Raw genomic sequence first — 57,671 nt, forward strand, 5'->3', positions numbered from 1 at the left:
GCCCGCCGACGGCGCCCAGCTCACCTTCCCGATGCTGCAGTTCTCGCTGCTGGGCGCGATCTGCCTGCTCGGCACGCTGTGGCTGGTGATCCGGGCGCGCTCGTCGGTACGGGCCGGCGGGCTGGCCATCGGTGTGGCCGCCGTCTACCTCTGGTCGCTGCTGTCGATGCTGACGACGCTGGCGCGCACCACGCTGTTGTCGTTCCGGTTGCAGCCGACGCTGAGCGTGCTGTTGGTGGCCGCCGGAGTGTTCGGCTTCATCGAAGCCGTCCACGCACTCGTTCCGCGCAGCCGCGCCGTCTTCCCGGTGGCAGCGGCCGTCGGCCTCACCGGTGCCATCGCCTTCAGCCAGGACATTCCCGACGTGCTGCGACCCGACCTCACCATCGCCTACACCGACACCGGCGGCGACGGGCAACGCGGCGACCGGCGTCCGCCCGGCTCGGAGAAGTACTACCCGGCCGTCGACGCCGCCATCCGGAAGGTGACCGGCAGGCCCCGCGACCAGACCGTGGTGCTCACCGCCGACTACAGCTTCCTGTCGTTCTACCCGTACTGGGGTTTCCAAGGCTTGACGTCGCACTACGCCAACCCGCTGGCCCAGTTCGACAAGCGGGCCGCCCAGATCGAGAGCTGGACGCAACTCAAAACCGCCGACGAGTTGATCCACGCGCTGGACAACCTGCCGTGGCCGCCGCCGACCGTCTTCCTGATGCGCCGCGGCGCGAACAACACCTACACCCTGCGGCTGGCCGAGGACGTCTACCCCAACCAGCCCAACGTCCGGCGCTACACGGTGGACTTCAAGGCGGCCCTGTTCGCCGACCCGCGCTTCGCCGTCGAGACCATCGGCCCCTTCGTGGTGGCCGTCCGCAAGCCGGGCGCCTGATGGCGACCGAAGCCTCGCCCCAGGCGGTCAACGAATTACCATCTACCTCCGTGAGCGACGCGGGAGCTAACTACCGGCTCGCCCGGCTCGTCGCCGTCGTCGCCGGTCTGCTGGGGACGATTCTTGCGCTGGCCACGCCGTTGCTGCCGGTCCGGCAGACCACCGCCCAGCTCAACTGGCCGCAGAACGGCACCTTCGGCAGCGTCGAAGCGCCGCTGATCTCCTATGTGGCCACCGACCTGAACATCAGCGTGCCCTGTCAGGCCGCGGCCGGGCTGGCCGGACCGCAGAACGCGGCCAAGACGGTGTTGCTGTCCACGGTGCCCAAGCAGGCGCCGAAGGCCATCGACCGCGGATTGCTGTTGCAGCGGGTCAACGAGGACCTGGTGCTGATCGTGCGCAACGTCCCGGTGGTCACGGCCCCGATGAGCGAGGTGCTGGGGCCGTCCTGCCAGCGCCTGACGTTCACCGCGCACGCCGACCGGGTGACCGGCGAATTCGTCGGGCTCAAACAGGGCCCCACCACCGAACACCCCGGGGAGCCGCTGCGCGGCGAGAAGAGCGGCTACGACTTCCGGCCGCAGATCGTGGGCGTGTTCACCGACCTGTCCGGGCCGGCGCCGCCGGGCCTGAGCTTCTCGGCGACCGTCGACAGCCGCTACTCCAGCAGCCCCACCACGCTGAAGATGGCCGCGATGATCCTCGGCCTGGTGCTGACGGCGGCCTCGCTGGTCGCGCTGCACGTGCTGGACACCGCCGACGGCACCCGGCACCGGCGGTTCCTGCCGTCGCGCTGGTGGTCGGTCGGCGGGCTGGACGCATTGGTGATCGCGGTGCTCACCTGGTGGCACTTCGTCGGCGCGAACACCTCCGACGACGGCTACATCCTGACCATGGCCCGGGTGTCCGAGCACGCCGGATACATGGCCAACTACTACCGCTGGTTCGGCACCCCCGAGGCGCCGTTCGGCTGGTACTACGACCTGCTGGCGCTGTGGGCGCACGTCAGCACCGCCAGCGTCTGGATGCGACTGCCCACTCTGGCGATGGCGCTGACCTGCTGGTGGGTGATCAGCCGGGAGGTCATCCCGCGGCTGGGTTACGCCGTCAAGAAGAGCCGCGCCGCGGCATGGACGGCGGCGGGCATGTTCCTGGCGGTGTGGCTGCCGCTGGACAACGGGCTGCGTCCCGAGCCGATCATCGCCCTGGGCATCCTGCTGACCTGGTGCTCGATCGAACGCGCCGTGGCCACCAGCCGGCTGTTGCCGGTCGCGATGGCCTGCATCATCGGTGCCCTGACGCTGTTCTCCGGGCCGACCGGCATCGCCTCCATCGGCGCGCTGCTGGTCGCGATCGGCCCGCTGCGCACCATCCTGCACCGGCGCTCCAAACGGTTCGGCATCGTGGCGCTGGTCTCCCCGATCCTGGCCGCCGCCACCGTCACCGCGATCCTGATCTTCCGCGACCAGACGCTGGCCGGCGAGGCGCAGGCGAGCATGCTCAAGCGGGCCGTGGGTCCCAGCCTGAAATGGTTCGACGAGCACATCCGCTACGAACGGTTGTTCATGCCCAGCCCGGACGGGTCGGTGGCGCGCCGCTTCGCGGTGCTGGCATTGCTCCTCGCGCTGGCGGTCGCGGTGGCGATGTCGTTGCGCAAGGGGCGGATTCCGGGCACCGCGGCCGGACCGAGCCGCCGCATCATCGGCATCACCATCATCTCGTTCCTGGCGATGATGTTCACCCCCACCAAGTGGACGCACCACTTCGGGGTGTTCGCCGGGCTGGCCGGTTCGCTGGGCGCGCTGGCCGCGGTGGCGGTGACGGAGGCGGCGATGCGGTCCCGGCGCAACCGCACCGTGTTCGCGGCCGCGGTGATCTTCGTGATGGCGATGTCGTTCGCCAGCGTCAACGGCTGGTGGTACGTGTCGAATTTCGGTGTGCCCTGGTCGAATTCGTTCCCGAAGTGGCGGTGGTCGCTGACCACGGCCCTGCTCGAACTCACCGTCGTGGTGCTGCTGATCGCCGCCTGGTTCCACTTCGTCGCCGACAACGACGACGGGCCCCCCAAGACGCGCTTCGGCGCCCGCATTACCCGGATTCTGCAGTCGCCGTTGGCAATCGCCACCTGGCTGCTGGTGCTGATGGAGGTCGCGTCGCTGACGATGGCGATGATCTCCCAATACCCGGCGTGGTCGGTGGGCCGGTCCAACCTACAGGCGCTCACCGGCAAGACCTGCGGGCTGGCCGAGGACGTGCTGGTCGAGCTTGACCCCGACGCGGGCATGCTGGCGCCGGTGTCCGCCCCGGTGGGCGAGGCCCTGGGTGCGGGACTGTCGGAAGCGTTCACGCCCAACGGGATTCCCGCCGACGTGTCCGCCGACCCGGTGATGGAGCGCCCCGGTGACCGCAGCTTCGTCAACGACGACGGAATGATCACCGGCACCGAGGCCGGCACCGAAGGCGGTACCACCGCTGCGCCCGGAATCAACGGCTCGCGCGCCCGGTTGCCGTTCAACCTGGATCCGGCTCGGGTGCCGGTGCTGGGGAGCTGGCGATCGGGCATCCAGGTGCCGGCGATGTTGCGGTCCGGCTGGTACCGGTTGCCCGCGAGTGGTGAGCGGAAGAACACACCGTTGTTGGTGGTCACCGCGGCCGGCCGGTTCGACGCGCGGGAGGTCCAGGTGCAGTGGGCCACCGACGACGAGGCGGCAGCCGGAAAACACAGCGGCGCAATGTCGTTCGCCGACGTCGGAGCATCCCCGGCGTGGCGCAACCTGCGGGTTGCGTTGTCCGCGATCCCCGACACGGCGACGCAGATCCGATTGGTGGCCGACGACAACGACCTGGCGCCGCAGCACTGGATCGGCCTGACGCCGCCGCGGATTCCCAAACTGCGGACCTTGCAGGACGTGGTGGGCTCCAAGGATCCCGTCTTTCTCGATTGGCTGGTGGGGCTGGCGTTCCCCTGTCAGCGCCCGTTCGGCCATCAGAACGGTGTGGTCGAGCCGCCCAAGTGGCGCATCCTGCCGGACCGCTTCGGCGCCGAGGCCAACTCACCGGTGATGGACAACCTCGGCGGCGGGCCGCTGGGCATCACCGAACTGCTGGTGCACGCGACCACGGTGGCCAGCTACCTGAAGGACGATTGGTCTCGGGATTGGGGTGCGCTGCAACGCTTTACGCCCTACTACCCCGACGCGGTGCCGGCCCGACTGGAGCTGGGCACGGTGACCCGCAGCGGACTGTGGAATCCGGCGCCGCTGCGCAAGAGCTGAGCGCGTATCACGCCATCGCGTTGTCCGGGGTGCCCGTCGATTCCGAACGGTGGCGTTGGTGAACTTTGAGGTTTGCACCGCCAGCCCGCTTCGCCTCGTACATAGCAGCATCGGCTTGCCGCAGCAGGTCGTCGAGGGAGAAGTACGGGTCGTCGACGGAGTGCGAAGCGACGCCGATGCTCGCAGTCAACGTGACCGTGTCGATGCGGGTGAACGTCAACGCCGACAGTCGGTTCAGCAGGTCGCCTGAGCCGTTCGTCTCGTTGCGAAAGACCACCAGCACCAGTTCGTCGCCACCGATGCGCGCGGTGATCTCCTCGGGGCACGCGATCGCCCGTAGCTTGACTGCCATCGCGATCAGGGCGGCATCGCCGACCGGATGCCCGTGGACATCGTTGAGCATCTTGAACCGGTCGATGTCGCACACCGCGATGACCACGGTAGTGCCTGGCCGCTGCCGCCGGATCGCGACCTCGAATGAGGCGTTCAGTCCGCGCCGGTTGCGCAGCCTGGTCAACGGGTCGTAGTGCGCGGAGCGGGCGGTTCGCCGGATCGCGCGCCGACCACCTTCGATCAGCGCCAGGCCCGCCAGCGGCACGGCGACCACCCAGGTCAGCGCGGGCATGAAATAGATGAACAAACCGAACGCACTGGCGTGGTCGACCAGCACCGCCCACGCGGTGATGCCCACGATCACCAAGGCGCCGAACGCGCAGTGCCAGGAGATCGTTTCCGCGCCCAGCAGGAAGGCGGCGAACACACCGACCAGGCCCAGATACAACGTCGCGCACAGTCGCGAGTCCGGCGTCGCCATCGTCGCGGCAGTCGCGGCGATGCCGACATCTCCCCACACGACGAAGGCCAGCGCGTAGCGGTACCTCGGCCATGGGCCGAGCAACCACACCATTCCGTAGATGACGCCGGTGCAGGCGATTCCGATCTGGACCCAGCGGGCCACTGGCCCCGCCGGGCCGCTCGGGTGAAACTGGACCGCGATAAGCAGCGCCGTCAAACCGAAGCAGCACGCCGCGGCGACCGCGCCGAACGCGCGCACCAAGCGTCCTTCGCGCAGCGCCTGCGTCGCGAAACGATATTCGCTCCTGCCCACATCGGCCCCCACGGTGCTGTTGAATTCATCCGGACGACAACCACCGGATGTCGAATGATAATTGCACGTCAACGGCAGTCATCGTCGATCATCTACTGGTCTCTACCGACGGACATCCCGAAGCTGTCCCGATATTCGGCAATCGAGTGCCGGATGCGTACCCCGTCTCGTCCTCGCGCCCGCTACGCGGCCCCGCATCCTCAACGGACTTAACCCGAATTGTCCGCCTCGTCCTCGCGCCCGCTACGCGGCCCCGCATCCTCAACGGACTTAACCCGAATTGTCCGCCTCGTCCTCGCGCCCGCTACGCGGCCCCGCATCCTCAACGGACTTAACCCCGTCGCCTACGATCGAGCCTCGTGTCCCCCGACGGTAATGAGCGATCCCACCGGGTCGCCCGCTTACTAGCCGTCGTGTCCGGGATCGCCGGCCTGCTGTTGTGCCTGCTGGTCCCGCTGCTCCCGGTGCGCCAGACCACCGCAACCATCTTCTGGCCGCAGGGCGCCGACGCGGACGGCAACATCAGCCAGATCACCGCGCCACTGGTGTCCGGGGCACCGCGGTCGCTGGACATCTCCCTGCCGTGCTCGGCGATCGCGACCCTGCCCGCCGACGGCGGCCTGGTGCTGTCCACCCTGCCCACCGACGGCTTCGAAACCGGCAAGCACGGCCTGTTCGTCAGGGCGAACAAGGACAGCGTGGTCGTCGCGTTCCGCGACACAGTGGCGGCGGCCGCACCCCGTGCCGCGATCGCAGCCGGCACCTGCCAACGGCTGCACGTCTGGGCCGACGCGGGTGGCGCCGGCGCGGACTTCGAAGGCATCCCCAACGCCGCCGGCAAGCTCTCGCCCGAGAAAAAGCCGCAGGTCGGCGGCATCTTCACCGACCTGAAGGTGCGCGCCCAGCCCGGGCTGTCGGCACGGGTCGACGTCGACACCCGGTTCATCCTCGCGCCCACCACCCTCAAGACCCTCGCGATGGGCCTGGGCGTACTGGCGATCCTGGTGGCCATCGGCGCGCTGGGAGCGCTGGACCGGCTGAGCCGCGGCGAACAAGTGCGCAACTGGCGATCGCCCATCGCCTGGCTGGCCCGCTACCGTCCCCGGCTGCACCGATCCAGGATCTGGCGGGTCGGCCTGGCCACCTGGCTCGCCGATGCCGGAGTGATCGCGACGCTGCTGGGCTGGCACGTCATCGGCGCCATCTCCTCCGACGACGGCTACAACCTGACCATCGCCCGGGTCGCACCCAAAGCCGGATACGTCGCCAACTACTACCGCTACTTCGGCACTACGGACGCACCCTTCGACTGGTACCTGAGCGTGCTGGCCAAGATGGCCGCGGTGAGCACGGCCGGCGTATGGATGCGGCTGCCCGCCACCCTGGCCGGGATCGCGTGCTGGCTGATCATCAGCCGCTGCGTACTGCGCCGGCTGGGTCCGGGAGTCAATGGCCTGGCGGCCAACCGCGTCGCGGTGTGGACGGCGGGCGCGGTGTTCGTGGCCGCCTGGCTGCCGTTCAACAACGGTCTGCGTCCCGAACCGCTGATCGCGCTGGGCGTGCTGGCCACCTGGATGATGGTGGAGCGCTCGATCGCGCTGGCCAGGCTGGCCGCCGCGGCGGTCGCCATCATCGTCGCCGTGTTCACCGTGACGCTGGCCCCGCAAGGACTGATCGCGGTCGCGCCGCTGCTGACCGGCGCGCGCGCCATCGCCCAGACGATCCGGCGCCGGCGCCCCACCGACGGGGTGCTCGCGCCGCTCGCGGTACTGGCGGCGTCGGGATCGCTCATCTTCGTGGTGGTGTTCCGCTCCCAGACCCTGGCCACCGTCGCCGAATCGGCCCGCATCAAGTACACGGTCGGCCCGACCATCGCCTGGTACCAGGATTTCCTGCGCTACTACTTCCTCACCGTGGAGAGCAACGCCGACGGCTCGATGGCGCGCCGGTTCGCCGCGCTGATCCTGCTGTTGTGCATGTTCGGGATGCTGTTCGTGCTGCTGCGCCGCGGCCGGGTGCCCGGACTGGCCACCGGGCCGGCCTGGCGGCTGATCGGTACCACCGCGATCGGCCTGCTGCTGCTGACGTTCACCCCGACCAAGTGGGCGATCCAATTCGGCATCTTCGCCGGACTGGCCGGTGCGCTGGGCGCGGTCACCGGCTTCAGCGTGGCCCGGATCGGCCTGCACAGCCGACGCAACCTGGCGCTCTACGTCACCGCGCTGCTGTTCGTGCTGGCCTGGGCCACCTCCGGGATCAACGGCTGGTTCTACGTCGGCAACTACGGTGTCCCCTGGTACGACATCCAGCCCGTGGTCGCCAGCCACCCGGTGACGTCGATGTTCCTGATGCTGTCGATCCTCACCGGACTTCTGGCCGCCTGGTACCACTTCCGGATGGACTACGCCGGCCACACCGAGGTCAAGAACAACCGGCGCAACCGGGTACTGGCCTCCACCCCCCTGCTGGTGGTGGCGGTGATCATGGTGCTGGGCGAGGTCGGCTCGATGGCCAAGGGCGCGGTGTTCCGCTACCCGCTGTACACCACGGGCAAGGCCAACCTGCGCGCCATCGAATCCGGCCTGTCACCCAACAGCTGCGCGATGGCCGACGACGTGCTGGCCGAACCCGACTCCAATGCCGGGATGCTGCAACCGGTTCCGGGTCAGCAGTTCGGCCCGGACGGCCCGCTCGGCGGCGTCAACCCGGTCGGCTTCAAGCCCGAGGGCGTCGGGGAGAACCTGCAGTCCGATCCCGTCATCAGCAAACCCGGCGTGGTCAACTCAGACGCCTCCCCCAACAAGCCCAACGCCGCCATCACCGACTCCGCCGGAACCGCCGGTGGCAAAGGCCCGGTCGGTGTGAACGGCTCGCACGCGGCGCTGCCGTTCGGGCTGGACCCCGCCCGCACACCGGTGATGGGCAGCTACGGCGAGAACGCCCTGGCCGCGCGGGCCACCTCGGCCTGGTACCAGTTGCCGCCGCGGCGACCGGACCGGCCGCTGGTGGTGGTCTCGGCCGCGGGCGCCATCTGGTCCTACAAGGAGGACGGCGACTTCATGTACGGCCAGTCGCTGAAACTGCAGTGGGGTGTGGCCAAACCCGACGGCAGCATTGCGCCGCTCGGCGAGGTGTTCCCGATCGACCTCGGTCCGCAACCCGCGTGGCGCAACCTGCGGTTCCCGTTCCTGTGGGCCCCGCCGGAGGCCAACGTGGCCCGCATCGTCGCCTACGACCCGAACCTGAGCTCCGAGCAGTGGTTCGCCTTCACCCCGCCGCGGGTACCGGAGCTCGAGCCGCTGCAGCAGCTGATCGGGTCGCAGAACCCGGTCCTGATGGACATCGCGACCGCCGCGAACTTCCCGTGCCAGCGGCCGTTCACCGAGCATCTCGGCATCGCCGAACTGCCGCAGTACCGGATCCTGCCCGACCACAAGCAGACCGCGGTGTCGTCGAACCTGTGGCAGTCGGCGGGCACCGGTGGGCCGTTCATGTTCACCCAGGCCCTGCTGTGGACGTCGACGATCTCGACGTACCTGTCGGGCGACTGGTATCGCGACTGGGGTTCGGTCGAGCAGTACCACCGGCTGGTGCCGGCCGACAAAGCGCCGGAGGCAACCGTGAACCAAGGCGTGGTGACCGTGCCCGGCTGGAGCCGGCAAGGACCGATCCGGGCGCTGCCATGACGACCAGCGAGGACACCGGCGCGGTTTCCGGCGCGAGCAGTCGCAAAAGCCCCCTAGATGGCGCTGATCCGGGGGCCTTTGCGTCTACTCGCGCAACGAGGTGGGTCGCCACCATCGCTGGGCTGGTCGGATTCCTGCTGTCTGTCGCCACGCCGCTGCTGCCGGTCGTGCAGACCACCGCCATGCTGAACTGGCCGCAGAACGGCCAGCTGAACAGCGTGACCTCGCCGCTGATCTCACTGACACCGGTGGACTTCAAGGCGTCGGTGCCGTGCAGCATCGAACGGGACATGCCCGCCGACGGCGGCGTCATCTTGGGCACCGCACCCAAGCAAGGCAAGGACGCCAACCTCAACGCGCTGTTCGTCGTCGTCAGCGCCAAGCGCGTCGACGTCACCGACCGCAACGTGGTGATCCTGTCGGTGCCGCGTGAACTGATGCGCTCCCCGAACTGCGAACGCATCGACGTCACCTCCACCCATGCCGGCACCTTCGCCGAATTCGTCGGGCTCAAGGACCCCCGTGGCGCCCCGCTACGCAGCGGCTTCCCCGACCCCAACCTGCGCCCGCAGATCGTCGGGGTGTTCACCGACCTCACCGGGCCCGCACCGCCCCAGCTCAAGCTCTCGGCGACCGTAGACACCCGCTTCTCCACCACCCCGACCACGCTGAAGCTGCTGGCCATGGTCGGCGCGATCGTGTCCACCGCCATCGCCCTGATCGCGCTGTGGCGGCTCGACCAGCTCGACGGTCACCGGATGCGGCGCTGGATCCCGGCCAACTGGCGCAAATTCACCCTGCTGGACGGCGTGATGATCGTCGCGTTCCTGCTCTGGCACGTGATCGGGGCCAACTCGTCGGACGACGGCTACATCCTGGGCATGGCGCGGGTGGCCGACCACGCCGGCTACATGTCCAACTACTTCCGCTGGTTCGGCAGTCCCGAGGACCCGTTCGGCTGGTACTACAACCTGCTGGCCCTGATGACCCACGTCAGCGACGCCAGCATCTGGATGCGGCTGCCCGACCTGTTCGCCGGGCTGGTGTGCTGGTTGCTGCTGTCGCGGGAGGTGCTGCCCCGACTCGGCCCCGCAGTGACGGCCAGCAAGCCCGCCAACTGGGCCGCGGCGATGGTGCTGCTGACCGCGTGGATGCCGTTCAACAACGGGCTGCGGCCCGAGGGGATCATCGCGCTCGGCTCGCTGGTGACCTACGTGCTGATCGAGCGGTCGATGCGCTACAGCCGCCTGACGCCGGCGGCGCTGGCCATCATCACCGCGGCGTTCACCCTGGGTGTGCAGCCGACCGGCCTGATCGCGGTGGCCGCGCTGGTGGCCGGTGGCCGCCCGATCCTGCGGATCCTGGTCAAACGCCGTCGCATGGTCGGCGGCACGCTGCCGCTGCTGTCGCCGTTGCTGGCCGCCGGCACGGTGATCCTGACCGTGGTGTTCGCCGACCAGACGTTGTCGACGGTGTTGGAGGCCACCAGAGTTCGCAGCAAGATCGGGCCCAGCCAGGCCTGGTACACCGAGAACCTGCGCTACTACTACCTGTTCCTACCCACCGTCGACGGATCGCTGTCGCGCCGGTTCGGATTCTTGATCGCCGCGTTGTGCCTTTTCACCGGGGTGTTCATCATGTTGCGGCGCAAGCGGATTCCCGGCGTGGCCCGCGGGCCCGCGTGGCGGCTGATGGGCGTCATATTCGGCACCATGTTCTTCCTGATGTTCGCCCCCACCAAGTGGGTGCACCACTTCGGCCTGTTCGCCGCGGTGGGCGCCGCGATGGCCGCGTTGACCACGGTGCTGGTGTCGCCGGCGGTGCTGCGCTGGTCGCGCAACCGGATGGCTTTCCTGGCGGCGGTGTTGTTTGTGGTGGCCCTGTGCTTCGCCACCACCAACGGCTGGTGGTACGTGTCCAGCTACGGGGTGCCGTTCAACAGCACGATGCCCAAGATCGCCGGAATCACGGTCAGCACAATGTTTTTCGTGCTGTTCACGCTGGCTGCGGTGTACGCCGCGTGGCTGCACTTCGCCCCGCGCGGCAGCGGGGAGGGGCGGATCACCACCTGGCTCACCACGGCGCCGGTGGCGCTGGCGGCCGGGTTCATGGCGCTGGTTTTCGTCGCCTCGATGGGGATCGGCATCGTGCGGCAGTACCCCACCTACTCCAATGGCTGGTCGAACCTGCGGGCGTTCACCGGCGGCTGCGGCCTGGCCGACGACGTGCTGGTCGAGCCGGACCCCAACGACGGCTTCATGGCGCCACTGCCGGGCGACTACGGTCCGCTCGGTCCGCTGGGCGGGTCCAACCCGGTCGGCTTCTCCCCGAACGGGGTGCCGGAGCACACCGTCGCCGAGGCGATGGTGATGAAGCCGAACCAGCCCGGCACCGACTACGACTGGGATGCGCCGACCAAGCTGAAAGCCCCTGGCGTCAACGGATCGACGGTGCCGCTGCCGTATCAGCTCGACCCGGCGCGGGTGCCGCTGGCCGGCACCTACACCACCGGCGCCCAGCAACAGAGCCGGCTGGCCTCGGCCTGGTACACGCTGCCCAAGGCCGACGACGGGCATCCGCTGGTGGTGATCACCGCGGCGGGCAAGATCACCGGCAACAGCGTGCTGCACCACTACACCACCGGCCAGACGGTGGTATTGGAGTACGCCCGGCCCGGCGCCGGTCCGCTGGTGCCCGCCGGGCGCTTGATCCCCGACGACCTGTACGGGGAACAGCCCAAGGCGTGGCGCAACCTACGGTTCGCTCGCGACAAGATGCCGGCCGACGCCGTCGCCGTGCGGGTGGTGGCCGAAGACTTGTCGCTGACGCCGGAGGACTGGATCGCGATCACCCCGCCGCGGGTGCCCGAACTGCGGTCGCTGCAGGAGTACGTCGGGTCCACTCAGCCGGTGCTGCTGGACTGGGCGGTCGGGCTGGCCTTCCCGTGCCAGCGGCCGATGCTGCACACCAACGGCGTCACCGAGATCCCGCGGTTCCGCATCACACCGGACTACTCGGCCAAGAAGCTGGACACCGACACTTGGGAGGACGGCGTCAACGGCGGCCTGCTCGGGATCACCGACCTGCTGCTGCGTGCGCACGTGATGGCCACGTACCTGTCGCGGGACTGGGCGCGGGATTGGGGGTCGCTGCGCAAGTTCGACACGCTGGTCGACGCCCCGCCCGCCCGGCTGGATCTGGGCGAGGCCACTCGCAGCGGACTCTGGTCACCGGGGCAGATCCGCATCAAGCCCTAGGCAGGAACACGGTCCGCGGGCCGGCGCCGGTGTCGGCCCAGTTCCGCTCAACCTCGCTGAGTGGGACGGGGCGGGCCGCGATCTGCAACGCACCGGAGCAGACCGGCGTGATCAGCTCGGGCAACTCCGCTAGGAAATCGGCGTCCGGTATGGAGCCGAACCCGCTGCCGACAATCTCAAACGGCCGCTTGCGCAGCACTGCCGCCGCAACGGCGGCCTCGGTGCCGGCCATCCCGCCGATCTGGACCCACCGCAGCGGCTGGTCGGGGTCGGCTCGGTGGACGGCAAGCGCGGTCATGACCTGCGCGGCGACCTCTCCCCACAGGTAGTCCAGCACGACGTCGACGGAGTCCGCGGCGGCGGCGATGTCGGCGGCGGACCGTTCGGCGCCGAGCGCAATGGTGGCGTCGGCGCCCAGCCGGGCGGCCTCGGCGAGCCGGTCCGGGTTGCGGCCCGCCCCGACCACCCGGCTCGCACCCAGCAGCTTGGCGACCTGCACGGCCATCAGGCCCGAGGACCCGGTGGCGCCGAGCACCAACACGCTGTTCCCGGCGGCGAAGGCGCTGCGTCGGCGCAGCGCCATCCATGCCGACATGGCCGGGTTCGTCGCGGCCGCGACCTGGACGGCGTCGGCGCCGGCGGGCAGTTCGAAGCTGCGGCGCGGGTCGATCACCGCCCGCTGGGCCATCGCCCCGTCGGCCACGAAATAGCGCAGCGAGCCGTCCGGCATCCGCGCGACACCGTCGGCGCCGGCCACCTGCGGCAGCACCGCGGTGCTGCTGTAGTGCAGGCCGGCCGCTTTGGCGCGGACCAGCTGGTGCAGCCCCGCTGCGACGACGTCGACGACTATTTCGCCGTCGCGCTTGGGCACGGGGTCGGGCACCTCGAGGTAGCCCGGCGGGGCATCGAAGCTGGTGACAACGGCAGCATGCACGGCAAGCTCCTTCAATTCAGTTCGATGAGCGGCGGCCGCTAGCGGGGCCGCGGCAGCGGCGGCGTCTGGTTCAGCACGGCGCCGCCGCCGTCCAGCGCCTGCACTTGGTAGTACCCGTCCGGCTTGTCCCGCAACGGAATTGGCGTGTCATAGCCCGACCAGTCGACAGTGGCCACCTCCGTCATCGCGTTGCTCAGCGTGCCGTGCAGCAGCCGCCACCGGGCCACCGTGGTGGCGCCGTTCCAGCTGGCGCGAATGCCGTTGTCGGTGAACATTAGTTGCGGCGGCAACACCGGGTCGCCCGTCCATTCGTCGAGGAACGCGCGATAGGTGCCGTCGGTCAGGGTGGCGTCGTAGAGCATGTCGCCGTCGGCGGCGAATTCGGCGATGTGCCCGGCGGTGCCCCAGCCGGAAAACGCGGTGCCGCCGGGAAGTTGCTGCAGGTTGCCCATCGCGCCCGCGCTCAGGTTGCCGGGGTGTGGCTGCGCGCGCACCAGGGTGGCGGTGCGGGCGGCGAAATCCAGTCGGATCCATTTCAGCCGGGTGGGGACGGATCCGCCGCCGGGTTGGGCACGGCTGCCTTCGAAATGGTTGTCGAACACCGTCAGCGTGGTGGGGTCCGGCATCTCGGCGTCGTGCTGGAACGCGAACTCGACACCGTCGCCGAGCTCGAATGTCGAGTGCTTGCCGCCCAGCTGCCAGTTGATCGCGCCGCTGCGCGGGTCGATGTTGAACACCGTGGACACCGCCCGCAGGCTGATCAGCAAGTTGCCCGCGGGGTCCAGCGCGATCGAGTTCATGTGGTACGGGTCGAACACCTCGCCCGGGGCGTGCTTCTCCGGCGAGTCCGCCACCGGCACATGGCTGAGCGCATCCCACTGGAACAGTGTTTTGCGCGTCGCCACGTCGACCACTGTGGCGATACAGTTGAAGATCCGGCCGTCTTTGGGGCCGCCGACAGCGGTGAGGTCGGTTGTCACCTCCTGGTAGGCGGTGATTAGGGCGTGCCCATCGGGGGTGAGCCGGAACTCGTGGATGTCCGAGGACAGGTCGCCGCCGGGAGTCAGGGTGGTGAGCACGTTGTAGTGCTGGTCGGCGATGCAGTTGAAGCCGATGCCGTGGCTGCCCATCCGCAGGCCCTGCCACCAGGTGAGCACCGGCCTGCCCTGATAGGTCTGCACGCGTAGGTTGCCGCCGACCTGGCCGGGCGGCAGTTCGCGCTGCCACACCACCCGGCCGGCCTTGTCGGCGATCACCAGGACCGAGACGCCGCCGCCTGCGGTGGGATTGGCCGCCGAGGTGCCGGAGACGAAGAACACGTAGCCGGGTGCGCCGCCGGGTTTGTCGACGTTGACGGTGTAGCCCAACGACTGCGCTGACACCGCGTTGTTGCCGGGCGGGGGCGGCGGCGAGGGTGCATTGGGCGCCGGTTTGTGGTCGGTCGAACTGCACGCCACCGCCGTTGCCGCCAAGGCGCCACCGGCCAGCATTCCGAATCGTCGCCTCGATATCCCGTTGGGCACCTGGCCATTACATCAGGCGGCGCTGGGTGCCCGGATGAAACACTGAGCTGCATGGTCTCGACGCGGCTGGGCATCGCCATGCTGGTGGGGTGCGTGTGCGTCGGATGCGCGGCGGCGCCGCCGGCGGGGCCCGGATCGGCGTCGCGACCGCGGTACGTCGCGATGGGTGATTCCTTCGCGGCCGCGCCTGGCGTGCCGGAGCGGGCCGCGCCCAGAAATTGCCACAAATCGACCAACAACTATCCGGCCATACTGGCGCGGCGCCTGGCGGCCACCACATTCCGCGACGTGACCTGCAGCGGCGCGACCACCGACGACATCTACAGTCGCGCTCAGCAGACTGGCGACGGCCTGGTGCCGCGACAACTCGACGCGCTCGACGCAACCACGGAACTGATCACGATCACAGTCGGCGCCAATGACGTCGGACTGGCCGCCGACGCCGAATCCTGCGAGGTCAAAGGCTCGAATCCGAGGCCCTGCAGCGAAAAACTCGTCGTCGATCAGGTCGACAGCGTCTCCCGGCTGATCTCCGAGCAGGCGCCGGTATGGGCCGCGATGCTCGACGAGGTCCGCGCGCGGGCGCCGCACGCCCGAATCATCGTGGTGGGATACGGGCTGTTCTTACGGACCGACGGCTGTTACCCCGAGCAGCCGATCCTGCCGGCCGACGCCAATTATCTGCAGGCGAAGATCGATGAGCTCGACGATCGGCAACGGCAGCTCGCGACGCAAAAGGGCGTCGAATTCTTCGACACCCGTGCGATGTCGCGGGACCACGACATGTGCGCACCGCCCGCGGAGCGATATGTGGAGGGCTATGCCACCAGGAATCGTGCGGTGCCACTGCATCCGACCGCATTGGGCGCGGCGGCCATTGGCAACGCGCTGACCGATTATTTGGTGCTCTCGGAGAACAGGTGACGCGTAAAAGCGGCGCCAGTTGTGCCGAAAGCTCCCGCTCAACAGCGCTTTTCGCGACGTCGAACAGGTCGAGGCCGATGGCCGGATATTGACGTCCACTTGAATTCGTAATCCCGCATCGGAACGCAATCAAGATCAAATTGGTACTTAACCGAACAAACGGTCAATGCGGACGGGAACCGAATGTTTGGTTTCTTCGAATCGGGTCAATAGAAGAATCGCCATCAGTGCGCAATCAGAGATGGGTAGGCCAATGCGTGCGATTCATCTGGGAATACCGGCAGCGACAATCACCGTGCTCACCGCTTCGACGCTGCTCCTCGGAACGGGCGCGGCCGGCGCCACCGGAACGATACCGATCTACGCCGCGCTCCGAAACTGCGACTTCAGCCGAGTCCAGACCTCCGTGGAGGTGCCGCATCCCAACATGGGTCACGGCACCGCCCAGTTCACCAGTACCGGATCGAGCATCGCCGCCCACGTCCAACTGGTCGTCGCCGGCGAACCCGGCCACCACTTCGACGTCGGCCTGATCCAGGAACCGTTGCCGTCGTCGGCGAGCTGCGGTCCCGGCGCCCCGGGCAGCACATTCACCGGTGCGGACACCGATGGGAGCGGCCAGCTGGACGTCACCCTGCAAGCGCCGATTCGGCAGGGCGCGACCGGCGCCTGGGTCGTGGTCGAGTCGCCCAACCCGCACAACAACGCCCCAGCCGAGTTCTACTCCACCGAATACTTGGCGCCCGTATAAGCCGAAACGATCCGGCGTAGCGTCAGGTCCATGACGGAGTACGCCCCCGAGTCCGTGGATCGGCTACCGTTCTCGACGCCGGACAAGTCGCAGCGCTACCGAACCGAAAACTACAGCGGCGCAACGGGTCTCAACTGGTACCTGAGCGACCCCACGCTGCAGTTCACCATGGCCTACTATTTGCAGCCCGACGAGTTGGCCGTCGCGGAGCCACACCTGGCCGACATCGGCGCGCTGATGGGCGGTCCGGTCACCCGCTGGGCCGACGAGACCGACCGCAACCCGCCCCGGCTGGAACGCTACGACCGGTGGGGCCACGACGTCAGCCGCGTCGTGTTGCCGGAGTCGTTCATCCAGTCAAAGCGCGCGGTGCTCGATGCGCAGCAGACGTTGCGCACCGCGATGCGGGACGCGGGTTTTCGTTCGACGCTGGCGCTGTTCGCGGCCAACTACCTGCTGGACGAGGCCGACATCGGGATGGCCTGCGCGCTGGGTACCGGCGGCGGCATGGTGCAGTCGCTGGTGGCCGCCTACGCACCGCCGGACGTGCGGGAGCATGTGCTGGCCAAGTTCGAGTCCGGGGAGTGGGCGGGCGAGACCGCCCAGCTGCTCACCGAGCGCACCGGCGGCTCGGATCTGGGTGCGCTGGAGACGACGGCCACGCCCAACGGCGACTCGTGGCTGCTCAACGGCTTCAAGTGGTTCGCCTCCAACTGCGCCGGCGAGGCGTTCGTGGTGTTGGCCAAACCCGAAGGCGCCCCGGATTCCAGCCGGGGCGTCGCCAACTTCCTGGTGCTGCGGACTCGCCGGGACGGCACCCGCAACGGGGTGCGGGTGCGCCGGCTCAAGGACAAACTTGGCACCCGCTCGGTGGCGTCGGGCGAGGTGGAGTTCGCCGACGCCGAAGCCTTCCTGCTGTCCGAGGAGCCCTCGGCGGACGCGGGCCCGTCCGACGGCAAGGGCCTGGGCCGGATGATGGAACTGACCAACGCCGCACGACTTGGAATCGCGCTGTTCGCGCTCGGCAACGCGCGCCGGGCTCTGGTCGAATCGCTGTGCTACGCCCGACAGCGCCAGGCGTTCGGCGGTCCGCTGATCGACAAGCCGCTGATCCGCCGCAAGCTGGCCGAGATGATCGTCGACGTCGAAGCGGCCCAAGCACTGGTGTTCGACGGCACCGGCGCTCTCAACCATCGCCAGCCGCGCAACCTGCGCCAGCGCATCGCGGTGCCGGTCACCAAGCTGCGGGTGGCCCGGCTGGGCATTACTGCTGCCTCTGACGCGATCGAGATTCACGGTGGGAACGGGTATATCGAAACCTGGCCGGTGGCAAGGCTGTTGCGTGATGCGCAGGTCAATACCATCTGGGAGGGCCCGGACAACATCCTGTGCCTGGACGTGCGGCGAGGTATCGAGAAGGTCCGTGCACACGAGACGCTGCTGGCCCGGCTCCGCGATGCGGTGTCGGTTTCCGACGACGACACCACCACCGGTCTGGTCGCCGAGCGGATCGACGATCTGGACGCGGCCGTGACCGCCTGGGAGAAGCTGGACGACGGAGTGGCCGAAGCACGGCTGTTCCCGCTGGCCCAGTTCATGGGCGACGTGTACGCCGGCGCGCTGCTCACCGAGCAGGCAGCCTGGGAGCGCGACGTCCGCGGCGACGAGCGCAAGGCGCTGGTGGCGCGGCTGTATGCGCAGCGCTACCTCGCCGACCGGGGGCGGTTGCGCGGGATCGACGCCCACGACGACGAAGCGCTGGAGCGGTTCGACGAACTCGCCGACGGCGCGCTGCTCCAGTAACCCCGCCCGACTGTGCCCGGCACGGCGCTCAATCGGCGTGTCGCGCAGCCTAATTCACACTCGCGGAAGGCGGAAGAAGCGGAAGACGCAGGGGCTAGATCGGGATCAGGCCATGCTTACGCGCCAGCCGGGCCCAGTTCTGCTTGTCACGCAGCAGGTGCAGCGACCGGCGCAGCAGCAACCGCGTCTGGTGCGGGTCGATCACCGCGTCGATGAATCCGCGCTCGGCGGCGGTCCACGGGATCGCCATGTTGAGGTTGTAGCCCTCGATGAAGTCCTTCTTGATCTGCTGCGCCTCGGGCGTGGTGGGGTCGGGGAAGCGCTTCATCAGCAGCTGCGCGGCCCCCTCGGCCCCGATCACCGCGATGCGCGCAGTGGGCCACGCGTAGTTGAAGTCGGCGGTGAGCTGGCGCGAGCCCATCACCGCGTACGCGCCGCCGTAGGACTTGCGGATCGTGATGGTCACCTTCGGTACGTCGGCCTCCACCACGGAGTACAGGAACCGGCCGCCGCGCTTGATGATGCCGCGCTTCTCCTCCTCGGCGCCCGGCAGGAACCCCGGGGTGTCCACCACGAACACCAGCGGCAGCTGGAACGAATCGCAGAATCTGATAAAGCGTGCTGCCTTGTCCGAAGCCTCGTTGTCGATCGCGCCGGACAAGTGCATGGGCTGGTTGGCGATCACACCGATCGGGCGCCCGTCCACCCGGGCGAACCCGGTGATGATGGCCGGCCCGTGCTGCGCGGCGACATCCAGGAAGTCCCCGTCGTCGAATATCCGCAACAGGATCTCGTGCATGTCGTAGGCCATGTTGTCCGAGTCCGGCACGATCGCGTCGAGCTCGAGGTCGGTCGAGGTGACCTCCGGTTCCAGTCCGGGGTTGATCACCGGCGGATTGTCGAAGCAGTTCGACGGCAGGAACGACAGGAAGTCCCGCACGTACTGGAACGCCTCGGCCTCGGAGTTGACGACCTGGTGGATGTTGCCGTAGCGGGCCTGAGTGTCCGAGCCGCCGAGCTCGTCGAGGGTGACGTCCTCGCCGGTGACCTCCCGGATCACGTCAGGCCCCGTCACGAAGAAGTAGCCCTGGTCGCGCACCGAGATCAGCAGATCGTCCTGGATCGGCGAATACACTGCTCCCCCAGCGCATTTGCCGAAGATCAGGGAGATCTGCGGCACCACGCCGGACAACGCCTCATGACGCTGGCCCAACTCGGCGTACCACGCCAGCGAGGTGACCGCGTCCTGGATCCGGGCGCCACCCGAGTCCTGGATACCGATGATCGGGCAACCGACCATTGCGCACCACTCCATCAGGCGCGCGACCTTGCGGCCGAACATCTCCCCGACGGTGCCCTGGAACACGGTCTGGTCGTGCGAGAACACCCCGACCGGGCGCCCGTCGATCAGGCCGTGGCCGGTGACCACGCCGTCGCCGTACAGCGCGTTCGGGTCGCCCGGGGTCTTGCACAGCGCACCGATCTCGAAGAAGGTGCCGGGGTCCAGCAGCGAGTGCACTCGGGCGCGGGCGCTCGGAATGCCCTTCTTCGCGCGCTTGGCGGCGGCCTTCTCGCCCCCGGGCTCCTTGGCCAGCTCCAGGCGTTCGCGAAGCTCGGCCAGCTTCTCCGCGGTGGAATGGATGACGGGGGCCGGGCCTGCTTCGGTCACTTGGCTACCTAACTCGTCCGTGCGGCGTCGATGTTCTCCAAGGCGCGGCTCATGTGTTCGCCGACCTTGGCGATGATCGGCTCGTCGATGGCCTGGATGTGCTCGCCACCGATCGGCACGACCTCGAGGTCGGAAACGTACTCGCCCCAGCCGCCGTCCGGTTTGCGGATGGCATACCGCGGCTCGAACATGATCGCGTCGTCATGGTAGCGATCGGCCATGTAGAGCGTGACATGCCCATCGAACGGCTGGATCTCAGCGGTGTCGATCGCCCGGTTGTCCAGGTACGACGTGCGCTGGTGCTCGATGATGCCGGCCGGGATCTGCACCCCGCTCTGACTGACCGCGTCGAGCACGAACCGGACCTGACCCTCGTCGTCGAGCTCCTCGAGCTGCTCGTAGGGGATCGCCGGCACGGTAACGTTGAATGTCTTCTCGGCGAACTTGGCGTAGCGGTCCCAGCGTTTGCGGACCTCTTCCTTGGTCTGCGGGATTTCCTCACCGGCGCGCACCGCGTCGATCAGGCCGACGAATCGGACGTCCTTGCCGAGCCGCTTGAGGCCGATCGCGCAGGCGTAGGCCAGCACCCCGCCCAGCGACCAGCCCACCAGGATGTAGGGCCCGTCGCCCTGCATCTCGATCAGCTTCGGTACGTACTGCTCGGCACGCTCTTCGATCGACCCCTCGACTCGTTCGAAGCCGTACATCGGGGTGTCGGCCGGGAGCCGGGCCAGCAGCGGCTCGTAGACCACCGTGGAACCGCCGGCCGGGTGGAACACGAAGACGGGCGGCTTGGTGCTGCCTTCGGGACGCGCGCGCAAGGTGCGCACGAACCCGTCGATCACCCCGGCCTCCAGGTAGCCGCGCACCTTGTCGGCCAGCTCCTCGATGTTGTGCGAGCTCTGCACGTCTTCGACGGTGATCGGGCCTTCGGCGCGCTCGGACAGCCGTTGCGCCATCCTGGCCGCCTTCTCGTCGTCCAGCTTGGGCAGCGGGTTGAAGATGCCGCCCGCCGACTTTCCGGTGATGATCGCCCAGGTGGCGAAGACGACGCGCTCGGCCGCGTCGCGCGGAGGCACGTCGGAGTTCAGCGCCTTGGCGACGGCCTCTTGGTTGAGTGCCTCGGCAGCGCCCTTGAGGTCCGCCGACTTGGGCTGCTCGCCCTGGGAGCCGTTGGCGCCGTTGGCGCCGTTGGCGCCGTTGCTGCCGTTGGCTGCCGGTCCGGCGGGGTTCGTCGGCGGCGGCGGGATCGGCACGTCCGACGGCGGCGGCACGGCAGGTGCTGCAGGTCCGGCGGGTTCAACCGGGGCCTCGGTCCCGGCGGTCGCGGCGGTCGCGGCGGCCGGCTCGGCCGGAGCCGTCTCGGGCACCTTGCCGTGCAGCAATTCCGCCTGCATCCGGGCGATGTCCTCGGCCGTCTGCGTCTTCTGGTGCTCATGCAGCGCCTCGACCTCGTCGCGGTGCTCGATCGCGTACTCGATGAGCTTCTCGACGTTGTACAGGTTGGCGTCGCGCACCGCGGTCAGCTGGATCGGCGGCAGGTCGAAGTCGTACTCGACGCGGTTCTTGATCCGCACCGCCATCAGCGAGTCCAGGCCGAGCTCGATCAGCGGCACCTCCCACGGCAGGTCCTCGGGCTCGTAGCCCATCGCCGCACCGACGATGGCGCCCAGGCGTTCGGCGATAGTCTCGCCGGACTCCGGCGACCATCGGCCCATTCCGGCCGGCATGTACCGCGTGGTCAGGCTGTCCGTCAGCGTCTCGGCGTCGTCATCGGCCTCCGGCGGCGCCGCGGCGACATCCGGTAGGGCCTGCGCGGATGCGACCGCCGTTGCGGCCCCGATGGCGGCCGGCAGCACCGCCGCTTCGGTACCGCCCCGGGTCACCAGCGCGTCGTAAACCAGCGTGAACGACTCCTCGATGCGGGCGTGGACCTGCACCGCGGCGCCACCGGGGTGGCGCGTCAAGGTCGTCACCAGCCGGGCGCCCAGGCCGGGTACCGCGCGCTGCTCGGCGGCGGTCAGCACGGCGTCGGGCAGCACCGTCGTCGCGGCGGAGCGCACCAGGGCGGCAAGGTCGGTCTTCTCCCGGGGGGCGTACTCCCACACGTGCCGGCCGTCGGGCAGCGCGACGTGGTTACCGGGCATCAACACCGAGCTGTCGCCGGCGAAGTGCGCGTCGAGCCAGTGCTCCTTGCGCTTGAAGCGGGTCGGCGGGATGTTCGCGTAATCGTCCGGCCCGTTGGCGCGGGTGAACAGCGTCCGCACGTCCAGGTCGTGGCCGTACACGTAGAGCTGGGCCATCGTCGAGATCATCGACTCGACTTCGTCCTGCTTGCGGGCCAGCGTCGCGATCAGCTGGGCGTCGTGCAGACCCGCGTCGGCGGTGGTCAAGCCGACCTGCATCAGGGCCACCGGGTTGGGCGCCAGCTCCAGGAATGTGGTGTAGCCGCTGTCCACCGCGTTGCGGATGCCGTGGGTGAAGTAGACCGAGTGCCGCATCCCCTTCATCCAGTACTCGACGTCGTGGATGGGGTCGCTGCCGGGCTTGACGAAGGTGCCTTCGTGCACGGTCGAGAAGATCCCGATCTGCGGCCGCAGCGGCTTGATGCCCTGCAGTTCGGCGGAGAACTCGCCGAGCAGCGGATCCATCTGCGAAGTGTGGCCGGCGCCCTTGGTCTGCAGCTTGCGGGCGAACTTGCCCTCGGACTCCGCGCGGGCGACGATCGCGTCGATCTGCTCGGGCGGCCCGCCGATCACGGTCTGGCTCGGCGCGGCGTAGACGCACACCTCCAGGTCGGGGAAGTCACCGAACACCGTCTTGAGTTCGTCGGCGGAGTACTCGACGATCGCCATGAACCGGATGTACTCGCCGAACAGCATCGCCTCGCCCTCGCCCATCAGGTGCGAGCGCGAGCAGATCACCCGGGTGGCGTCCGGCAGCGACAATCCGCCGGCGAAGTACGCCGACGCGGGCTCGCCCAGTGACTGGCCGATCACCGCGGCGGGTTTGGCGCCGTGGTGCTTGAGCAGCTCACCCAGCGCGATCTGGATCGCGAAGATGGTGACGTTGCTGGTTTCGATGCCGTACTCGTGCGAGTCGTCCAGGATCAGCTCGAGCACCGAGTAGCCGCGCTCGTCCTGGATCAGCGCGTCGACCTTCTCGATCCACTCGGCGAAAACCTCGTTGCGCAGGTACAGGCTCTTGGCCATCTTGCGGTGCTGCGCACCGAAACCGGCCATCACCCAGACCGGGCCGCTGGTTACCGGGCCGTCGACGCTGAACACGTTCGGTCGCTGCTTGCCCTCGGCGACCGCACGCAGACCCTTGACGGCTTCTTCGTGGTTGTGCGCCAGCACCACCGCGCGGGAGCGGCCGTGGTTGCGCCGCGACAGGGCGCGCCCGATCGACTCCAGCGACGACGACTGCCCCTCGGGGCTTTCCATCCAGTCGGCCAGCTCGGCGGCCGCCGCCTTCTTGCGGGAGGTCAGGAACGCCGACACCACCAACGGGATCAGCGGTTCTGAATGTTCTTGTGCCGCAAGCTCTTCCAGAGCAGCAGCCTTGAGGGCCAGCGCTTCTTCGGTGACACCGGGCAGCTCGTATGCCGACTCCGCGACAGGCACGGCGCCGTCGGCGATGATCTCGCCGTACTCGTCGAACCGCAGCGAGTGTCCTTCGCCTTCGGTCAGCTCGCCGCCGGCGGAGACCACCGCGGCCTGCGGCGTCGTCTCCACCTCGACCGCACGCTCCACCACGTCGCGCGGCAGCACCTCCCGCACCACCACGTGCGCGTTGGCCCCGCCGAAGCCGAAGCTGGACACCCCGGCCAGCGCGTAGCCGCCGTACCGCGGCCAGTCGGTCGGCTCGGTGATGACCTTCAGCCGCATCGCGTCGAAGTCGATGTAGGGGCTGGGGCCGGCGAAGTTGATCGACGGCGGCAGCTTGTCGTGCTGCAGGGCGAGCACCACCTTGGCCATGCTGGCCACCCCGGCGGCCGACTCGGTGTGCCCGATGTTGGTCTTGATCGCACCCAGCAGCGCGGGCCGATCGGCGGGACGGCCCTTGCCGACGACGCGGCCCAGCGCCTCGGCCTCGATCGGGTCACCCAGGATGGTGCCGGTGCCGTGCGCCTCGATGTAATCGACGGTGCGCGGGTCGATCCCGGCGTCCTTGTAGGCGCGGCGCAGCACGTCGGCCTGCGCGTCCTGATTGGGGGCGATCAGGCCGTTGGAGCGGCCGTCGTGGTTGACGGCGCTGCCGGCGATCACGGCCAGGATCTGGTCGCCGTCGCGGCGGGCGTCGTCGACCCGCTTGAGCACCAGCATCCCGGCTCCCTCGGAGCGGGTGTACCCGTCGGCGTCCGAGGAGAACGACTTGATCCGGCCGTCGGGTGCCAGCACCGCGCCGATCTCGTCGAACCCGAGTGTCACCGCCGGCGTGATCAACGCGTTGACGCCGCCGGCCACCGCCACGTCGGCCTCGCCGTTGCGCAGCGCCTGCACGGCCTGGTGGATGGCGACCAGTGAACTCGAGCACGCGGTGTCGACCATCACCGACGGGCCGCGGAAGTCGTAGAAGTAGGACACCCGGTTGGCGATGATCGCTCCGGAATTACCCGTGATCGCGTACGGGTGGGCCACGCTCGGGTCCGAGATGGCCAGGAAGCCGTAGTCGTTGTTGGTGACGCCGACGAACACGCCGACGGACTCACCGCGCAGGCTGGACGCCGGAATGCGGGCGTTCTCCAGCGCCTCCCAGGTCAGCTCCAGCGCCATCCGCTGCTGCGGGTCGATGTTGTCGGCCTCGGTCTTGGCCACCGCGAAGAACTCCGAGTCGAAGCCCTTGATGTCCTTCAGATAACCGCCGCGGGTACGCGCCTTGGCCACGCGTTCGGCCAGCCGCGGCTCAACCAGGAACTCCGACCAGCGCCCGTCCGGCAGATCGGTGATGGCGTCGCGGCCCTCCATCAGCGCCTGCCACGTCTCCTCCGGGGAGTTCATGTCACCCGGCAGCCGGGTGGACAGGCCCACCACCGCGATGTCGACCCGCTCGGCGGGGCCGTTGCGCGACCAATCCACCGCCTCGGCGTCGGCGTCCTCCGGCTGTTCGGGCTCGCCCTCGATGATCCGGGTCGCCAGCGACTCGATGGTCGGATGCTGGAACGCCACCGCGACCGACAGCGTGACGCCGGTCAGGTCCTCGATGTCGGCGGCCATCGCCACCGCGTCGCGCGAGGCCAGGCCCAGTTCCACCATCGGCACCGACTCGTCGATCGAGTCCGGCGACTTCCCGACGGCCTTGCCCACCCACTCGCGCAGCCATCGACGCATCTCGGGGACCGTGGTGATGGCCCCGGTGGCGCCCTCGTTGCTTGTCGTTGTGGCGGGCAGGTTCTCCTGGGAATTCTCGATCTCAGACTTCTCGATCTCAGACATAGTTACCTGTTCAGTCCTGTTTCAGGCCGGGGTCGGCCGATCCTAGGTGGCGAAGGCGGTCGGCGAGCTGATGCCGCTGCGCAGACTGCCGTCGATGTAGGCGGTCCGGCAGGCGCGGCGGCCGATCTTGCCGCTGGAGGTGCGGGGAATCGAGCCGGCCTGCACCAGCAGCACGTCGCGCACCGTCACCCCGTGCCCCACGGCGATCGCCGCCCGGATGTCGTCGGCAATCGGCTGGTATTCCAGCTTGTGCGCCCCGGCGGCCCGCTCGGCGACGATCACCAGTTGTTCGGAGGTGTCCTCGGGGTCGGCGGCCAGGCCGGCGTGCGGGTCGTCGAACACCTTCTGCGGCAGCTGGTTGGCAGGCACCGAGAAGGCCGCGACGTAACCGACCCGCAACGCCTTGCTGGCCTCCTGCGCGGTGAACTCGAGGTCCTGCGGGTAGTGGTTGCGGCCGTCGATGATGACCAGGTCCTTGATCCGGCCCGCGATGTAGAGGTGGCCGTTGTGGTAGGTGCCGAAGTCACCGGTGCGCACCCACATCCCGTCGTCCGGTGCTCCCTCGGCGTGCGACTCGGCGACCCGGGACTTCAGGATGTTCTTGAAGACGTGGTTGGTCTCTTCCTCTTTGCCCCAGTAGCCGACGCCGAGATTGTTGCCGTGCAGCCAGATCTCGCCGATCTGCCCGTCGGGCAGCTCGCTGGCCGAGTCGGGGTCGACGATGACCGCCCACTCGTCGACGCCGACCTTGCCGGCGGAGACCTGTGCGACGGCGTTGGGTGCGTCGGCGGCCACCTCGACGAAGTGCTGTTTGTTCAGTTCGTCCCGGTCGACGTGGATGATCCGGGGCTCTTCGTCCATCGGCGTGGTCGAGACGAACAGGGTCGCCTCCGCCAGCCCGTAGGACGGCTTGACCGCGGTGGGCTTGAGGCCGTAGGGCTCGAATGCCTTGAAGAACTTGCGCATCGAGGCCGGCGACACCGGCTCGCTGCCGTTGAGGATGCCCTTGACGTTGCTCAGGTCCAACGGCGGCTCGCCGTCCTTGGGCACCCCGCGCACCGCGGCGTGCTCGAACGCGAAGTTGGGCGCGGCCGAGTACACACCGCCGGTCTCGCCGGGCTTGCGGGCGAGTTCGCGGATCCAGCGGCCGGGCCGGCGGACGAACGCCGCGGGAGTCATGAAGGTGAAGCTCTGACCGAGCACCGGGGCGCACAGCGCGGTGATCAGGCCCATGTCGTGGAAGAACGGCAGCCAGCTCAGGCCGCGGTCGCCTTCGTTGCCTTCCAGCGCGACCAGCGTCTGCAGCACGTTCGTGGGCAGGTTCAGGTGGGTGATCTGCACGCCGGTCGGGGTGCGGGTGGAGCCGGAGGTGTACTGCAGGTAGGCGATGGTGTTCTCGTCGGCGACCGTTTCCTGCCAGGTGGAGGCGACCTCGTTGGGTACCGCGTCGACCGCGATCACCCGCGGCCGCTCCTTGACCGACCGGGCGCGGATGAACTTGCGCACCCCTTCGGCGGATTCGGTGGTGGTCAGGATCGTCGACGGGGTGCAGTCGTCGAGCACCGCGTGCAGACGGCCGACGTGGCCGGGTTCGGCGGGGTCGAACAGCGGCACCGCGATCCGGCCCGAGTACAGCGCTCCGAAGAACGAGATCAGGTAGTCCAGGTTCTGCGGGCACAGGATGGCGATGCGGTCGCCGGGCTGGGTGACCTGCTGCAGTCGGGCGCCCACGGCACGGTTGCGGGCGCTGAACTCCGACCAGAGGATGTCGCGTTCGATGCCGTCGCGCTCGGTGGAGTAGTCCAGGAACCGGTACGCCAGCTTCTGGCCACGAACCTTCGCCCACTTCTCGACGTGCCGGACCAAGTTGGTGTTCTGCGGGAACTTGATCTTGCCGTTGACAACGAACGGGTTGTGGTAGGCCATGCGCCCTCTCCTGTTACGAACTTCGCTGGTTTTCGGGCCGCACCTGGGCGGGTATTCCCGACTTGGTCAGCCCACGCCGACCGCAAATCCGCGCGCAACCCGACACCGACCCGTTCCCGGCTGGAACTTGTCGCTGTCGGCTTCGACGCGCGCGGGTCAACCACATGCTCTTAATTTTCTCTTAATGTTAAGGGCCGCTGGGCGGCAAACCAAATCACAAGGTACGCCTCATCGCAGCCGCAACCGCCGCACCAACCCGCTGTGTCCGGCGAAGTCACCCATGTTTGGGGTGCGGGGCCTTCTCCAACACCCCATGTGCCCAGTTCAACGTCCACTGGGTGGCCGACTGGCCGTCCGAGCTCCAGAAATCGGTTGTGGCATACATCGCATGAACCGGCTGCCCCGCGCCACCGGCGAGGGTGTTCAACGTGGTGGGCAGATTGGCCGGGCTGAACGCCTCCTTGGGCGCCGCGCAGATCAGGTCGCCCTCGGCGCAGATCTCGTTGGTGCGGGCGTCCAGCGCGCCGAATCCACCCGGCCGCGCGCCGGTCATGGTCAGGCCGAGCCCGGCCAGCACCGGTACCTCGTGCAGGGTCACCTCCGCGCCCACCCCGGGCGGAGTCGGCGGGATGTTGTTGCCCACTCCACCTTCGCGGCGGCCGTCGGCGATCAAGGTCACCCCGAGCACCAGATCCTCGTCGACGGGTCCGCGGCCGTTGCCGATGTCGCTGGCGACGTCGCCGGCGATGACCGCGCCCTGCGAGAACCCGATGATCACGTAGCTGGTCAGCGGGCACTTGTTGTTCATGTCGGTGATGGCCTTGACGGTCGCGCGGGTGCCTTCGGCGCGGCTGTCGTTGTAGGTCATCTGGTCGTCAGCGCTCAGCGGGTTCCGGAACTGCGCCGTGTAGGGCACGGTGTAGGTCTGCACCCTGGCCTGGTCGAATTGCTGCCGGATCGGCCCGGTCACGTTGAGCAGCAACGCCTTCGGAAACTGCACCGGGTTCAGCGGGTCGTCGGTGGGCCAAGATTCCCAGGTGCCCGGTACCGACACCAGCTGCACATCGGGGCAGGACGCGTCCTGCGAAGCGGGCCGCGGTTTCTTGTGTTGGGAGCTCGGCGACGGACCCGGCGGCAGTATGCCCGGCGGCACCGCGCTGGGCGCGGTGTTGTTGTTACGCAACAACGTCACCGCGGCGATGATGACCATCGTCACCGCCAAGGCCATCGAGGCGGCTGCCAACCAGGCCAGACGTCGTTGGCGTTTGCGGCGGGTGGTGTTGGCCATGCTCTCCTGCTAACACAGTCCGGTAGGAGCCCGGAGGTCCCTGGTGAATGGGCTGGGCGACAAGCGCACCGTCGCGCCCTGACTCACCCCGCGCAGCCAGGCCTCGGAATCATGGACCCGCTACTGCGCTCTCTACACGGTACCGGCCCGTGTCCGCGCACCATCCGCGCGCCTTACCGGACGATCGGGCCGCCGATCAGCGGATGGCGCCGACGATGTCCCCGGACATGGCGCCCAGCTGGCCCGCCCACGAGCCCCAGCCGTTGTCGCCGCCGCCCGGGAAATCGAAGTGGCCGTTGTGGCCACCGACCTCCCGATAGTGCTGGTAGAACATCCGGGCGTTGCCCATCGCCGAATCCCCGGCGCCCAGCATGGCGGCGGGATTGCTGGCCGCACCGGTGGTCGGGCTCCAGACCCAGACGCGGGTGTTGTTCTGCGCCAGCAGCGCCTCGTGCACAAACGGGTCGTGCCATTTCCACCGGCCCAGCTGTGGGGCTCCCCACATGCCGGCGCCGTCCACCCCACCGAACTGCTGCAGGCCGGCCATGATCGCGCCGTTGGTGGAGGTCTCCGACGGGTACAGGAAGCCGGACAACGAGCCGGCGAAACCGAAGCGGTCGGGGTGAAACGTGGCCAGCGCCATCGCGGCGTAGCCGCCCTGCGAGGCGCCGACGACGCCGTGTCCACCCGGGGCCAGACCCTTGTTGGCGGCCAGCCAGTCGGGCAGCTCGCTGGACAGGAAGGTGTCCCACTGCTTGCTGCCGTCCTGCTCCCAGTTGGTGTACATGCTGAACGCACCCCCGGCCGGGGCGACCACCGAGATCCCCTTGCCGGCCAAGGTGTTCATCGCGTTGCCCGCGGTGACCCAGTTGCTGACGTCGGGGGCGGCGTCGGCGGCGTCCAGCAGGTACACCGCGTGCGGCCCGCCCGCCAGGAACGCCACCGGGATGTCGCGGCCCATCGCGGCCGAGGGCACCATCAGGGTTTCGTACGGGGCTGCCTTCGCGGTGCCGGTCGACCCCGACGGGATTCCCGCGATCGCGCCCAACGTGATCGACAGCACGCCGACGCAGAGCAGTCGCAGCAGCACGGACAGACCCCTCATGTGCACCTCCATCGTGTCCGGCTACCGCCCCGGTGACAGGCCCCCGGTAACACCTGGCCCGGAAAGTAGCTAACCACACCGGTATCGGCGGGATAAAGAGGAGCTCACGAGCTGATAACAACGGCGGCGACCCGATATGGGTCGCCGCCGTCGTTTGAGTTGCGTCAGTAACGCCTAGTGGTGACCTAGGTGCCCTGGCCGGCCGCCGGAGCGGGAGCGGCGGTGGCAGGCCCGGCGCCGGGGGTGGCCCCCAGCGTCGCCTGCAGGTCGCCCTTCATCGCGTTCAGCTGCTGGCCCCAGTACTCCCAGCTGTGTGTGCCGTTGGCGTCGAAGTTGAACACCGCGTTGTGTCCGCCGGCAGCGTTGTAGGCCGTCTGGAACTTGATGTTGCTGTCGCGGACGAAGCCCTCCAGGAACTTCGCGGGCAGGTTGTCGCCACCCAGCTCGGACGGCTTGCCGTTACCGCAGTACACCCAGATGCGGGTGTTGTTGGCGACCAGCTGGCCCACCTGCAGCGTCGGGTCGTTGCGCTGCCAGGCCGGGTCGCTCGTCGGGCCCCACATGTCGTCCTTCTTGTAGCCACCGGCATCGCCCATGGCCAGGCCGATCAGCGACGGGCCCATCCCCTGCGAGGGGTCCAGCAGCGCCGACAGCGAGCCGGCGTAGACGAACTGGCTGGGGTGGAAGGCGGCCAGGATCAGCGCGGACGAACCGGCCATCGACAGGCCCACCGCAGCGCTACCGGTCGGCTTGACCGACTTGTTGGCCGCCAGGTACGCGGGCAGCTCGCTGGTCAGGAAGGTCTCCCACTTGTAGGTGGTGCAACCCGCCTTACCGCAGGCCGGCTTGTACCAGTCGGAGTAGAAGCTGGATTGCCCGCCGACCGGCATCACGACCGCCAGGCCGGACTGCAGGTACCACTCGAACGCCGGGGTGTTGATGTCCCAGCCGTTGAAGTCGTCCTGGGCGCGCATGCCGTCGAGCAGGTACAGAGCCGGCGCGTTGGCGCCACCGCTCTGGAACTGGATCTTGATGTCGCGGCCCATCGCCGCGGACGGCACCTGCAGATATTCCACCGGCAGGCCCGGCCGCGAGAACGCACCCGCGGTCGCCGAGCCGCCAGTGACATTCAAGACACCGACCAGACCCGACAGCAGGACCGCTGCTGCGGCGCCCACCATGAGTCGGCGCGGCATACCTGTCACGGCGCCACGAAACCTGTCAACAAGCTTCATCCTTGCTTCCTCATCCTCATCCTTTGTGGGCACATCCTTACGCATCGCTGTGCTTGGGGGCATGTCCCGAATTGGGTCAGACTGCACGCACGCGGCGCTGCAGTGCTCGTTCAGTGAACCACACGTTGCGGCACCCGCTCTCCCCCGGGACGTCGCCGGCGGCGCGATCGGACCCGGTTCGGGTCTTATTGACGCTGCTGAAACCGGGTCCTGGAACGGTATTTATGCATGTGCCGACAGTCGGTGGGGCGCTGGTAACGGGTCAGATGTGAAGTTGCTGGCAGTCCCGGGCCGAGTGCTGTGGAAACCGTTTCTGGTACGGGTGAAAAAAATTTCGGCGGAAGACGCCGGGGGTTCGCCTTCAGTCGCGGGGCGGGGTGGGCGGTAACCGCGGAACCTCGAGCCCACATTTGATCAGCTCGTTGAGCGGAATCCGGTCGATCCGGTACTGGGTGAACTCGTAGGCGTGCAGCACGTTGGACACGAACCGGCGCATGGTCAACGGTGCGCGAACCGAGTTGAGCACCGCCTGGGTGGCGGGGCATTTCAGGGCCGCCTCCGCCTCGGCCACCCACTGCTGGTCGAGGTAGGCCGGGATGCCCGGCGGCCATTTCACCCACGGTCCGTCGGCCACCACCCAGTCGGGGAACAGGTTCTTGTCGTGGCCGATCCGGCCGTGTTTCAACCGTTCGGTGTGCGCGGCCAGCGGATTCGCCAGGCCGATCTGGTCGATCACCCGGACATTGAGGCCCACGTTCATGCCCACCATGCCCAGGTTGGTGAAGAACACCGTGTGCTGCGGCTTGAGGTCGGCCGGGATGCCCGGGGCGCTGCCCGGCGGGATCATCGGCACCAGGTCCCACTGGGTGTAGTTGCCCGACGGCAGCAGCAGGGCGCCCTGCGGGGTGTTGTCCAGGGCCACCAGCACGGCGGCCATCCGCGGGTAGTCCAGGTAGTCGGCGGCGGTCAGCGGATGCGCCCGGCCGGTGGCCTGGGCATAGAAGCGGCGTTCGTCGACGATTCCGGTGTAGGTGACATGCGTGGCGTCGTCGCCCATGCCCGGCGAATTCGCCGCCCACAACGACCATCCCGCGACGCCGAGCCACAGCGCGCTGACCGCGCCGGCCAGCCAGTAACCGGTCTCGCGGCTGACGTCTTTCCCGTCCGGGATCAGCACCGGGATCACGGCGACCGGCGCCAGCAAACAGAACAACGGCACCAGCAGCACCCGCCCGTGCATGAAGTCGCCGCCCTGACGGATCCAGTAAAGGGCCTGCAACAGTCCGCTGACCAGCATCCACAGCACCACCGCCGTCGGGCTCTGCACCGACCGGGCCACCCGACCGTAGTCGGGCGCCAGCGCGGGACGCAGGAATGCCGGCCGCCGGCGCATCAGCATCAGCACGATTCCCAGCGGCACCAGCAGCACGAGCGGCACCCACAGCAGGTACGGCTGGTTGAAGTTGGACAGGTAGATTAACCCCTGCGACCACTTGTCGCCCCCGGCGTCCTTGGCCAAGGCGGTACCGGGCACCAGCAGGCCGTAGTAACCCATCCGGAAGATCTGGTAGGCGACCGGCAGCAGGCCACCGGCCAGCACGATCAGCGCCCGCCGTCGCCAGTTGCGCGCCGCGATCAGCATCATCACCAGCGCGGCCCCGCCGATCAGCGCCAGCTCCGGGCGCACCAACACGCTGCAGCCCGCGACGAACGCCAGCGCGACGATGAACGCCCGGTTTTCCGGACGGACCCGCAGCGGCTGCGCCCAGCAAACCATCATCCACCAGAGCAGACCCAGATAGGCCAGCGCCAGCCCGCTTTCCAGGCCCGAGGTGGCGAAGTCGCGCGCGGGCGGCACCGCGATGTAGACCAACACGCCGGCGGGCAGCATGACGGCACGGCGGCTGCGCAGGCTGGGTGCGTACAACCGACCGGTGCCCAGCATCAGCAGCACCACACCGAGCACCGACAACGTCAGGGCGACCGCCAGTGCCACATATTCCAACCGCAGCGGCCCACCCACCCAACTGCCGACGTAGAGCAGGTAGGTCCAGATGGTGGAGGTGTTGGCCTCCACCCGCTCACCGGCGTTGAACACCGGCCCGTTGCCGGCCAACAGGTTGCGTACGGTGCGCAGCACGATCAGCCCGTCGTCGGCGATCCAGCGGCGTTGCCAGGCACCCCAGCCGAACAGCGCCGCGACGACGACCACGCTGACCCACAGGCTGACGCGGGTCGTCGTTCCGTAGGGGAACACCGGCCACTTGATCCGACGGACCGCCGGTCGGCGGGTCCCTACCTGCAGTGCCGCCGCTTGCAGCGCCCTGAATCGTTGACTAGCCGAAAGCAACAGCAGCACCCACTGTTGCGATCCACGCCAGCGCCAGCAGTTGCAGCACCCGGTCGCGCAGCGCGATGTCCTCGGGCTCCCCGGCCAGCCCGCCGTCGACGTCCACGGCGTAGCGCAGGATCGCGATGGTGAACGGGATCATCGACACCGCGTACCAGGATCCCTTGTCGCCGTCGCGCTCGAACGCCCACAGCCCGTAGCACAACACCACCGCGGTGGCCGACATCGTCCAGACGAACCGCAGGTAGGTGCTGGTGTAGCTTTCCAGCGACTTGCGGATCTGGGCGCCGGTGCGCTCGGCCAGTTGCAGCTCGGCGTAGCGCTTACCGGCCACCATGAACAACGACCCGAAGGCCGCCGTCAGCAGAAACCATTGGGACAGATGGGTGTTGGTGGCCGCGCCGCCGGCGATGGCGCGGATCAGATAGGCCGACGACACGATGCAGACGTCGAGCACCGCCTGATGTTTGAGCCCGAAGCAGTAGGCCAGCTGCATGACGAGATAAACCGCCATCACCACCGCCAGGTTCGGTGTCAACCACCACGAAATACCCAGCGAAGCCGAGCCCAGCAGCACCGCCAGCAGATACGCCAGCCATTCGGGTACCACCCCGGCGGCGATCGGGCGGTACTTCTTGGTGGGATGCTCCCGATCGGCCTCGACGTCGCGGACGTCGTTGACGAGGTATATCGCCGACGCCGCCAGGCTGAACACGGCGAAGGCGACCGCGACCTCGGTCGCCAGCTTGGCGAAGTCGTATTGGCTGCCGCGGCCGGCGGCGGCCAGCGGCGCGGCCAGCACCAGCACGTTCTTCACCCACTGCCGCGGGCGGATCGCCTTGATCAACCCGGTCACCAGGTTGGTCGGCGGTCCGGGCACCTTGGCGGGCTTCTCGTTGGCCGGCTTCTCGGCCCGTTCGACCACGTCGCCACTCATCGCGTCCACCCCTTTCGGGCTGCGCCGTCCACCCGGACGGCTATCGCGGCCACACCCGCGCCCAGCGCGATCCCGGCCGCCACATCGCTGGGGTAGTGCACGCCCAGCAGGATCCGGGACAACGCCATGGGTGGAATCAGCGCCACGGGCAGGGGGCTGCCGGTGGCCCTGCTCATCAAGAGGGCCGCGGCCGTCGTGGAGGTGGCATGCGCCGACGGGAAACTGAGCTGGCTGGGGGTGCCGACGTTGACCTCTACCGCCCGATGGTGGGGCCGTTTCCGGCGCACCACGCGTTTGACCACCACGGCCGCCGCGTGGGCGGCGAACGCACCCGCACCTGCCACCAGCCACTCCCGGCGCCGCCGCGGCCACAGCAGCGCGCCCAGCAGGGCCACCGCGAGCCAGCCGATGCTGTGCTCACCGAAATGGGACAGCGCGCGCGCCACGGTCAGCGCCCCCGGCCGATCGGCCAGCGCGGCTTGGACGGCCACCATCGCGGCGACTTCGCCGGACGGCGGTTCCTCCGCCGGGAGTGCGTCAGCCATGTCGGGGCTCGTGAGTTGCCGCTCTGGCGGCCGGCTCGGGGCACTTGTCGCTTTCGGGGCGCAGTACCGTCTCCCACTTCTGCTGGCTGGACAGCACCGGCAGCGCCTGCCGGTACACCCTTCGCATCTCGTCGAAGCGGCGCGCCAGTTGCCGCTGCCGACGCAACGACTGGGTCAGCAACGTGAACATCTTGGCCCGGTCGCGCTGGCGGTAGACGACGCCGCACCCGTCGGCGGTCGTGACGGTCACGCCGTCGACCGTGCACAACCGGAACCAGCGCGCGTCCTGGGTCGGCACGTTGTACTCCGGACGTTCGTGGTGCGCCGGATTGGTGGGCTTGAGGTTGTGCAACACACCGCGGGCCAGCCGGTAGCTGATCACCAGCGGGTTGACCGGCGGCTTCATCACTTTGTTCTTGTGCAGCGGCGCCGGGAGTTCGCTGGCCGCCGGCAGCACCACCGCGTCCGGGTAGGCCTTGCGCAGGCGATGCACTTCCGGCAGCGCCGATTCCAGGATGGAGAAGATGTGCTCCGGCCCGGCCAGGAAGTCGTCGATCGCCCGGTTCTGGATCTCTACCGTCGAATACTCAAGGCAGGCAAGGTGTTTCAGTGTCGCCCGGAGGTGGCTGCGGACCAGGCCGGAGACGTCACCGTCCCAGTGCATCGCGGCGACCACCAGGCGATTGCGCAAGTGGAAGTACGCCTGCCAGTCGATGGCGTCGTCCTTATCACTCCACGCCATGTGCCAGATCGCGGCACCGGGCAACGTGACGGTGGGGTAGCCGTGCTCGGCGGCCCGCAGCCCGTAGTCGGCGTCGTCCCACTTGATGAACAGCGGCAACGGCTGACCCAGCTCCTCGGCGACCTGCCGGGGGATCATGCAGGTCCACCAGCCGTTGTAGTCGACGTCGATGCGCCGGTGCAGCAGCTTGCTCTTGTCCTCTTTGTCGCTCAGCGGATATTCGGCGAAGTCGTGGTCGTACTCGGCGTGCGCCGCCGCCGTCCACATGAAGTTCGACCGATCCACCACCTCGCCCATGATGTGCAGGTGGGACGGCTCCTGCAGGTTGAGCATCTGCCCGCCCACCAGCATCGGGGTCTTGGCGAACCGGCTCATCGCCAGCACCCGCAGGATCGAGTCCGGTTCGATGCGGATGTCGTCGTCCATGAACAGGATCTGTTGGCAGTCGGTGTTTTTCAGCGCCTCGTACATCACCCGGCTGTAGCCGCCGGAACCGCCGAGGTTGGGCTGGTCGTGCAGGGACAGCCGGTCGCCCAGCCGCGCGGCGGCGGCCGGGAAGTCCGGGTGGTCGCGCACCTTCCGGGTGCCCTGGTCCGGCACGATCACCGCGCCGATCACCTCGTCGACCAGCGGGTCGGCGGTGAGTTCGCGCAGCGCGTTGGCGCAGTCGGCGGGGCGGTTGAACGTCGGGATGCCCACGGCGATGTTCGCGGTGCCCGGAGCCGGGATCGGCGCGTACCACCCGCCGCCCAGCAGGGTCACCTTGCTGTCGGTGGTGACGTCGAACCAGATCCAGCCGCCGTCCTCGAACGGACCCAGGCCCACCTCGATCTCGAGGGTCTCCGGGGCGTCCTCGGTACCGGCGAAGCCGCGGCCCTCGACGAAGATGCGGGCACCGGTGGCCTTGGTCCGGTACAGGTCGACGCGACCGGAGCCGGTCAGCTCGACGCGCAGCACCACCGAGGTGCAGATCGACCAACGCCGCCAGTAGCTGGCCGGGAAGGCGTTGAAGTAGGTCGCGAACGACACCTCGGACTCGGCGCCGATCTGCAGCGACGTACGGGTGGTCGCGTGCGCACGCCGCGCGTTGGTGGTCGACTCCTCGAGGTACAACTTGCGCACGTCCAGGGGTTCGCCGGGACGCGGCAGGATGATGCGGGACAGCAAGCTGACGGCGGTCATTCCGGGGCTCCCACGAGCGGAACGCCGTCCCTGAGGTGCGGCGCGAGGACGTTGTCGTACATGCTCAAAGCGCTGGCGATGGCCATATGCATATCCAGGTACTGGTAGGTGCCCAAGCGCCCGCCGAACAGCACCTTCGCTGCCGCGGTCTCGGACTTCGCCCTGGCCCGATAGGCGGCCAACAGGGCGCGGTCGGCCTCGGTGTTGATCGGATAGTAGGGCTCGTCGTCGTCTTCGGCGAACCTGGAGTATTCGCGCATGATCACCGTCTTGTCGGTCGGGTAGTCACGCTCGGGGTGGAAGTGGCGGAACTCGTGGATGCGGGTGTACGGGACGTCCGCGTCGTTGTAGTTCATCACCGGGGTGCCTTGAAAGTCCCCGCAGTCGCCGAGCACCTCGAGCTCGAAGTCCAGCGTGCGCCATCCGAGCCGGCCTTCGGCGTAGTCGAAGTAGCGGTCCAGCGGGCCGGTGTACACCACCGGGGCGTCCGGGCTGGCCGCGCGCAGTTCGTCGCGCACGTCGAACCAGTCGGTGTCCAGCCTGACCTCGATGCGCTCGTCGGCGGCCATATTCTGCAGCCAGGCGGTGTAGCCGTCGACCGGCAGGCCCTCATAGGTGTCGTTGAAGTACCGGTTGTCGAAGGTGTAGCGCACCGGCAGCCGGGTGATGTTGGCCGCGGGGAGTTCCTTGGGGTCGGTCTGCCACTGCTTGGCCGTGTAGTGCTTCACGAACGCCTCGTAGAGCGGCCGGCCGATCAGCGAAATCGCCTTCTCTTCGAAGTTCTGCGCCTCGGCGCTGTTGATCTCGGCGGCCTGCTCGGCGATCAGCTTGCGCGCTTCCGCCGGGGAGTAGTAGCGGCCGAAGAACTGCGCCACCAGGCCCAGACCCATCGGGAACTGGTAGGCCTGCCCGTTGTGCATGGCGAACACCCGGTGCTGGTAGCCGGTGAAGTCGGTGAACTGCTGCACGTAGTCCCACACCTTCTTATTGGAGGTGTGGAAAAGGTGCGCCCCGTACTTGTGCACCTCGATCCCGGTCTGCGGCTCCGGTTCGGAGTAGGCGTTACCGCCGAGGTGCGGGCGCCGCTCCACGACGAGGACGCGCTTGTCGAGCTGGGTAGCCACGCGCTCGGCGATCGTCAGGCCGAAAAATCCGGAGCCGACGACGAAGAGGTCGAAACGAACGTGGGGGTCGAAACGAGCGGTCATCGGTTGCCTAGGGTATCCGACCTCGCCGCCGAAACCCGATTAGGCGGGTCGCGCGGGGCCGGGTTTTAGCAGGTGCGAGAGGACCGGATCCCAATATGTCGGTGCAACGTCACACCTGTGAACCACTCCCCTCACGATTCGGTCTCGCCACACTAGTCACACCAATCTCACTCGTACCATCAGTCATGTGGGTCTCGCGCCCACACCCGAGTAGTCCAGATTGAGGAGACTTTCGTGCCGAACCGACGCCGACGCAAGCTGTCGACAGCCATGAGCGCGGTCGCCGCCCTGGCAGTCGCAAGTCCGTGCGCTTACTTTCTCGTTTACGACTCGACCGCAGACACCAAACCCGTGGAGCACCACGAGTTCAAACGGGCGGCCAGCGTCGCCGACCTGCCGAACGAGTTGATCTCCGCCCTGTCGCAGGGGCTCTCGCAGTTCGGGGTCAACCTGCCGCCGGTTCCCGCCCTGGGCGGTACCAGCGCGAGCACCGGGTTGGGCACGACCGGCCTGGGCACCACCCCGAGCTTGGCCAGCCCCGGCCTCGGCGGCACCGGCTTGGGCACCACTCCGGGCCTGACCCCGTCCGTGCCCGGAGCGCTGACGTCGCCGGGCACCGCGTTGTCCCCGACGGGTGCCGGCGCGAATCCCGCGCTCAGCAATCCCGGACTCACCAGTCCGACGGGGGTGACTCCCGGAACGGCCGGGCTGACTCCGGCCGCCGGCACCGGCGAGGTTCCGATCACCGCCCCCGCCGGCTTGGACCCGGGCGCCGACGGCACCTACCCGATCCTGGGCGACACGTCCGGCCTCGGCGGCGGTGGCGGCACCGGATTGTCGCCGGTGGCGGCCGGGTCTGGCAGCGGCGGCGGCGGTGGCGGCGGACTGGTCAGCGACCTGATGCAGGCCGCCAACCAGCTGGGCGCCAGCCAGGCGATCGACCTGCTCAAGGGGCTGATCATGCCGGCGATCATGCAGGGCGTCCAAGGCGGGGCCGCGGGTGCTCCGGGCGCTGCTGCCGGCGCTACGCCCGCGCTCCCATCGATACCCGGAATCCCCGCCGCGGCGGCTCTGCCTGGTGCCGCGGCAGCCGTGCCTGGCGCGGCGGGAGCCCTGCCCGGCGCGGCGGCGGCCCTGCCCGGCGCGGCGGCGGCAATCCCGGGGGCGGCTGGGGCGGTGCCCGGCGCTGCCGCGGCAATCCCTGGTGCGGCGGCGGCCATCCCGGCTGCCACGGCGGCTGCCACCGAGGTGCCACCCGTCTAACCGGCACGAAAGCCTGTCACCTGACGGCACCGCAGAGTCACGCATCGGCCCCCGCAACCGGCCGGCGAACATTCTCTGCGGTGTCGTCGACGGGTTTCCAGGAGATTTCGGGCATTCGGGTCGTGTCGTCACACCAGAAACATTCGACACACACGTAACATCGCCTCGTGTCCAGCAGTCGCGCCCCGACGACGCTGCTCACCGCTTTCGTCGCGACGGTGGTGATCATCTCGTGGCTGCTGGTGCACCCGGGCTCCGCCACGCATCCGGTGTCGCCTGGCGGTGAAACCGAACTCGCCGAGCAGCCGCTGGTCGGCCTCGGCGGCGGGGTGACAGTCCGTGAACTGTCCCAAGCCACGCCGTTCTCCCTGGTCGCGCTCACCGGTGATCTGGCGGGGACGTCTGCCCGGGTCCGCGCGAGAAGGCCGGACGGTTCGTGGGGGCCGTGGTATCAGACCGAATACCAGACCTCGGCGCCCGACCCGGTCGGCGCGGGGACAGGCACGGCGTCGAAAGACCCGCGCAGCACCGAACCGGTGTTCGTCGGGACGACGACGTCGGTGCAGATTGCCGTCACGCGGCCACTGAATGCGCCGGTGACCCAGGCGCCGCCGGCGCCACCGGCGCACAGCGATCTCGGATACCGGCCCGCCTCCAAGGAACAGGCGTTCGGGCAGAACCTCAACGCGATACTCATCTCGCCGCCACGGGCGCCCGTCGAGACGCATTGGACACCGCCGGCCGGTGTCACCATGCCGGGCCAGGCGCCGCCCATCATCAGCCGAGCGGAGTGGGGCGCCGACGAATCGCTGCGCTGCGGCAGTCCGCAGTACGACCGCGCGGTCCGGGCCGGGGTGGTGCACCACACCGCCGGCAGCAACGACTACTCACCGCTGGAATCGGCCGGGATCGTCAAGGCGATCTACACCTATCACAGCAAAACCCTGGGCTGGTGCGACATCGCATACAACGCGCTGGTGGACAAGTACGGCCAGGTGTTCGAGGGCAGCTCCGGCGGGCTCACCAAACCGGTCGAGGCGTTCCATACCGGCGGGTTCAACCGCGAAACCTGGGGCGTGGCGATGATCGGCAACTTCGACGACGTACCGCCCACGCCGATCCAATTGCGCACCGTAGGGCGGCTGCTCGGATGGCGGCTCGGCATGGCCGACGTCGACCCACGCGGCACGGTGGAACTCGAGTCGGCGGGCAGCTCCTACACCGTCTACCCGGCCGGCGCGATCGCGAAGCTGCCTGCCATCTTCACCCACCGCGACGTCGGGAACACCGACTGCCCGGGCAATGCCGCGTACGCGCTGATGGACGAAATCCGGGACATTGCAGCACATTTCAACGACCCGCCGGAGGAACTGATCAGAGCGCTGGAGGGCGGCGCGATCTATAAGCACTGGCAGGAAATGGGCGGCATGAGCAGTGTGCTCGGGGCTCCGACGTCCCCGGAGGGCGACGGGGCGAACGGATCGCGGTTCGTCACGTTCGCCAAGGGTGCGATGTACTGGTCGCCGGCCACCGGGGTGCAGCCGATCACCGGCGCGATCTACGAGGCGTGGGCGTCGCAGAGCTACGAGCACGGCCCGCTGGGGCTGCCGACCAGCGCGGAGATCCAGGAGCCCCTGCAGGCCACGCAGAATTTTCAGCACGGAACACTGAACTTCGAGCGCCTCACCGGGAACATCACCCAGGTGCTGGACGGGATCGCCACGCCGCTGTCGACACAACCGCCGAGCGGCCCGAACGTACCGCCCGAACACTTCTCCATGCCGGCGCACCCGCCCAACTAGTCTGACGGTGGCAACCCGCCGCCACTAGTCTGATCGGGTGCAGGCCACCCCTTACCTGACGATCGATCTGGATCAGGTGCGGGCGAATCTGCGCGATTTGCGACTCGCGCTGCCCGATGCGCGGATTCGCTACGCCGTCAAGGCGAATCCGGCGGCACCGATCCTGCGGCTGCTCGCGGAGTGCGGCGCGGACTTCGACGTCGCGTCGATCGGCGAGGTCGACGCGTGCATTGCGGCCGGTATCGACGGCGCGCGGTTGGCGTTCGGCAACACGATCAAGACGGCTGCCGCCGTGGCGGCGGCGTACTCCCATGGCGTGCGGCTGTTCAGCTTCGACACCCCAGACGGCGTGGATGTGATCGCCGCGAACGCACCGGGTTCGCGGGTGGAATGCCGCATCGCTGCGCCGGTTCCGTCGTCGGTGACGCCGTTCGGGGACAAGTTCGGCTGCTCGCCCGACGACGCCGTCGGCCTGTTGAGGCGCGCCAGGTCGGCGGGGCTGATTGCGGACGGGGTCAGCTTTCATGTGGGTTCCCAGCAATTGGACGTCAGTGCCTGGGAGATCGGTATCCGTTGTGCGGCAGCGATATTCGATGCTGTCGACGGACTCATCGTCGTCAATGCGGGCGGCGGCATACCGCTCCCCTATGCGGGTGCGGCCCCTTCCCTCGAGGCGATCGCCGACACCGTGACGGCTGCGCTGACGCGCTATTTCGGTTCCAGCGCACCGCAACTCGTGCTGGAGCCGGGCCGCGCGATCGTAGGCTCGGCCGGCACCATCGACTGCGCAGTCGTGTCGGTGCGCACCGCTACTGACGGCCGACGCTGGGTCTACCTCGACATCGGGCGTTACAGCGGCCTGGCTGAGACCGAGAACGAGTACATCCGGTACCGATTGCAGACCCCGCGTGCCGCCGACGCGGTTGCCGACGCCGTGGTCGCGGGACCCACCTGCGACGGCGACGACGTGCTCTATCGAAGTTATCCGCTTCCGGTCACACTGCGCGCGGGCGATCGCATCCGTATCGCGGATGCGGGTGCCTACACCGCCAGCTATGCGTCCGTCGACTTCAACGGATTTGTGCCACTACCAACCGTTTTCATTCCTCCTGTCGTTCCGGCCGTGCGAACCATCGTTGAGCCGCTGGCACCGGGACTGTCTCGGAGCTGGCTCGTTTCGGAAGTGATCTGCGAGGCGCGCACCGACTTTCAGCATCTGGTGATCGGTCGCACCGGGCAGGGTGTCGCGTTGTTCAGCGACGACGAGCGCCAAAGCACCGAATTCAGCCAGCTCGTCTACCACGAGGCACTGCTCGTGCCGGCGCTGCTGTTGGCCGACAAAATCGAACACGTGCTTGTCATCGGCTCCGGCGAGGGTGTGGTGAGCCAGATGGCGGTAGCCGCGGGCGCCAAGCGCGTCGATCACGTCGACATCGACGCCGACGCTGTCCGGCTGTGCGCACAGCACCTGCCTTATGGATACACCGCCGATGAGTTGCTCAGGGCGGAACAAGGGTTCGGTGCAATCCAGGTCTATTACGGTGACGGATGGGACTTCGTGGAGCGGGTCGCTGCCGGAGCACCCGATACCGGACACTACGACATCGTGGTCGTCGACCTGCCCGACGAACGCATCGAGTCTGCGCAGCACAACCGCCTGTACGACACCGGCTTTCTGCGGCGCTGCCGCCGTATTGGTCAGGTGGTGGTGGGCCAGGCCGGCTGCCCGACGTTGTGGCGCAACGAGACATTGCGGTCATCTTTGCGCCGCTTCGATGAAACCTTCGACACGGTAGTTTATTTCGGCAGTGACGAGCACGAGTGGGCCTTTCTGTCCGGCTTGTCGGGCCGCGTCGCAGACGCGGAAGCCAGCGCGGTGGGCACAATGTCAGCCAGGCTGCACACGCTGGCCTACCGGCCGCGCACCATCGACGCCGCCTCATTGGTGGCGGGCACCATCCCGCCGAAGTCGTTGCGTACCTAGGGATCGTCGTTGTCTTCGTCGGGGGCGAAGAGTCGTTCGGGGTGGTGGATGGTGTTGATGCGTGGTTGGCCTCGGTCGTGGTGTGCCGGGGGTAGCCATTCGATGAGGCCGCGGTGGTTGGTGCGGGTGGTCCAGCCTTTGTCGGCGAGGCGGTTGTGGATGCCGCAGGCCAGGGCGAGGTTGGTGATGTGGGTGCTCAGGCAGGTGTGCCAGGCGGTGAGGTGATGGACCTCGGTGTGATACGCCGCAGCGGTGCAGCCGGGTCGGGTGCAGCCGCGATCGCGGGCATACAGCAGGAGGCGTTGGGCGCGGTTGGCCAGCCGTTTGGTGTGGTAGAGGGCCAGGGGTGTGGCGCCGTCGAACAGGGCGAGGTAGGGGTGCGCGGCGCCCGACCAGCGGATCACATCGGACATCGGCACTAGACTGCCGCCGCCGGTGCGGGCTGTGCCGGTGCCGGCTTCCAGTTCGGCCAGGGTGGTGGTGACCACGATGGTGACGGGCAGCCCGTGGTGGCGGCCCAGGTCCCCGGAGGCCAGTAGCGCCATCAGCCCGGCGTGCAGGCCGTCGTGGCGGCGTTGGGTGGTGCCGCGGGTGTCGCGGCGGACCGCTTTGGGGTCCGGCTCGTCCTCGTCGATGTGGGGCAGGTGGTCCTCGGGGTTGGCGATGCCGGGGGCGGCCAGTTTGGCCCAGGCGGCTTCCAGGGCGGCGCGCAGGGCGGGGGTGATCCAGCCGGTGAGTTTGGACATGCCGTCGGGGTCTTGTTTGCCCAGACTCAGGCCGCGCTTGCGGGCGCGTTCGTCGTCGGAGAATTCCCCGTCGGGGTGCAGGTAGGCCAGCAGCGTGAGGGCGTAGTCCTTGAGTTGGTCGGGGCGCATGGCGGCGGCTTTGCCAGCCAGGTCGGCTTCGGCCTGTTCCCGGGTGCCGGCATCCACTTCCGTCGGTAAGTGTTTGACGAAGTCGCGGATCTCGTTCACGTGGCCGCTACCGATACGGCCGCGGCGTTGGGCGGCGGCGGTGGCCTCCAACCGCGGCGCCAACGGCTCCCCCGTCAGCGACACCCGCTCGCCCAGGTCGGCGGCGTCGGCGATCCGCCGGCCAGCCTCCGAAGTCGTGATCCGCAGCCGATCGGCCAGCGCGTTACGCAGGGTGTCACCCAACTCCTCCTTGCTCACCGCGGCGAGCTGATTCAACAACTGATGCTGCGGCACCGGCAGCCGCCGCACCACCGTCTCCAAGCGCTCCAGGATCGCCATCCGCTCCGGGGTGCTCAGCACCTCAAACCGCAACTCACACACCCGCTCGACCGCCGCATCGAGCACGTCGAGAACCTCGACGATCTCCGCACGCGTGCTGGCTGTCATACCCCGGATTCTACGAACACCCACCGACAACCCGCGTCCCGCAAGGACGCTGAAGACGCAGCAGGGCAAGAACTTTCGAGAATGGAACCAAACACAGTCCCGGTGCGTCTAATGCCTTTGGGCACCTGTAGTGCGCGCGAGGGTCTTCGACTTACTCCACTTGGCCAATCATGGGGGTCGCATTAAACGGTGGCGTGACGACGGCGGCAACGGCTAACCCGTCACGCCCTGAATTCCTCAATCCCCGTCATCGGCCGCCCGTTGCGTCATACGCTCACGAGGAGCAGCTCGGTGATCCAAGGGGAGGAAATCGACTATGTCGTTTGTGGCTACCGCGCCGGACTTACTGACCACCGCGGCCAAGGATCTAACCGATATCGGCTCGACGCTGCGGGAGGCGACGACAGTCGCCTCGGCCCCTACCACCGCTCTCGCGGCGGCGGCCGCCGATGAGGTGTCGGACGCCGTCTCGCAGCTGTTCGCCAGCTTCGGCCGGGAGTTCCAAGCGGTCAACACCCAGGCGGCAGCCTTCCATGCCGAGTTCGTGCAGCTATTGAGTGGCAGCGCCGCGCAGTATCTGAATGCTGAGATCACCAATGCTGCAACGACTTTAGCTAACACACCGGTCCAATCCCTGCTGGCGGGCGGCCCGGCAGCCACGACAGTGCCGGGTGGCGCCTACGGGCAACTGGTCATTAACACGGCCACCAACCTGCAGACCCTCGGGAATGCTTGGTCTGCTGACCCCTTCCCGCTGCTGCGTCAGATCGTCGTCAATCAACAGGGCTACGCCAAGCAGATCGGGGCGACGTTCGCCGCCGCCATCCAGAGCTTTCCTGCCAACCTGGCGAACTTACCAGCCGGCATAGAGGCCTCCGTTCAACAGCTGATCACCTTCCCCGCGGCGTCTTACATCCAACAATTCGTCGCGACGCAACTCGGTTTCGCTCAGACGGCCGCGACAGCGGCTAACCACGGAATCACCGGCCTGGTGGCTGGGCTGCCGGCGTTCGGGACGGGATTGCAGACCACGTTTCAGACGCTGCTGACGGGCAATTACACCGGCGCCCTGGACGATCTGGGTCGGGCCTTCGCGAATCTACTGGTCACTGGAATCTACCCCGGTCCGGTCACCGTTATCGTTGACCTCACGCATCTTACGCTGACAGCTTCCCTCTACCCGAAACTGCTTGGCCCACTTGGCGATTTGTTCACCATCATGAACCTCCCCGGCCAAGAGGCACAGTATCTCACCAACCTGATGCCCCCCTCAATCCTGCGTCAGATGTCGCAGAACTTCACCAACGCAGTCAATACCCTTACGCTACCTAGCATTTCAGTGCTCCTCACGCAGCCGTTGACCGCAACAGGAAGTCTGGCCGCCAACTTCGGGATACCGTTGGCCCTGACCTATGCGGCGGCCGGCGCACCGTTCTCGGCCTTGAACGCGCTGGCGACCAGCGCCGAAACAATCGGACACGCTGTGTCGACCGGCAACCCACTAGGAGCCGTCGCTGCCGTAATCGATGCTCCGGCCAATGCGCTGAACGGATTTCTCAACGGTGACAATGCTTTTGATACCCTGATTCAGGTTCCGACCAACCTCCCGGTCGGGTACCCCCAGGACGTGACGATCACGCTGCACCTGCCCGTCGACGGTATTCTCGTTCCACCCCAGCCTGTGACGGCAACCGTGGACCCCCATCTGCCACAATTCGTCAGTCCATTTGACGTGACCATCCTCGGCACGCCGTTCCCGGGCTTGGTGCCGTTGCTGGTCAATTACCTGCCCCAACAGCTCGCCGCCGCAATCACGCCCGCGTAACCGTTTCAGCAGCGACCAGACGCCACTCAGAGAATCGCTACCGCCACCACGATGCCGAGTGCGAACTGCGCCGCCGCCACCATGAGCGCGTCGTAACTGAACTCCTCGGCGTAGAACAGCCTGTCCATATCGATGCCGAGCGCAACCGTCGCGATCCGCATCATCACTACCTGGGCGACGATCCCGACCAGCCCGAAGATCGCCGAACCGGCCAAGCCCTCCAACAGTTTTCCCGAAGACGAGTAGATCGCCAGCACCACTATCAGAGCCATGCTGATCATCCCGGCGGCCGCGACGATGATGGCATTCGGCTTGCCGGCCTCGACCATCTTGCGCAGTGGGCCCGGTGTGGTCAGGTCGATGGCGTAGAACCCGACCAGCATCAGCACCAGCCCGACGATCGCATACAGCACGATGGCGCCCGCGCCACGACCGAGCACGGCCATATAGCCGGCGTCCCAATAGCCGGAATTGGCTGCGACAGTGGATGTCGTCATCGAAGACCAACTTTCTTTTCGGTTACTTGAGTGGGATCCGGTGCGGGACGAATGCCGCGCCGTCGTCGGTGATGAGTCCGGCCGTCTCGCGGATGCCGAGTCCCGCCGAGGTATCCCCGACCACCCACGCGCCCAGTGCGGGACGCATGCCGTCGAATTCCGGTAGCGGGTCCAGTAATTGGTAGACGAAGCCCTCTTCGCCGTAGAAACCGCCGGTGGCGGTCTCCAGGCCGGCGCCTACGACGGTGACGTTGGCGCCTTCCCGGCCCAACTTGGGTTTACGCACATATTCGGTGAGTTCGTGCGGATCGTCGAGATAAGCCGGTAGCAGGTTCGGGTGTCCTGGATACATTTCCCACAGCACCGCCAGAATCGCCTTGTTCGACAACAGCGTCTTCCACAGTGGCTCGATCCACATCGTCTGCGGCAGAGTGGATACCACGCTCTTACCGAATTGGTCATCGAGCACCCATTCCCACGGATGCAGCTTGAAGATCGCCTGGATCGGGTCCTCTTCGAGGTCCACGAACCGCTGCAGTGCGGAGTCCCATCCCACGTCCTCGATGAGCAGCCCGACGGTCGCAAACCCGGCTTCCGCCGCGGTCTCCTGCAGGTAGGTTGTGGTGATCTGATCCTCGCCGGTGGTCTCCACTCCGGACCAGGCGAAATGTAACTCGTTGCTGGGCAATATATTACGGACCACTTTCCAGCGATCGACCAGCTGCTCGTGCAACGAGTTCCACTGGTCGTCGTCGGGAAACTTATCTTTGAGCCAATACCATTGCACGATGGCGGCTTCCAGCAGCGTCGTCGGCGTATCGGCGTTGTACTCGAGCAGCACCGCAGGTCGTTTCCCGTCGTAACGTAAATCGAAGCGGCCGTACACATGTGGGTCCGAACGGCGCCACGACTCGGCGATGTGTGGCCAACTCCATTCCGGCAGACCAAAATCGGCGTATCGCTCCATCAGGACGATCTGCTCGACCGCGTTCAGGCACATCGAGTGCAGCAGCTCGACGTCGGCTTCCAGTGCCAGGATTTCGTCCATCTCGAACTCGTAGTAGACCGATTCGTCCCAGTACGGGCGGGCAGCACCGGTCGCGTCGCGCGCGGGTGTCCCGTAGACAAGTCCTTGCGATTCGACGATCGCCGGCCAGTTCGGCCGCGGCTGTGTCCGGCCACGTTTCACGAGCCGCCGCTCCCGCCCTTGCCTCCGCTGCCACCCTTGCCCCCGCTGCCACCCAACCCACCGCGCTGAATGGTGGTGCCCGACTTGGTGGTGACGGTGGCCCCCTTGGGGATCGAGGTTGAGCCGCCAATCGGCCGCTGGCCGACCGACCCGGAACTGCCGTAGTAGTAACGGTATTGGTGCCCGCCCCAGAAGAAGAATCCGTTCAGGCCCGGAGTGTGCCCGGTGCAATAACTGTCGGGGACGATCACCGGCTGACCGCTCGGGTCGTCCTGGACGCACTGCGCGGTGACGTGCTCGGGCGACAGCAACCAATACCCGACGCCCGCGACCAGACCGACCACCCCGACAGCGGCGGCGGAACCCATCAGGATGCGCTTCTGCCTCTTGCGTTTGGCCTCGGCGGCCAACCGCGCCTCCTCGGCCTCGCGCTGCTGATCCTCGTACTTCTGCCGAGCACGCAGCTCGGCCGGAGTGGGTGGTCGCGGCTTGGTGGTGGCCGCGTCCTGAAAATGGACGCTGCCGACGGGTTTGGTGGGCACGTCCGGCTTCGGCGGCTCGCTCGGCTGCAAAGGCCCGCCCGGCTGCAAAGGTTCGCTCGGCTGCAAAGACCCGCTCGGCTGCAAAGACCCGGTGCCCTCATCGTCCGGGTCGGCCTTCCCGTGCGGCATCACCCTGGGCGGCGGATCAGCCTTACCGGGTCCGCTCTTGTCGGGCCGGTTCGCCCCGAACGCACCCCGGCGGGGCCCACTTGGCGTGGCTCCGCCGTCCTCAGCGTCCTCAGGCGAACCTGGATCTGACCCCACTACCTGTCCTCCGGCCCATTCCGGTCGCAATCCGGCCGATACGCGAACACGCGGGCAGTCTCCCACATCTCGGGAGCAAAATCGTCAAGTCCACCAACGCTCGAGCACGCGCGCCACACCGTCTTCGCTGTTGGGGGCCGTCACTTCGTCGGCGGCGGCCCGCGCGTCGGGGTGCGCGTTGCCCATCGCCACCCCCAAACCCGCCTTCAGCAGCATCGGGATGTCGTTGGGCATGTCGCCGAAGGTGACCGCATCGGCGATGTCGAGTCCCAGCGGTTCGGCGACCTCGCTCAGCCCGCTGGCCTTGCTGATGCCGCGCGGCACGATCTCGAGCAAACCGTTGTTGGTGGAGTACGTCAGGTCACCCTCATCGCCGATGTGTCCGGCCATCGCGGCCGCCATTTCCGCGCTGGACGCGCCGGCCATGCGGATCAGCAGCTTGATCGCCGGCGCGCTGAGCAGGTCCTCGAAAGACACCTCGGTGTTGTCCGGGTTGAGCCAGGCGTGTTCGTAACCCGGCGAGCTGACGAACTGCGGGGTCGCCGAGTCGTGCGCGCGTTCCCCGATCCGCTCGACCGCCAACCCGGCACCCGGAATGACGCGCCGGGTGATGTCGGCCAGCGCAGCCAGCGTCTCGACGGACAGCGTGCGCGCGGCGACCACCCGGTCGTGCTGGGGGTCGTAGATGACGGCGCCATTGGCACAGACCGCCATCGGGGCGAACCCAAGGGCCTCGACGACCGGTCGGACCCAGCGCGGCGGACGGCCCGTGGCCAGCACGAACTGTGCACCGTCGGCGACCGCGGCCAGCACCGCCGCGCGGGTACGCGGGGTGAGGGTCTCGTCCTCGTTGAACAGGGTGCCGTCGACGTCGCACCCGATGAGCGCAGGCTTACGGCCGGCGGGTGTCGTCAGCTTGGTCCGCCCTTTTTCGGATTTTTCGAGGTGACGCCGTCGTAGCCGAGCTTTTGTGCGCGCTCGGCCAACTCGGCGATCCGGAACTCTTTGGACTCGTCCGGGGTCGGCGCGCTGCCGCCCAAGCGCCGCGGTACCCAGTACTCACCCTCCGGATGCGGATACTGCTCCTGCACCCAGTGCAGCATCGCCTCCATCGCCTGCCGCAGTACGGCGTTGAACTCCTCGGGAGTCCCCTGCGGCCACAGCGGCCGGCCGATCGCGGCGGTGATCGGCACCTTGCTGCGGAACAGCTTCTTCGGGTGGTCTTTGGGCCAGATCCGGTGCGCACCCCAGACGATCATCGGGATGATCGGCACTTGCGCCTCGATCGCCATCCGGGCCGCCCCGGTCTTGAATTCGCGGAGTTCGAAACTGCGGCTGATGGTCGCCTCCGGGTGGACTCCGACGAGTTCGCCCTCACGCAGGCGTTGCACCGCCACCGCATAGGCCTCGGCGCCCATGGTCCGATCCACCGGGATGAGCTGAATGTGCTTGATCACGTAGTTGACGGCTTTCACGTCCGCCATCTCGGCTTTGATCATGAACCGCAGTCGCCTCTTGCGCTCCTTGGCGGCCAGCGACGCGGGAATCCAGTCCACGTAACTCGTGTGGTTGAGCGCGATGATCGCCCCGCCGCGCTCGGGAATGTTTTCCAGACCCTGATAGGTGATCTTGTTGCCGTTCAACGCCACGACGGACGGAACGAGATATTCCAGCATTCGGAAGACCGGCTCAGCCATTGCTCGACTCTCCTTCTACCCCTAACTCGACCGATGCGGTGCCCGACCGGCGGCCCTCGCCGCGGTCTCCTCAGCGTCCATCTGCGCAGCCTCCTCCAGCGTCGGCGCGGAACCGCCGAGACGGCACGGCACCCAATTTTCACCGGCGGGATGAGGATAGTTCTGCTGGACTTGGTGCAGCAGCGAAGTCATCGCGTCGTGCAGCTGTTGGTTCGTCACCGTGACGTCGGGATCGGGCAGCAGCGGCCGACCTATCGCGACGGTGATCGGCACCTTGTGGTGGCCGATGCGTCGCGGCAGGCCCTTGGTCCAGATGCGTTGGGAACCCCAGACGATCACCGGCACTATCGGCACGCCGGCTTCGACGGACATCCGGGCGGCGCCGGTCTTGAAGTCTTTGAGCTCGAAGCTGCGGCTGATCGTGGCTTCCGGGAAGACGGCGACCGCCTCTCCCTCCCGCAGTCGCTCGACCGCGGCGGCATACGCGCCGGCGCCGGCGCTGCGGTCGACCGGAATCGCCCGGTTGTGTTTCATCATGAAGTTGACGATCTTCACCTGCTGCATCTCGACCTTGACCATGGGCCGCACCCGTCGGCCCCCCGGCCGGCGAAATGCCAGCGCGGCCAGTGCCCAGTCGATATAGCTGGTGTGGTTGATCGCGACCACGCAGCCGCCGTGGGCCGGGATGTTCTCCTCGCCGAGGTAGGTGACGCGGCTTCCGGTGAGACGGAGAAACATCCTCGAGACGAACTCACTGGCGCGGTAGACGGGTTCGGCCACGGGTCACTGCTCCGGTGATCTGGTGGGATGTGCCCGCTCGGCTCGCAACGCCGCTTTCTGCGCTGCTTCCTCGGCGTCCAGCTGCGCCGCCTCGGCCAGCGAGGGGGCACCGCCGCCCAGCCGGCGCGGCACCCAGAATTCGCCGGCCGGGTGTGGCCCGTACTGCTCTTGCGCGCGGATCAGCAAATGCTGCATCCGGGAACGCAGCAGGCTGTTGAGTTCGGCGACGGGCAGTGTCGGGGCGATCGGCTCGCCGACGATGATCTGGATCGGCACCTTGGGTCGGTAGATCTTCTTGGGGTGATCCTTCGTCCAGATCCGCTGCGCGCCCCAGACGATGTGCGGGACGATGGGCACCCCGGCGTCGACGGCCATCCGCGCGGCCCCGGACTTGAATTCCTTGATCTCGAAGCTGCGACTGATCGTCGCTTCCGGGTAGACGCCGACCAGTTCACCGGCCTTGAGGTTCTCCACGGCAGCGCTGTAGGAAGCCGCCCCGCTGTCGCGGTCCACCGGAATATGCCGGAAAGCGCGCATCAGCGGCCCGGTTATCTTGTGATCGAATACCTCTTGCTTGGCCATGAACCGCACCTTGCGACCGAGGCCCTGGCGGTAGGCCGGCAGACCCGCCAGCATGAAGTCCAAATAGCCGGTGTGGTTGATTGCGACCACGGCGCCGCCGCTGGTCGGCAGGTTCTCCACGCCGGTCACCGAGATCTTGAGGCCCTGCAGGCGAAAGATCATCCGGGCGAGCGTGATGGCAGTGCCGTATGCGGGTTCCACAGCAATTCAGCCTAGTGCTCCAACCCGACGAGCGGCCCAAGTGGCAAAGAAAGGCGGAGTGAAGCGCTGGTGTATCCCGAGTCCCCGCGTCCGTTCGACTGGTCGGTGCAGACCCGGTTGCCCCTCCTGCATCCCGCGCACCGGGCGAACCTGCCGGAGCCGCCGCCGGTCGATCGGCTGGTGGTCTGTCACGGCGACGCGTGCGCTCCCAACACCTTGATCGACGACGTCGGTCGCTATTGCCGGCAGGTGGACCTAGGCGAGCCCGGGGTGGCCGACCGGCGGGCCGATCTGGCGGTGGCAACGCTGTCGTTGGGCTGGAACTTTCCCGGCCGCGATTGGGAGCCGGACTTCTTCGCCGCCTACGGTGTGGACCCCGACCCGCTGCGGATCGACTACTACCGGCGGCTGTGCCAGGACCCTGACCTCTGAACCAAGCTAAGCTCAGGGCTGGTATTACAGCCACCCGGATGGCTGAACGAAAGGTATTTGTGCAGGTCACCAGCGTCGGCCACGCCGGCTTTCTGATCCAGACCGCCGCGGGCAGCATTCTGTGCGACCCGTGGGTCAACCCCGCCTACTTCGCCTCGTGGGTGCCGTTCCCGGACAACCGCGAGCTGGACTGGGACGCCCTCGGCGACTGCGACTACCTCTACGTCTCGCACCTGCACAAGGACCACTTCGACGCCAAGCTGCTGGCCGAGCACGTCAACAAGGATGCACTGGTGCTGCTGCCCGACTTCCCGGTGCCCGACCTGCGCCACGAGTTCGAGAAGCTGGGGTTTCACCGGTTCTTCGAAACCACCGACTCCGTCCGGCACCGGGTGTCGGGGCCCAAGGGCGACCTCGACGTGATGATCATCGCGCTGCGCGCGCCCGCCGACGGCCCGATCGGCGACTCGGCGCTGGTGGTGTCCGACGGCGAGACCACCCTGTTCAACATGAACGACGCGCGACCTGTCGATCTGGACGTGCTGGCCGCCGATTTCGGCGCGATCGACGTGCACCTGCTGCAGTATTCGGGCGCGATCTGGTACCCGATGGTCTACGACATGCCGGCCCGCGCCAAAGAGGCGTTCGGTATCCAGAAGCGGCAGCGACAGATGGACCGCGCCCGCCAGTACATCGCCCAGGTGGGTGCGACGTGGGTGGTGCCGTCGGCCGGGCCGCCCTGTTTCCTGGACGCCGAGTTGCGGCACCTCAACGACGACCACGGCGACCCGGCCAACATCTTCCCCGACCAGCTGGTGTTCCTGGACCAGATGCGCAGCCACGCACACGACGGTGACCGGTCCAAAGGCCTGTTGATGATCCCGGGGTCGGTCGCCGACTTCACGGGCTCGACGCTGAATTCGCTGCACCACCCGCTGCCCACCGAGCAGGTCGAGGCTATCTTCACCACCGGTAAAGCCGCTTACATCGAGGACTTCGCGCAGCGGATGGCGCCGGTGCTGGCCGCCGAGAAGGCCACCTGGGCCCCCGCTACCGGCGAACCGCTGCTGGAGCCGTTGCGCGCCTTGTTCGAGCCGATCATGCTGCAGAGCGACGAGATCTGCGACGGCATCGGATACCCGGTGGAGTTGGTCATCGGCCCCGAAACAGTGGTCCTGGACTTTCCGAAACGTGCTGTGCGGGAAAGCATTCCCGACGAGAAGTTCCGCTACGGGTTCGCGATCGAGCCAGAGCTGGTGCGTACGGTGCTGCGCGACAAGGAGCCGGACTGGGTCAACACCATCTTCCTGTCGACTCGTTTCCGGGCCTGGCGCGTCGGCGGTTACAACGAATACCTGTACACCTTCTTCAAGTGCCTGACCGACGAGCGCATCGCCTACGCCGACGGCTGGTTCGCCGAATCGCACGACGATTCCGCGTCGATCACGTTGGACGGGTGGCAGATTCAGCGTCGCTGTCCGCACTTGAAAGCGGACTTGTCCAAATTCGGTGTGATCGAAGGTAATACGCTGACCTGCAATCTGCACGGCTGGCAGTGGCGCCTCGACGACGGCCGCTGCCTGACCACCCGGGGGCACGAGCTGCGGAGCTGCCGGGCATGAGCACGATGGCCGACCTGTGTTACGACGACGGCGTCGTCCAGTTGGACCGCGCGGCTCTGACGTTGCGCCGCTACCACTTTCCGTCCGGCACGGCGAAGGTGATCGGTTTGGACCAGATCCGTTCGTACAAGGCCGAAGACCTCGGCCTGTTCACCTGCCGGTTCAACATCTGGGGCAGCCCGGACCTGCGCCGCTGGCTACCGCTGGATCTCTACCGTCCGCTCAAGTCGACGCTGATCACCCTCGACATTCCCGGGTCGAAGCCCGCATTCACTCCGGCGCGGCCCGAGGAGTTCCTGGCCTGTCTGGACGAACTGCTGGCCGCCCGCGGTTGATTTCCCGTGGCCGGCCGGCTCGGCTCGCGTGAGCACAGGGCGATTTCCGGGCCCGATTTCCGCCCACATTTCACGCGAGGCGTGAGCTCGACGCCGGGGCGGCTAGCGGTCTTCCAGCGCGGCCCGTCCGGCGTTGTAGCCGGGCGTGAAGGTGATTCCCGGGCCACCGTGGCAGCCGGCACTGCCCAGGTACAGCCCTTTGATGGGAAGTGGTTGGCCGATATAGCCTTTGGGCCCCGGGCGGTTCTGTCCGATCTGGTCGGAGTGCAGCAGTCCGTGGCAGTAGTCGCCGCCCGGCGCCCCGAACATCACCCCCATGTGCTTGGGCGTGAACGTGGTGTGCCGGATGATGCTGCGCTCGAAATTCGGTGCCAGGCGGGTGATCTTGTCGATCACCCGTTGGCCCATCTCGACCTTGGCGGCACCGTAGCGGCCCTCCTCGTCCATGTTCCCTTCGACCGGGAACCACAGCGCGAAGGCCGACGCCGCGTGCTTGCCGGGTGGGGCGAGGGCGGGATCGTGCACCGACGGGATCTGCAGCACCAGCGTCGGGTCGGCCGGAACGACGCCGCGGCGGCAGTCCTCCCACTGCTGCTGGACCTCTTCGGGTGTGCAGAAGATGCCGATTGAGGCCTGCAACGTCGGGTCGTTCAGCGCCTCGTACGGTGCCGCGAACTCCGGTGCTTCGGACAGCGCGAAGTGCATCTGCAGGTAGCTGCCGCGGTGGTCGGTGCGTGCGTAGCGGTCCCGGACGTCGGCGGGCAGCACCGACGGATCGATCAGGTCGTTGACGGTGACGTCGGGTGCGACGGCGGAGACGACGATCGGGGCGTGCAGTGTCTCACCCGATTCCAGGCGTACCCCGCTCACTCGGTTGTCGGCGACCAGGATCTCGGTTACCTTGGCGCGCAACCGAACTTCGCCGCCGCTACCCTGCAGTACTTCGGTGAGATGGGCGGTGAGCGCGCCGATCCCGCCGCGCAGTTTCTTCATCTGCACGAAGTCGCCCTCGGGGATGCCGAGCCCGAAGGCCAGCGCGGCGGCGCTGCCCGGCGTGGACGGACCGCGGTAGAGGGTGTTGACGGCCAGCATCGTCATCGATCCGCGGATGGCGCCGTGCTTTTCGCGGTCCGGGAAGTAGCGGTCGAGGACGTCGGTGACCGATCCGAATAGCATGTCGTCGATCGCGGAGCGCTCGAATTCGTTTGTGGCACAGGCATACATCTGGTCGAATGTCTTGGGCAACGTGCCCGCCTCGAAGCGGCCCAGCGCCCGCGTCGGCGCCTGCGCCCACATCAGCAGCCCACCCATGCCGGCGACGGCGTCGGCCCCGTGCACCTCGTTGAGGTGGGCGAACATCTTCATCGGGTCGGAGTACTGGACCAGCGGGTCGTCGCCGACGCCGCGCAGCGCAACCGACATCACCTCCAGGTCCACCGTCGGCAGTGCGTCCAGGCCCAGTTCGCTGATCACCTCCAGCGAGGTGGGGAACTGCACCGAGCCGGCGATCTCGAACTGGTAGCCGTCGAACAGTTCCACGGTGGAAGCCATGCCCCCGGCGTAGAGCTTGCCGTCCAGGCACACCGTCGCAAGCCCGGCCCGCTGCAGCAACACCGCCGCGGTCAGTCCGTTGTGCCCGGCGCCGATGACGATCGCGTCGTACTGAGATTCAGACATACCGACCTCCCGTGAGGGAGGCTCGCACGCGGTCGAAGTTTTGTCAATTATGACGAAACTGCGGTGCACCAGGTCCCGGCGACGCCGGCTCGCAGCGACTCCAGCGCCAACTGGCACACCCGCGCCAGTTCGCCCAGCGATCGGTCCGCTCCCAACATCCACACCTCCATTGCGCCGAACACCGCGGCCGCGATGCTCCGCGCGATCACCGCGGTGCGCACCCGGGCATCCGGCGTCTGCTCGGCCGGGCTACGGCGCCGCAGCTGCGCGGCGATGGCGTCGGCGAAGTCGGCCTGCACGTCCTGCATGTGCCGCACGATGCGGCTGGGGTCCAGCTCGCCGCCGCGCAGCGCCGCGACCTTGGTCACCGCCTCGACGTCGTAGGGAAAGGCGAAGATCGCGGTCTGCACCGAATCGATGATCGGCTCGTCGGCGGGCCGGGCGTCCAGCGCCGCGCGAAACCAGTTCAGGCCGGTGTAGTCGGCGAACAGCAGATCGTGCTTGGACCGGAAGTGCCGGTAGAAGGTGCGCAGCGACACCCCGGCATCGGCGGCGATCTGCTCGGCCGAGGTCTCCTCGACACCCTGGGCCAGGAACCGGGCCAGCGCGGCTTGGCACAGCGCGTCCCGGGTGCGTTCGCTTCGCACCGTCTGCGCGGGCCTGACCATGGCAGACAACGTACCCCAGGACCGTCGCGGCGCCTTCCGCCGGTTATGACAATATTGACAAAACTTTGGCGCCGGGGTGAGACTTCGGCCATGGTCTCGCTGCTCGCTCACGCCGTCCTCGGTATCGCCGTGATCGTCTGGATCGTCCGCTCGAACCCGGCGGTCTACGCCAAACCGGCGGAGGGGCCGATGTTCTCGCCGCTGGAAGTCGTCTACTACGTGGTGGGCATCGCCTCGATCGCGCTGGGCTGGTACTTCAACATCCGCTTCGTGCAGGGGTACGCCCCGCACGGAATCAGCGGGACGCACAACCCGATCTGGGGGCCCGGCAGCTGGACGCAGTACATCCAGTTGATGTTCGTCAATCCCGCGGCGGGCTCGGCCGGCCAGGACTACACCATCGCCAATGTCATTCTGCTGCCCCTGTTTTCAATCACGGACGGCTATCGCCGCGGGTTCAAGCGGCCGTGGCTGTTCTTCGTCAGCAGCCTGTTCACCAGCTTCGCGTTCGCCTTCGCGTTCTACTTCGCCACCATCGAGCGTCAGCGTCGCCACGAGCGGGCCCGGGCAGCGGTGCACGCCTAAGGTTCCAGCACCTCGGCGCCCACGAACGGCACCAGCGCGGCCGGCACCCGCACGCTGCCGTCGGGCTGCTGGTGGTTCTCCAGCACGGCGACCAGCCATCGGGTGGTGCCCAACGTGCCGTTCAGGGTCGCCGCAACCTGCGGTTTGCCGTTATCGTCTCGATACCGGGTGGAAAGCCGGCGGGCTTGGAACGTGGTGCAGTTCGACGTCGACGTCAGCTCGCGGTAGGTCTGCTGGGTGGGCACCCACGCCTCGCAGTCGAACTTGCGGGCGGCCGAGGAGCCCAAGTCGCCGGCGGCCACGTCGATCACCCGGTAGGGCACCTCGATCAGGGCCAGCATTTGGCGCTGCCAGCCCAGCAGCCGCTGATGTTCGGCCTCGGCCTCCTCGGGGCGGCAGTAGACGAAGCCTTCGACCTTGTCGAACTGATGCACCCGGATGATGCCGCGGGTGTCCTTGCCGTAGCTGCCGGCCTCGCGCCGGAAGCACGACGACCAGCCCGCGTAGCGCAGCGGACCGGCGGACAGGTCCAGGATCTCCCCCGAGTGGTATCCGGCCAGCGGCACCTCCGAGGTGCCCACCAGGTAGAG

At 67.8% G+C, this 57,671-nt stretch carries 39 protein-coding genes and 1 pseudogene (2 of these 40 cut by a window edge); 15 read left to right on the top strand and 25 right to left on the bottom strand.

What is annotated here, in order from left to right; translation table 11 throughout:
* Window positions 1–889: the 3' portion of a galactan 5-O-arabinofuranosyltransferase gene (locus MKCMC460_RS00880; RefSeq protein WP_236979044.1), read on the top strand. 1,205 nt of this gene lie to the left of the window's left edge; only the last 889 of its 2,094 coding nucleotides appear in the window; the start codon falls outside the window, past its left edge; its stop codon occupies window positions 887–889.
* Window positions 889–4,164, top strand: a complete 3,276-nt coding sequence (locus tag MKCMC460_RS00885; protein ID WP_238305198.1) for an arabinosyltransferase domain-containing protein — start codon at window positions 889–891, stop codon at window positions 4,162–4,164. The genes MKCMC460_RS00880 and MKCMC460_RS00885 overlap by 1 nt, the downstream gene beginning before the upstream one ends.
* Window positions 4,165–4,171: 7 nt before the next feature.
* Here the strand turns inward: MKCMC460_RS00885 and MKCMC460_RS00890 are convergent, their stop codons facing one another.
* A complete protein-coding gene (locus MKCMC460_RS00890; RefSeq protein WP_236979053.1) occupies window positions 4,172–5,218 on the bottom strand; it encodes a GGDEF domain-containing protein in 1,047 nt (348 codons plus the stop codon).
* A gap of 413 nt (window positions 5,219–5,631) precedes the next feature.
* On the opposite strand from MKCMC460_RS00890, the gene MKCMC460_RS00895 reads away from it, so the two are divergent.
* Both MKCMC460_RS00895 and embB read left to right on the top strand, forming a co-directional pair.
* Window positions 5,632–8,958 (top strand): arabinosyltransferase domain-containing protein, encoded by a 3,327-nt coding sequence (locus MKCMC460_RS00895; protein WP_236979055.1) that lies wholly within the window; start codon window positions 5,632–5,634, stop codon window positions 8,956–8,958.
* Window positions 8,955–12,215 (top strand): arabinosyltransferase EmbB, encoded by a 3,261-nt coding sequence (embB, locus tag MKCMC460_RS00900; RefSeq protein ID WP_238305199.1) that lies wholly within the window; start codon window positions 8,955–8,957, stop codon window positions 12,213–12,215. The genes MKCMC460_RS00895 and embB overlap by 4 nt, the downstream gene beginning before the upstream one ends.
* Here embB and MKCMC460_RS00905 read toward each other — a convergent pair.
* Window positions 12,205–13,149 (bottom strand): zinc-binding dehydrogenase, encoded by a 945-nt coding sequence (locus MKCMC460_RS00905; protein ID WP_236979064.1) that lies wholly within the window; start codon window positions 13,147–13,149, stop codon window positions 12,205–12,207. The genes embB and MKCMC460_RS00905 overlap by 11 nt on opposite strands.
* 38 nt (window positions 13,150–13,187) lie before the next feature.
* The gene (locus tag MKCMC460_RS00910) at window positions 13,188–14,672 is read right to left on the bottom strand and encodes an arylsulfotransferase family protein (protein ID WP_238305200.1); all 1,485 of its coding nucleotides are present in this window, start codon (window positions 14,670–14,672) and stop codon (window positions 13,188–13,190) included.
* Window positions 14,673–14,723: 51 nt separating this feature from the next.
* Here MKCMC460_RS00910 and MKCMC460_RS00915 point away from each other — a divergent pair, with 51 nt between their 5' ends.
* The 3 genes from MKCMC460_RS00915 (at window position 14,724) to MKCMC460_RS00925 (ending at window position 18,150) form a co-directional block, all read left to right on the top strand.
* Window positions 14,724–15,596, top strand: a complete 873-nt coding sequence (locus tag MKCMC460_RS00915; RefSeq protein WP_236979069.1) for an SGNH/GDSL hydrolase family protein — start codon at window positions 14,724–14,726, stop codon at window positions 15,594–15,596.
* A 253-nt stretch (window positions 15,597–15,849) separates the two neighbouring features.
* A complete protein-coding gene (locus MKCMC460_RS00920) occupies window positions 15,850–16,347 on the top strand; it encodes a hypothetical protein (protein WP_236979071.1) in 498 nt (165 codons plus the stop codon).
* Between the two features lie 30 nt (window positions 16,348–16,377).
* Entirely contained in the window at window positions 16,378–18,150 is a 1,773-nt protein-coding gene (locus MKCMC460_RS00925; RefSeq protein WP_238305202.1) for an acyl-CoA dehydrogenase family protein, read from the top strand.
* 94 nt (window positions 18,151–18,244) lie between these two features.
* On the opposite strand, the gene MKCMC460_RS00930 is transcribed toward MKCMC460_RS00925, so the two are convergent.
* The 11 genes from MKCMC460_RS00930 to glf all read right to left on the bottom strand — a co-directional run bounded on the left by MKCMC460_RS00930 (window position 18,245) and on the right by glf (window position 37,775).
* On the bottom strand, window positions 18,245–19,819 hold the full coding sequence (locus MKCMC460_RS00930) for an acyl-CoA carboxylase subunit beta (protein ID WP_236979073.1): 1,575 nt from the start codon (window positions 19,817–19,819) through the stop codon (window positions 18,245–18,247).
* An 8-nt stretch (window positions 19,820–19,827) separates the two neighbouring features.
* The gene (gene pks13, locus MKCMC460_RS00935) at window positions 19,828–25,257 is read right to left on the bottom strand and encodes a polyketide synthase Pks13 (RefSeq protein WP_238305203.1); all 5,430 of its coding nucleotides are present in this window, start codon (window positions 25,255–25,257) and stop codon (window positions 19,828–19,830) included.
* A gap of 42 nt (window positions 25,258–25,299) precedes the next feature.
* Window positions 25,300–27,183 (bottom strand): long-chain-fatty-acid--AMP ligase FadD32, encoded by a 1,884-nt coding sequence (fadD32, locus tag MKCMC460_RS00940; protein ID WP_236979077.1) that lies wholly within the window; start codon window positions 27,181–27,183, stop codon window positions 25,300–25,302.
* A 274-nt stretch (window positions 27,184–27,457) separates the two neighbouring features.
* Window positions 27,458–28,471 carry a cutinase family protein gene (locus MKCMC460_RS00945; protein ID WP_238305204.1) on the bottom strand — a complete coding sequence of 338 codons (1,014 nt, stop codon included), beginning with the start codon at window positions 28,469–28,471 and terminating at the stop codon, window positions 27,458–27,460.
* A 196-nt stretch (window positions 28,472–28,667) separates the two neighbouring features.
* A complete protein-coding gene (locus MKCMC460_RS00950; RefSeq protein ID WP_236979079.1) occupies window positions 28,668–29,576 on the bottom strand; it encodes an alpha/beta hydrolase-fold protein in 909 nt (302 codons plus the stop codon).
* Between the two features lie 185 nt (window positions 29,577–29,761).
* Window positions 29,762–30,811 (bottom strand): esterase family protein, encoded by a 1,050-nt coding sequence (locus MKCMC460_RS00955; protein WP_236979081.1) that lies wholly within the window; start codon window positions 30,809–30,811, stop codon window positions 29,762–29,764.
* A 361-nt stretch (window positions 30,812–31,172) separates the two neighbouring features.
* Window positions 31,173–33,131 carry a terminal beta-(1->2)-arabinofuranosyltransferase gene (aftB, locus tag MKCMC460_RS00960; RefSeq protein ID WP_370653130.1) on the bottom strand — a complete coding sequence of 653 codons (1,959 nt, stop codon included), beginning with the start codon at window positions 33,129–33,131 and terminating at the stop codon, window positions 31,173–31,175.
* A gap of 16 nt (window positions 33,132–33,147) precedes the next feature.
* The gene (locus tag MKCMC460_RS00965; protein ID WP_236979083.1) at window positions 33,148–34,098 is read right to left on the bottom strand and encodes a decaprenyl-phosphate phosphoribosyltransferase; all 951 of its coding nucleotides are present in this window, start codon (window positions 34,096–34,098) and stop codon (window positions 33,148–33,150) included.
* Entirely contained in the window at window positions 34,095–34,643 is a 549-nt protein-coding gene (locus MKCMC460_RS00970; protein ID WP_238305205.1) for a phosphatase PAP2 family protein, read from the bottom strand. The genes MKCMC460_RS00965 and MKCMC460_RS00970 overlap by 4 nt, the downstream gene beginning before the upstream one ends.
* On the bottom strand, window positions 34,636–36,567 hold the full coding sequence (locus tag MKCMC460_RS00975; protein ID WP_236979085.1) for a glycosyltransferase: 1,932 nt from the start codon (window positions 36,565–36,567) through the stop codon (window positions 34,636–34,638). The genes MKCMC460_RS00970 and MKCMC460_RS00975 overlap by 8 nt, the downstream gene beginning before the upstream one ends.
* The gene (gene glf / locus MKCMC460_RS00980) at window positions 36,564–37,775 is read right to left on the bottom strand and encodes a UDP-galactopyranose mutase (protein WP_236979087.1); all 1,212 of its coding nucleotides are present in this window, start codon (window positions 37,773–37,775) and stop codon (window positions 36,564–36,566) included. The genes MKCMC460_RS00975 and glf overlap by 4 nt, the downstream gene beginning before the upstream one ends.
* Window positions 37,776–38,009: 234 nt before the next feature.
* On the opposite strand from glf, the gene MKCMC460_RS00985 reads away from it, so the two are divergent.
* From MKCMC460_RS00985 to MKCMC460_RS00995, 3 genes are all read left to right on the top strand, one after another.
* Complete coding sequence (locus MKCMC460_RS00985) at window positions 38,010–39,038, top strand: PirG (protein ID WP_236979089.1); 1,029 nt, start codon at window positions 38,010–38,012, stop codon at window positions 39,036–39,038.
* Between the two features lie 167 nt (window positions 39,039–39,205).
* On the top strand, window positions 39,206–40,840 hold the full coding sequence (locus MKCMC460_RS00990; protein ID WP_236979091.1) for an LGFP repeat-containing protein: 1,635 nt from the start codon (window positions 39,206–39,208) through the stop codon (window positions 40,838–40,840).
* A 37-nt stretch (window positions 40,841–40,877) separates the two neighbouring features.
* The gene (locus MKCMC460_RS00995) at window positions 40,878–42,824 is read left to right on the top strand and encodes an alanine racemase (RefSeq protein WP_236979093.1); all 1,947 of its coding nucleotides are present in this window, start codon (window positions 40,878–40,880) and stop codon (window positions 42,822–42,824) included.
* Here MKCMC460_RS00995 and MKCMC460_RS01000 read toward each other — a convergent pair.
* Entirely contained in the window at window positions 42,821–44,185 is a 1,365-nt protein-coding gene (locus MKCMC460_RS01000) for an HNH endonuclease signature motif containing protein (protein ID WP_238305206.1), read from the bottom strand. The genes MKCMC460_RS00995 and MKCMC460_RS01000 overlap by 4 nt on opposite strands.
* Before the next feature lie 316 nt (window positions 44,186–44,501).
* Here MKCMC460_RS01000 and MKCMC460_RS01005 point away from each other — a divergent pair, with 316 nt between their 5' ends.
* Window positions 44,502–46,010 carry a PE family protein gene (locus tag MKCMC460_RS01005; RefSeq protein WP_238305207.1) on the top strand — a complete coding sequence of 503 codons (1,509 nt, stop codon included), beginning with the start codon at window positions 44,502–44,504 and terminating at the stop codon, window positions 46,008–46,010.
* Window positions 46,011–46,036: 26 nt separating this feature from the next.
* Here MKCMC460_RS01005 and MKCMC460_RS01010 read toward each other — a convergent pair whose 3' ends face one another.
* From MKCMC460_RS01010 to MKCMC460_RS01040, 7 genes are all read right to left on the bottom strand, one after another.
* Complete coding sequence (locus tag MKCMC460_RS01010) at window positions 46,037–46,507, bottom strand: DUF350 domain-containing protein (RefSeq protein ID WP_236979099.1); 471 nt, start codon at window positions 46,505–46,507, stop codon at window positions 46,037–46,039.
* 22 nt (window positions 46,508–46,529) lie between these two features.
* A complete protein-coding gene (locus MKCMC460_RS01015) occupies window positions 46,530–47,696 on the bottom strand; it encodes a glutathionylspermidine synthase family protein (RefSeq protein ID WP_236979101.1) in 1,167 nt (388 codons plus the stop codon).
* Window positions 47,693–48,238: a hypothetical protein gene (locus tag MKCMC460_RS01020; RefSeq protein WP_236979103.1), complete on the bottom strand. Its 546-nt coding sequence runs from the start codon at window positions 48,236–48,238 to the stop codon at window positions 47,693–47,695. The genes MKCMC460_RS01015 and MKCMC460_RS01020 overlap by 4 nt, the downstream gene beginning before the upstream one ends.
* Before the next feature lie 348 nt (window positions 48,239–48,586).
* Entirely contained in the window at window positions 48,587–49,417 is an 831-nt protein-coding gene (locus MKCMC460_RS01025) for an HAD family hydrolase (RefSeq protein ID WP_238305939.1), read from the bottom strand.
* Complete coding sequence (locus tag MKCMC460_RS01030) at window positions 49,414–50,199, bottom strand: 1-acyl-sn-glycerol-3-phosphate acyltransferase (RefSeq protein ID WP_236979105.1); 786 nt, start codon at window positions 50,197–50,199, stop codon at window positions 49,414–49,416. Before MKCMC460_RS01030 ends, MKCMC460_RS01025 begins: the two co-directional genes overlap by 4 nt.
* 21 nt (window positions 50,200–50,220) lie before the next feature.
* Window positions 50,221–50,979 carry a 1-acyl-sn-glycerol-3-phosphate acyltransferase gene (locus tag MKCMC460_RS01035; RefSeq protein ID WP_236979107.1) on the bottom strand — a complete coding sequence of 253 codons (759 nt, stop codon included), beginning with the start codon at window positions 50,977–50,979 and terminating at the stop codon, window positions 50,221–50,223.
* Window positions 50,980–50,982: 3 nt separating this feature from the next.
* Window positions 50,983–51,762 (bottom strand): 1-acyl-sn-glycerol-3-phosphate acyltransferase, encoded by a 780-nt coding sequence (locus tag MKCMC460_RS01040; RefSeq protein WP_236979109.1) that lies wholly within the window; start codon window positions 51,760–51,762, stop codon window positions 50,983–50,985.
* A gap of 90 nt (window positions 51,763–51,852) precedes the next feature.
* Between MKCMC460_RS01040 and MKCMC460_RS01045 the strand changes: the two are divergent.
* The 3 genes and pseudogenes from MKCMC460_RS01045 to MKCMC460_RS01055 all read left to right on the top strand — a co-directional run.
* Window positions 51,853–52,194 (top strand): annotated as a pseudogene (locus MKCMC460_RS01045) (phosphotransferase); the annotation flags it as partial.
* A 59-nt stretch (window positions 52,195–52,253) separates the two neighbouring features.
* Window positions 52,254–53,816, top strand: coding sequence for an MBL fold metallo-hydrolase (locus MKCMC460_RS01050; RefSeq protein WP_236984512.1), 1,563 nt, complete (start codon window positions 52,254–52,256; stop codon window positions 53,814–53,816).
* Between the two features lie 5 nt (window positions 53,817–53,821).
* On the top strand, window positions 53,822–54,151 hold the full coding sequence (locus MKCMC460_RS01055; protein WP_236984514.1) for a hypothetical protein: 330 nt from the start codon (window positions 53,822–53,824) through the stop codon (window positions 54,149–54,151).
* A gap of 102 nt (window positions 54,152–54,253) precedes the next feature.
* Here MKCMC460_RS01055 and MKCMC460_RS01060 read toward each other — a convergent pair whose 3' ends face one another.
* Complete coding sequence (locus MKCMC460_RS01060) at window positions 54,254–55,828, bottom strand: NAD(P)/FAD-dependent oxidoreductase (RefSeq protein ID WP_238305209.1); 1,575 nt, start codon at window positions 55,826–55,828, stop codon at window positions 54,254–54,256.
* 47 nt (window positions 55,829–55,875) lie between these two features.
* The gene (locus tag MKCMC460_RS01065) at window positions 55,876–56,496 is read right to left on the bottom strand and encodes a TetR/AcrR family transcriptional regulator (RefSeq protein WP_236979111.1); all 621 of its coding nucleotides are present in this window, start codon (window positions 56,494–56,496) and stop codon (window positions 55,876–55,878) included.
* Between the two features lie 90 nt (window positions 56,497–56,586).
* On the opposite strand from MKCMC460_RS01065, the gene MKCMC460_RS01070 reads away from it, so the two are divergent.
* Window positions 56,587–57,081, top strand: coding sequence for a DUF2834 domain-containing protein (locus MKCMC460_RS01070; RefSeq protein WP_236979113.1), 495 nt, complete (start codon window positions 56,587–56,589; stop codon window positions 57,079–57,081).
* Here MKCMC460_RS01070 and serS read toward each other — a convergent pair.
* Window positions 57,078–57,671, bottom strand: the 3' end of a protein-coding gene (serS, locus tag MKCMC460_RS01075) for a serine--tRNA ligase (protein ID WP_236979120.1). 660 nt of this gene lie beyond the right edge of the window; only the last 594 of its 1,254 coding nucleotides appear in the window; its start codon lies beyond the right edge, outside the window — the gene reads right to left on this strand; the stop codon is at window positions 57,078–57,080. The genes MKCMC460_RS01070 and serS overlap by 4 nt on opposite strands.

It is taken from the genome of Mycobacterium sp. 20KCMC460, from assembly GCF_022179425.1.
In the GTDB taxonomy this organism is placed as follows: Bacteria; Actinomycetota; Actinomycetes; order Mycobacteriales; family Mycobacteriaceae; genus Mycobacterium; species Mycobacterium kiyosense.

What these genes read in the sequence shown, in the direction of transcription:
- MKCMC460_RS01030 (WP_236979105.1), bottom strand. Translation starts at nt 50,199, where the DNA reads ATGGCTGAGCCGGTCTTCCGAATGCTGGAATATCTCGTTCCGTCCGTC.
- MKCMC460_RS00975 (WP_236979085.1), bottom strand. Translation starts at nt 36,567, where the DNA reads ATGACCGCCGTCAGCTTGCTGTCCCGCATCATCCTGCCGCGTCCCGGC.
- fadD32 (WP_236979077.1), bottom strand. Translation starts at nt 27,183, where the DNA reads ATGGCCTACCACAACCCGTTCGTTGTCAACGGCAAGATCAAGTTCCCG.
- glf (WP_236979087.1), bottom strand. Translation starts at nt 37,775, where the DNA reads ATGACCGCTCGTTTCGACCCCCACGTTCGTTTCGACCTCTTCGTCGTC.
- MKCMC460_RS01060 (WP_238305209.1), bottom strand. Translation starts at nt 55,828, where the DNA reads ATGTCTGAATCTCAGTACGACGCGATCGTCATCGGCGCCGGGCACAAC.
- MKCMC460_RS00915 (WP_236979069.1), top strand. Translation starts at nt 14,724, where the DNA reads ATGGTCTCGACGCGGCTGGGCATCGCCATGCTGGTGGGGTGCGTGTGC.
- MKCMC460_RS00920 (WP_236979071.1), top strand. Translation starts at nt 15,850, where the DNA reads ATGCGTGCGATTCATCTGGGAATACCGGCAGCGACAATCACCGTGCTC.
- MKCMC460_RS00950 (WP_236979079.1), bottom strand. Translation starts at nt 29,576, where the DNA reads ATGAGGGGTCTGTCCGTGCTGCTGCGACTGCTCTGCGTCGGCGTGCTG.
- MKCMC460_RS00945 (WP_238305204.1), bottom strand. Translation starts at nt 28,471, where the DNA reads ATGGCCAACACCACCCGCCGCAAACGCCAACGACGTCTGGCCTGGTTG.
- MKCMC460_RS01070 (WP_236979113.1), top strand. Translation starts at nt 56,587, where the DNA reads ATGGTCTCGCTGCTCGCTCACGCCGTCCTCGGTATCGCCGTGATCGTC.
- MKCMC460_RS01005 (WP_238305207.1), top strand. Translation starts at nt 44,502, where the DNA reads ATGTCGTTTGTGGCTACCGCGCCGGACTTACTGACCACCGCGGCCAAG.
- MKCMC460_RS01055 (WP_236984514.1), top strand. Translation starts at nt 53,822, where the DNA reads ATGGCCGACCTGTGTTACGACGACGGCGTCGTCCAGTTGGACCGCGCG.
- MKCMC460_RS00955 (WP_236979081.1), bottom strand. Translation starts at nt 30,811, where the DNA reads ATGAAGCTTGTTGACAGGTTTCGTGGCGCCGTGACAGGTATGCCGCGC.
- MKCMC460_RS00970 (WP_238305205.1), bottom strand. Translation starts at nt 34,643, where the DNA reads ATGGCTGACGCACTCCCGGCGGAGGAACCGCCGTCCGGCGAAGTCGCC.
- MKCMC460_RS01010 (WP_236979099.1), bottom strand. Translation starts at nt 46,507, where the DNA reads ATGACGACATCCACTGTCGCAGCCAATTCCGGCTATTGGGACGCCGGC.
- embB (WP_238305199.1), top strand. Translation starts at nt 8,955, where the DNA reads ATGACGACCAGCGAGGACACCGGCGCGGTTTCCGGCGCGAGCAGTCGC.
- MKCMC460_RS01065 (WP_236979111.1), bottom strand. Translation starts at nt 56,496, where the DNA reads ATGGTCAGGCCCGCGCAGACGGTGCGAAGCGAACGCACCCGGGACGCG.
- MKCMC460_RS00885 (WP_238305198.1), top strand. Translation starts at nt 889, where the DNA reads ATGGCGACCGAAGCCTCGCCCCAGGCGGTCAACGAATTACCATCTACC.
- MKCMC460_RS00965 (WP_236979083.1), bottom strand. Translation starts at nt 34,098, where the DNA reads ATGAGTGGCGACGTGGTCGAACGGGCCGAGAAGCCGGCCAACGAGAAG.
- MKCMC460_RS00925 (WP_238305202.1), top strand. Translation starts at nt 16,378, where the DNA reads ATGACGGAGTACGCCCCCGAGTCCGTGGATCGGCTACCGTTCTCGACG.
- pks13 (WP_238305203.1), bottom strand. Translation starts at nt 25,257, where the DNA reads ATGTCTGAGATCGAGAAGTCTGAGATCGAGAATTCCCAGGAGAACCTG.
- MKCMC460_RS01000 (WP_238305206.1), bottom strand. Translation starts at nt 44,185, where the DNA reads ATGACAGCCAGCACGCGTGCGGAGATCGTCGAGGTTCTCGACGTGCTC.